At 50.4% G+C, this 57,671-nt stretch carries 45 protein-coding genes and 1 tRNA gene (1 of these 46 running past the window's edge); 20 read left to right on the forward strand and 26 right to left on the reverse strand.

The window, feature by feature from the left end; all coding sequences use genetic code 11:
- Nucleotides 1–164: 164 nt before the first annotated feature.
- Complete coding sequence (locus ACFSW8_RS05990; protein WP_377089109.1) at nucleotides 165–1,733, reverse strand: aldehyde dehydrogenase (NADP(+)); 1,569 nt, start codon at nucleotides 1,731–1,733, stop codon at nucleotides 165–167.
- A 65-nt stretch (nucleotides 1,734–1,798) separates the two neighbouring features.
- Complete coding sequence (locus ACFSW8_RS05995; protein ID WP_377089108.1) at nucleotides 1,799–2,761, reverse strand: proline racemase family protein; 963 nt, start codon at nucleotides 2,759–2,761, stop codon at nucleotides 1,799–1,801.
- Between the two features lie 76 nt (nucleotides 2,762–2,837).
- Here ACFSW8_RS05995 and ACFSW8_RS06000 point away from each other — a divergent pair, with 76 nt between their 5' ends.
- Nucleotides 2,838–3,566, forward strand: coding sequence for an AraC family transcriptional regulator (locus tag ACFSW8_RS06000; protein WP_377177707.1), 729 nt, complete (start codon nucleotides 2,838–2,840; stop codon nucleotides 3,564–3,566).
- Nucleotides 3,567–3,633: 67 nt separating this feature from the next.
- Here ACFSW8_RS06000 and ACFSW8_RS06005 read toward each other — a convergent pair whose 3' ends face one another.
- From ACFSW8_RS06005 to ACFSW8_RS06015, 3 genes are all read right to left on the reverse strand, one after another.
- On the reverse strand, nucleotides 3,634–4,914 hold the full coding sequence (locus tag ACFSW8_RS06005) for an NAD(P)/FAD-dependent oxidoreductase (RefSeq protein WP_377177709.1): 1,281 nt from the start codon (nucleotides 4,912–4,914) through the stop codon (nucleotides 3,634–3,636).
- 86 nt (nucleotides 4,915–5,000) lie between these two features.
- Nucleotides 5,001–6,677, reverse strand: a complete 1,677-nt coding sequence (locus tag ACFSW8_RS06010) for an alpha-amylase family glycosyl hydrolase (RefSeq protein ID WP_377177711.1) — start codon at nucleotides 6,675–6,677, stop codon at nucleotides 5,001–5,003.
- A 95-nt stretch (nucleotides 6,678–6,772) separates the two neighbouring features.
- Entirely contained in the window at nucleotides 6,773–7,720 is a 948-nt protein-coding gene (locus ACFSW8_RS06015) for a bile acid:sodium symporter family protein (protein WP_377089103.1), read from the reverse strand.
- A 173-nt stretch (nucleotides 7,721–7,893) separates the two neighbouring features.
- On the opposite strand from ACFSW8_RS06015, the gene gltS reads away from it, so the two are divergent.
- Nucleotides 7,894–9,102 carry a sodium/glutamate symporter gene (gltS, locus tag ACFSW8_RS06020; RefSeq protein WP_377089101.1) on the forward strand — a complete coding sequence of 403 codons (1,209 nt, stop codon included), beginning with the start codon at nucleotides 7,894–7,896 and terminating at the stop codon, nucleotides 9,100–9,102.
- A gap of 7 nt (nucleotides 9,103–9,109) precedes the next feature.
- Here gltS and ACFSW8_RS06025 read toward each other — a convergent pair whose 3' ends face one another.
- Together ACFSW8_RS06025 and ACFSW8_RS06030 are read right to left on the reverse strand one after the other, a co-directional pair.
- Nucleotides 9,110–10,429 carry a sulfatase family protein gene (locus ACFSW8_RS06025; RefSeq protein WP_377089100.1) on the reverse strand — a complete coding sequence of 440 codons (1,320 nt, stop codon included), beginning with the start codon at nucleotides 10,427–10,429 and terminating at the stop codon, nucleotides 9,110–9,112.
- 117 nt (nucleotides 10,430–10,546) lie between these two features.
- Nucleotides 10,547–13,465, reverse strand: coding sequence for a C25 family cysteine peptidase (locus ACFSW8_RS06030; RefSeq protein WP_377089099.1), 2,919 nt, complete (start codon nucleotides 13,463–13,465; stop codon nucleotides 10,547–10,549).
- Between the two features lie 183 nt (nucleotides 13,466–13,648).
- On the opposite strand from ACFSW8_RS06030, the gene ACFSW8_RS06035 reads away from it, so the two are divergent.
- Together ACFSW8_RS06035 and ACFSW8_RS06040 are read left to right on the forward strand one after the other, a co-directional pair.
- Nucleotides 13,649–14,233: an RNA polymerase sigma factor gene (locus tag ACFSW8_RS06035; RefSeq protein WP_377089097.1), complete on the forward strand. Its 585-nt coding sequence runs from the start codon at nucleotides 13,649–13,651 to the stop codon at nucleotides 14,231–14,233.
- 5 nt (nucleotides 14,234–14,238) lie between these two features.
- Entirely contained in the window at nucleotides 14,239–16,053 is a 1,815-nt protein-coding gene (locus ACFSW8_RS06040; protein WP_377089096.1) for a protein kinase domain-containing protein, read from the forward strand.
- Nucleotides 16,054–16,092: 39 nt separating this feature from the next.
- Here the strand turns inward: ACFSW8_RS06040 and ACFSW8_RS06045 are convergent, their stop codons facing one another.
- A complete protein-coding gene (locus ACFSW8_RS06045) occupies nucleotides 16,093–17,223 on the reverse strand; it encodes a glycoside hydrolase family 16 protein (RefSeq protein WP_377089095.1) in 1,131 nt (376 codons plus the stop codon).
- A gap of 105 nt (nucleotides 17,224–17,328) precedes the next feature.
- Complete coding sequence (locus tag ACFSW8_RS06050) at nucleotides 17,329–17,697, reverse strand: EF-hand domain-containing protein (RefSeq protein ID WP_377177713.1); 369 nt, start codon at nucleotides 17,695–17,697, stop codon at nucleotides 17,329–17,331.
- A 172-nt stretch (nucleotides 17,698–17,869) separates the two neighbouring features.
- On the opposite strand from ACFSW8_RS06050, the gene ACFSW8_RS06055 reads away from it, so the two are divergent.
- Nucleotides 17,870–19,075 carry a glycoside hydrolase family 99 protein gene (locus ACFSW8_RS06055; protein ID WP_377089092.1) on the forward strand — a complete coding sequence of 402 codons (1,206 nt, stop codon included), beginning with the start codon at nucleotides 17,870–17,872 and terminating at the stop codon, nucleotides 19,073–19,075.
- A 38-nt stretch (nucleotides 19,076–19,113) separates the two neighbouring features.
- On the opposite strand, the gene ACFSW8_RS06060 is transcribed toward ACFSW8_RS06055, so the two are convergent.
- The 5 genes from ACFSW8_RS06060 to ACFSW8_RS06080 form a co-directional block, all read right to left on the reverse strand.
- The gene (locus tag ACFSW8_RS06060; RefSeq protein WP_377177715.1) at nucleotides 19,114–22,221 is read right to left on the reverse strand and encodes a PVC-type heme-binding CxxCH protein; all 3,108 of its coding nucleotides are present in this window, start codon (nucleotides 22,219–22,221) and stop codon (nucleotides 19,114–19,116) included.
- Nucleotides 22,222–22,372: 151 nt separating this feature from the next.
- Nucleotides 22,373–23,182 (reverse strand): alpha/beta hydrolase, encoded by an 810-nt coding sequence (locus tag ACFSW8_RS06065; protein WP_377177717.1) that lies wholly within the window; start codon nucleotides 23,180–23,182, stop codon nucleotides 22,373–22,375.
- Nucleotides 23,183–23,301: 119 nt separating this feature from the next.
- Nucleotides 23,302–24,822, reverse strand: a complete 1,521-nt coding sequence (locus ACFSW8_RS06070) for a sulfatase family protein (RefSeq protein ID WP_377177719.1) — start codon at nucleotides 24,820–24,822, stop codon at nucleotides 23,302–23,304.
- 231 nt (nucleotides 24,823–25,053) lie between these two features.
- Nucleotides 25,054–26,157, reverse strand: a complete 1,104-nt coding sequence (lgt, locus tag ACFSW8_RS06075) for a prolipoprotein diacylglyceryl transferase (RefSeq protein WP_377177721.1) — start codon at nucleotides 26,155–26,157, stop codon at nucleotides 25,054–25,056.
- Nucleotides 26,158–26,222: 65 nt separating this feature from the next.
- Nucleotides 26,223–27,299 (reverse strand): M42 family metallopeptidase, encoded by a 1,077-nt coding sequence (locus tag ACFSW8_RS06080; RefSeq protein ID WP_377177723.1) that lies wholly within the window; start codon nucleotides 27,297–27,299, stop codon nucleotides 26,223–26,225.
- 72 nt (nucleotides 27,300–27,371) lie between these two features.
- Between ACFSW8_RS06080 and ACFSW8_RS06085 the strand changes: the two genes are divergently transcribed.
- From ACFSW8_RS06085 to ACFSW8_RS06110, 6 genes are all read left to right on the forward strand, one after another.
- Nucleotides 27,372–28,415: a 3-deoxy-7-phosphoheptulonate synthase gene (locus ACFSW8_RS06085; RefSeq protein WP_377089086.1), complete on the forward strand. Its 1,044-nt coding sequence runs from the start codon at nucleotides 27,372–27,374 to the stop codon at nucleotides 28,413–28,415.
- 167 nt (nucleotides 28,416–28,582) lie between these two features.
- A complete protein-coding gene (locus ACFSW8_RS06090; protein ID WP_377089084.1) occupies nucleotides 28,583–29,974 on the forward strand; it encodes a sulfatase in 1,392 nt (463 codons plus the stop codon).
- Between the two features lie 55 nt (nucleotides 29,975–30,029).
- Nucleotides 30,030–30,539 (forward strand): sigma-70 family RNA polymerase sigma factor, encoded by a 510-nt coding sequence (locus ACFSW8_RS06095; RefSeq protein WP_377177725.1) that lies wholly within the window; start codon nucleotides 30,030–30,032, stop codon nucleotides 30,537–30,539.
- On the forward strand, nucleotides 30,536–32,056 hold the full coding sequence (locus ACFSW8_RS06100) for a LamG-like jellyroll fold domain-containing protein (RefSeq protein WP_377089082.1): 1,521 nt from the start codon (nucleotides 30,536–30,538) through the stop codon (nucleotides 32,054–32,056). The genes ACFSW8_RS06095 and ACFSW8_RS06100 overlap by 4 nt, the downstream gene beginning before the upstream one ends.
- Nucleotides 32,057–32,187: 131 nt before the next feature.
- On the forward strand, nucleotides 32,188–32,880 hold the full coding sequence (locus ACFSW8_RS06105; protein ID WP_377089081.1) for a PEP-CTERM sorting domain-containing protein: 693 nt from the start codon (nucleotides 32,188–32,190) through the stop codon (nucleotides 32,878–32,880).
- 279 nt (nucleotides 32,881–33,159) lie between these two features.
- Entirely contained in the window at nucleotides 33,160–33,573 is a 414-nt protein-coding gene (locus ACFSW8_RS06110) for a hypothetical protein (protein WP_377177727.1), read from the forward strand.
- A gap of 465 nt (nucleotides 33,574–34,038) precedes the next feature.
- Here the strand turns inward: ACFSW8_RS06110 and ACFSW8_RS06115 are convergent, their stop codons facing one another.
- The 11 genes from ACFSW8_RS06115 to rnr all read right to left on the reverse strand — a co-directional run bounded on the left by ACFSW8_RS06115 (nucleotide 34,039) and on the right by rnr (nucleotide 46,324).
- Entirely contained in the window at nucleotides 34,039–34,959 is a 921-nt protein-coding gene (locus ACFSW8_RS06115) for a S1C family serine protease (protein WP_377089078.1), read from the reverse strand.
- A 46-nt stretch (nucleotides 34,960–35,005) separates the two neighbouring features.
- Nucleotides 35,006–35,545, reverse strand: a complete 540-nt coding sequence (locus ACFSW8_RS06120; RefSeq protein WP_377089077.1) for a hypothetical protein — start codon at nucleotides 35,543–35,545, stop codon at nucleotides 35,006–35,008.
- Between the two features lie 27 nt (nucleotides 35,546–35,572).
- Nucleotides 35,573–36,142: an RNA polymerase sigma factor gene (locus ACFSW8_RS06125; RefSeq protein WP_377177729.1), complete on the reverse strand. Its 570-nt coding sequence runs from the start codon at nucleotides 36,140–36,142 to the stop codon at nucleotides 35,573–35,575.
- Between the two features lie 95 nt (nucleotides 36,143–36,237).
- Nucleotides 36,238–39,078: an excinuclease ABC subunit UvrA gene (gene uvrA / locus ACFSW8_RS06130; protein WP_417750629.1), complete on the reverse strand. Its 2,841-nt coding sequence runs from the start codon at nucleotides 39,076–39,078 to the stop codon at nucleotides 36,238–36,240.
- Between the two features lie 96 nt (nucleotides 39,079–39,174).
- A tRNA-Leu gene (locus ACFSW8_RS06135) sits at nucleotides 39,175–39,256 on the reverse strand.
- 119 nt (nucleotides 39,257–39,375) lie between these two features.
- The gene (trxA, locus tag ACFSW8_RS06140) at nucleotides 39,376–39,693 is read right to left on the reverse strand and encodes a thioredoxin (RefSeq protein ID WP_377089074.1); all 318 of its coding nucleotides are present in this window, start codon (nucleotides 39,691–39,693) and stop codon (nucleotides 39,376–39,378) included.
- Nucleotides 39,694–39,912: 219 nt separating this feature from the next.
- Nucleotides 39,913–40,731 carry a hypothetical protein gene (locus ACFSW8_RS06145; RefSeq protein ID WP_377089072.1) on the reverse strand — a complete coding sequence of 273 codons (819 nt, stop codon included), beginning with the start codon at nucleotides 40,729–40,731 and terminating at the stop codon, nucleotides 39,913–39,915.
- 184 nt (nucleotides 40,732–40,915) lie between these two features.
- The gene (locus ACFSW8_RS06150; RefSeq protein WP_377089071.1) at nucleotides 40,916–41,980 is read right to left on the reverse strand and encodes a glucose-6-phosphate dehydrogenase assembly protein OpcA; all 1,065 of its coding nucleotides are present in this window, start codon (nucleotides 41,978–41,980) and stop codon (nucleotides 40,916–40,918) included.
- Between the two features lie 15 nt (nucleotides 41,981–41,995).
- Nucleotides 41,996–43,528 (reverse strand): glucose-6-phosphate dehydrogenase, encoded by a 1,533-nt coding sequence (gene zwf, locus ACFSW8_RS06155; protein ID WP_377177733.1) that lies wholly within the window; start codon nucleotides 43,526–43,528, stop codon nucleotides 41,996–41,998.
- 137 nt (nucleotides 43,529–43,665) lie between these two features.
- A complete protein-coding gene (locus tag ACFSW8_RS06160) occupies nucleotides 43,666–44,073 on the reverse strand; it encodes a hypothetical protein (protein ID WP_377177735.1) in 408 nt (135 codons plus the stop codon).
- Nucleotides 44,074–44,089: 16 nt separating this feature from the next.
- Nucleotides 44,090–46,324: a ribonuclease R gene (rnr, locus tag ACFSW8_RS06165; protein WP_377089067.1), complete on the reverse strand. Its 2,235-nt coding sequence runs from the start codon at nucleotides 46,322–46,324 to the stop codon at nucleotides 44,090–44,092.
- Between the two features lie 179 nt (nucleotides 46,325–46,503).
- On the opposite strand from rnr, the gene ACFSW8_RS06170 reads away from it, so the two are divergent.
- The 8 genes from ACFSW8_RS06170 (at nucleotide 46,504) to ACFSW8_RS06205 (ending at nucleotide 56,244) form a co-directional block, all read left to right on the forward strand.
- Complete coding sequence (locus ACFSW8_RS06170) at nucleotides 46,504–47,106, forward strand: type II secretion system protein (protein WP_377177737.1); 603 nt, start codon at nucleotides 46,504–46,506, stop codon at nucleotides 47,104–47,106.
- Nucleotides 47,107–47,177: 71 nt separating this feature from the next.
- On the forward strand, nucleotides 47,178–50,072 hold the full coding sequence (locus tag ACFSW8_RS06175; RefSeq protein ID WP_377089065.1) for a M16 family metallopeptidase: 2,895 nt from the start codon (nucleotides 47,178–47,180) through the stop codon (nucleotides 50,070–50,072).
- Nucleotides 50,073–50,103: 31 nt separating this feature from the next.
- The gene (locus ACFSW8_RS06180) at nucleotides 50,104–51,360 is read left to right on the forward strand and encodes a PTPDL family protein (protein ID WP_377089064.1); all 1,257 of its coding nucleotides are present in this window, start codon (nucleotides 50,104–50,106) and stop codon (nucleotides 51,358–51,360) included.
- A gap of 89 nt (nucleotides 51,361–51,449) precedes the next feature.
- Complete coding sequence (gene hisB, locus ACFSW8_RS06185) at nucleotides 51,450–52,034, forward strand: imidazoleglycerol-phosphate dehydratase HisB (RefSeq protein ID WP_377089063.1); 585 nt, start codon at nucleotides 51,450–51,452, stop codon at nucleotides 52,032–52,034.
- Nucleotides 52,035–52,089: 55 nt separating this feature from the next.
- Nucleotides 52,090–52,704, forward strand: coding sequence for an imidazole glycerol phosphate synthase subunit HisH (hisH, locus tag ACFSW8_RS06190; RefSeq protein WP_377089062.1), 615 nt, complete (start codon nucleotides 52,090–52,092; stop codon nucleotides 52,702–52,704).
- Nucleotides 52,705–52,770: 66 nt separating this feature from the next.
- On the forward strand, nucleotides 52,771–53,940 hold the full coding sequence (gene tyrS, locus ACFSW8_RS06195; protein ID WP_377089061.1) for a tyrosine--tRNA ligase: 1,170 nt from the start codon (nucleotides 52,771–52,773) through the stop codon (nucleotides 53,938–53,940).
- Nucleotides 53,941–54,254: 314 nt separating this feature from the next.
- Nucleotides 54,255–55,229, forward strand: coding sequence for a hypothetical protein (locus tag ACFSW8_RS06200; protein WP_377089059.1), 975 nt, complete (start codon nucleotides 54,255–54,257; stop codon nucleotides 55,227–55,229).
- A gap of 73 nt (nucleotides 55,230–55,302) precedes the next feature.
- The gene (locus ACFSW8_RS06205; protein ID WP_377089058.1) at nucleotides 55,303–56,244 is read left to right on the forward strand and encodes a metallophosphoesterase family protein; all 942 of its coding nucleotides are present in this window, start codon (nucleotides 55,303–55,305) and stop codon (nucleotides 56,242–56,244) included.
- Between the two features lie 113 nt (nucleotides 56,245–56,357).
- Here the strand turns inward: ACFSW8_RS06205 and lipA are convergent, their stop codons facing one another.
- On the reverse strand, nucleotides 56,358–57,389 hold the full coding sequence (gene lipA / locus ACFSW8_RS06210; protein ID WP_377091461.1) for a lipoyl synthase: 1,032 nt from the start codon (nucleotides 57,387–57,389) through the stop codon (nucleotides 56,358–56,360).
- Here lipA and ACFSW8_RS06215 point away from each other — a divergent pair.
- Nucleotides 57,388–57,671 carry the 5' portion of a type I 3-dehydroquinate dehydratase gene (locus ACFSW8_RS06215; RefSeq protein WP_377089057.1) on the forward strand. It continues 628 nt past the right edge of the window, so the window shows 284 of its 912 coding nt (coding positions 1–284); the start codon lies at nucleotides 57,388–57,390; its stop codon lies beyond the right edge, outside the window. The two genes, lipA and ACFSW8_RS06215, sit on opposite strands and share 2 nt — an antisense overlap.

Raw genomic sequence — 57,671 nt, forward strand, 5'->3', positions numbered from 1 at the left:
TATGAGCCATGAGCTTACCAGCAACCATGGCGCGGCCTCACCTCTCTTCTCATTCTATCTTTTTTATGCCCTCACACCACTATCGCCCCCTTCTCCCAAAAAAATACGCAGGCCCCTCCCAAGGCCTGCGCAATTTCTTTCCCCCTAAAACGATTCCTGAGTAACTAGCCTCGCACCCCATCCACCATCCGAGTAATTCCCAGTGGATTGGAGTCTTGTAACTCGGCCGGAAGCGCTGAATCCGGGAAGCTCTGGTAAGAAACGGCACGTGCGAATCGGTAAATTGCCATGCTACCAACGGAAGTGCTGCGGCCATCAGATGTCGCCGGATACGGTCCGCCGTGTACCATGGAATGACACACCTCCACACCAGTTGGGAATCCATTAAAGATCAACCTCCCCGCCTTTTGCTCGAGTAATTGGAAAAGCCCAGCATAGCCAGTGAGCGCTTCTTCACTCGCAAAAAGGGAAGCAGTTAACTGCCCCTCAAGACGCTCACAAAGTTCCTGAAGCTGCGCACCATCCTCGTATTGAACTAACAATGTCGCTGGACCAAATACCTCGCCACTCAATGCTGCATCGCTCAAGAATGCCTCAGCTGTAGTCTGGAACACAGCAGGCCCAGCCTGCCCCTGACCGTCACTTGATAACTGAGCCACTGTCTCAACCGCAGCATGCTGCCCCAGCATGGAAATGCCTTCGCGGTAGGCATTACAAATTCCAGCATTGAGCATTGTACCACTGCTGCCTGATTGCACCAATGACTCCAACGCCCCCACAAAACTCTCACTGCCCACTTTGGGTATAAAGACTAATCCCGGGTTCGTGCAAAACTGCCCAACACCCATCGTCAAGGAACCATAAAGCGCTTCTGCCATCTTGCCACTCTGATCCCCCAGAGCACTCTCATCAAAAATCACAGGGTTGATCGCACTCATCTCTGCATACACGGGAATCGGCTCAGGACGTGCCGCCGCAATGTCCATCAATGCACGACCACCCGCCTGTGAGCCTGTAAAGCCTACCGCCTTAATCTGCTCCGCCTTCACCAAAGCTTGCCCCAAGGTACGGCCACTGCCAAACAGCATCGAGAAGACCCCTTCTGGCATGCCAGTCGCCTGAGCTGCCTCAACCACTGCTTCCGCAACAATCTCAGAGAGACCCGGATGTGATGCATGCGCTTTCACAATCACAGGACAACCCGCTGCCAATGCCGATGCCGTGTCGCCACCCGCTACCGAAAATGCCAGCGGAAAATTAGATGCCGCAAAGACTGCAACAGGACCCAATGGCCTCAACATCGAACGTAAATCAACTTTAGGCAAGGGTTGGCGCTCTGCTTGTGCGTGCTCAATCCTCGCATCCACCCAAGACCCTTCCTCAATTAAATCTGCAAACAACCGAAGCTGGCCGATCGTTCTGCCAGACTCACCCCGCATCCTCATTTCAGGTAAGCCAGTCTCTAACGGGCCTCTTTCTGCGATCGTATCCACTACCGCTTCAATATTCGCAGCTATGACTCTGAGAAATTGAGCCCTTTGTTCACCAGATTTTTCGCGATACTCGGCATATGCCTGCTCGGCCAACTCTAACGCGCTCTCTAACTCCGTGTCTGTCGCAGCTATCGTCTCCGGACCGATAGACTCACCCGTGGCTGGGTTAATGGCCGTGCCACAGACATTTTCTCCTCTTCCCCGCTGATACCCAATGAATGATAAACCAGTTAATGACATGTCCTAAATTTCTATTGCTTGTTAGTTTCTTGTTTTTGTTAAAATCTTTCTTCCCTCAGTAGCCCTTACTGTGTGTGATATATCCCGTGTGCAAATGGATCACTCTCTTGAATAATCACAGTCGATTCCCCATTAACCCACGCACTTCCCGTCACACTCGGTAGCACCTTACCGCCCCCCAAATCCGTCACCTTCCCCACAAATACAGTATTCAAAATACTTGCCTGTCGCCAGAGTTCCCCCTCCTTTAGCACCCCTTTTGCAAACAAACAGGCAAGCTTTGCCGACGTCCCCGTTCCACACGGTGAGCGATCATATTCACCACCTGGGCACATCACAAAATTGCGACTGTCAGAATGCGCATCCGCCGGTGGACCAAACAACTCCACATGATCCACAAGCCCACCGTCTTCCCCACGCACCCCCGAACTCTCAAGAGCCTTCAGCACCCTACGCGCATAACCACTCAATGCCTCCACATTCTCAAACCGAACCTCAGGCCCTTGACCATCCACAAGGAAAAACCAATTACCCCCCCACGCAAGATCTCCACGCACAAGCCCCACACCCTCTACCTCCACACTGATGTCCTCCCGATACAGATAGCTCGGAACATTATCAACGGTCACTGAAGCATCATCTCTTAATTCAACAGTCACCACCCCAACTGGCGTGTCTATCCGGTGGCGCCCTACGCCTATTACCCCCATGTGTTCCAGCGTCTTGGCTAAACCAATCGTTCCGTGAATACACATGTTCAAGTACCCCGCATTATTGAAGAAAATCACTCCCGCCACACAATCTGACTCATGCGGCTCCACCAACACCGCCCCCACCATCGCCTCAAATCCACGAGGCTCCAATAAACATGACGTCCGCACCCAATCATGCCGATTCGCTAATTCATCTCTGCGCTCACTCAGTGGCCCAAATCCAAGATCAGGACATCCCTCAATCACCACCCGAGTCGGCTCACCACCCGTGTGTGAATCGACAATTTTTAATTTTTCTGGCGCTTGCGCTTTCATCTGTGATAACTATACCACAAAGATCTTGTATAAATACAGAGAGATTCCCACCGAATCCGCACAGAGCTTAAAGCATATGATCAAAAGTACCTTTTTCCAGCAACTCGGTCGCTGCGTCGTCAGCGAATCCCTCTTCGATCAAGTCCCAGATATTGTGCACTTTGTCAAAGATATCGAAGGGAGATACGTCTCCGTAAATAAAACCCTCGCCCGTAGACTCGGATTCGAAGATAAAGACGAACTCATCGGTAAAAAAGCCCACGAAGTCTTCCCATCCCCACTCGGTGACGGGTTCAGCGCCCAAGATAGCAACATCCTCAAAACTGGCGCCGGCATCCACGCGCGACTTGAGCTCCATATCTACCCAAATGGAAAGCAAGGATGGTGCCTCACCTACAAAGAACCCCTCTTTAACGAACAAAAAAAGGCAGTCGGCATCTGTGGTATCTCGCGCGATATCCACGCCCCCTCCGAAGAACGCGACGACCTCGCCATCCTTCAAAAAGTCATCATTCACATCCGTAACAATGTCGAACAGCCCCTGCGATTACCCGAACTCGCCGAAATGGCTGGACTCTCCGTCTACCAACTCGACCAAAGAATACGAAACCTCCACCAAATCTCCGCAGGCCAGTTCATCACCCAAACCAGAATTGAAAAAGCCTGTAACCTCCTGCGCTGTACCAGTAAAAGTATCGCTGAAACTGCACTAGAATGCGGCTACTCTGACCAGTCCGCATTCTCTCGCCAATTCAAACAAACCACTGGCGTCACACCTAAAGCCTACCGCCAAGAGGTTCATTAAGCCTCGCAGGCACAGCTACCACCCACTAAAAACCCGGGCCACTAAGCCTCTACTTTCCTCTCCCCTACTAAAATCGCTCCACTGCGAGACGCGTATCCACGCCCTCACCACCCAGTATATCAGCTACCATCTGCCCCGTCACTGGCCCTAAACTGAGCCCCATCATCGCGTGCCCAGTGGCCACCACCACATTGCCATACTGCGACAACTTCCCAATGTAGGGTAAACCGTCTGGTGAACATGGCCGCAAACCAGCCCATGCATCCACACCCTCAAAGTGGCTCACATCAAATTGCGGAAAGTATTCTTTTACTGACTTGATGATCCCCTGAACACGTCGCGGGTTCACACTCAAATCATTACCCCCAACCTCCATCGTCCCCGCAAAGCGCAATGCTTGCCCCATCGGCGTGATCGCCACCTTAGCCTCCGTGAAAATCGAACACAACTCAGGAAGCTGAACAGGATGAGGTAAAGTCAAGGAATACCCTTTCCCTGCCTGCATCAATACCTGTGCCCCAAAAATGCGCGCCAAGTCCGGTGACCACGCACCTGCTGCCACCACCACAGCGTCTGCTTCCACTTTCTCTCCCCCCTCTAACATGACAGCCTTGAGCTTGTCTCCCTCTCTCTCACTACCCACAACCTGTGCCCCATAGCGAATCTCTCCACCTCCAGCCTCCACTTTCCTCTCTAACATCTCCATAAAGCGATTCGGCTCCAGATGACAATCCTGCTCAAACCAAACGCTGCCCTGCACATCCATCTCCACGCCAGGGTCGAGCTCAGCAGTCCGTTTCCGGTCACAAACCTCCGCCTTGATTCCAAGAGCATTCGCCATCGCAGCCACCTCAGCCTCACCATCTAGTGCCTTCTGAGTCTTACAAAGCATCAATAAACCACGCTTTTGTAAGCCAAAGTCTGCCCCCTCTTGAAGCTCTTCGAATAGGCGCCGACTCCGCAAACTCATCTCAGCCAACAAGGCTTTGCACCGCTCAGTATGCTCTTCATTCGCATGCCTCCAAAACGCTATCCCCCACCGCATCAAATCTATGCTAAGGCGTGGCTTCACATAAAATGGGCTCTCCGGATTCAGCATCCAGCGCATCCCCTTGGCGATCATACCTGGTGCCGCTAATGGAATAAAATGGCTTGGAACAACCATCCCTGCATTGCCATAGGAACACCCCTCCTCAGATCGTTCTTCTCGCTCCAGCACGGTCACCCTCCAGCCCTCCTGCATCGCATAATAAGCTGAACATAGCCCGACAACGCCCCCACCAATGATCACCACATGTCTCTGAGATTCCTTTTGCACCCCGTCAGTATACCCACAAAGTCTAGCCATCAAATAGAGCCAGCACCCAGCAATCCGCAAAAGAATAGGGCCCCATTCAATCACTCAGGGCCGAACTCCCCCATACTCCCCGCCTCCTATAAAGTGAGCTGGACCACAGCCACACCATAACCCTCAAGCCCCCCCAGTAAAACTCGCGGCGCAAGCTCGGCATCCATCCAAACCCCTAATCCCTCCGGCAACCATACCTCAATCTCATCCCCACATGCCGCCTCAGAAAAATTTAATACAACCAAAAATGCCTCATCACTCTCGCGGTCGTGACGTACAAAGGCATACACACTCTGTGCTATCGCTTCACCACCCGCCCGGTAGGTCGAATTCTCCATATTAGCAGAATTTAAGCCATACACTCCACCTCTCGCAAAGGCTGGCTCTTGCAGTAGTTGACACCATTCGACATACCAAGCACGTAATGCATGCTCCTCCACGGCTAGTTTCCCTCCATCATAGTGCCACTCATTCACCCACTTCGCTAAGCGAGGCAAGTGCCCGTAATCAAAAATACTACTGCGCCCGTCGTCGCCTGCAAAGCCCTCAACACCATCTCCACACTCACCTACCTCTTGACCATTATAGAGCATGTACGGACTCGGCCCTACTCCTGTCAAAAATGCCATCACCACCTTGCCTAAGCTCGCCCCCTGCCCACGCCAATGGTGACGAGAGGCTAACCTCACCTCATCGTGATTCTCCGCATAGCGAAGCATCCGGTTCAATCGATCAGGAGCCCATAACAATGCATCCAACTCCGTCACCCCTCGACCATGCTCCACGACCTCCTTTACTAACTCGTAACTATCTCCATCATACACCGTGTCAAAACCCTGCTTTAGTAAAGACTCTAACACATTCTCGTGAGTCAACTTCGCCGGATCACCATCATAGGCCTCAGCCATAAAGTAACAATGGCTATCCCTCAAGCGTGCCCTGCGAATCACCCATGCCCAAAACTCCATGGGCACCATGTGCGCCATATCACAGCGAAATCCATCCACCCCCAGTTCTTGCCAATACGATAAAATCGCATCCATCTTCACCCAAGTGTCAGGAACCTCATCTAAATGAGCTTCTGCCTCCGGTAAGCAATGTGTGTCCCTCCCAGTCGTGTAATCGTGACCGTAATTCAACTTCACCGTCTCATACCAATCACTCAAGCTTGGCTGCCACGTAGCCGCATTATTCCCAGTCACACGCCCAGCTCCCTCCCCAGAAAACTCCCCACCAGGTAATTCCATCACCCCATCGCCAGCTAAATAAAAGAAGTTGTTATTCCAGGCAAAAAAGCGCCCCACATCATCACTCTCCCCAAAGTTTAAATCCGGCTGAATGTCACTGTGGTAACTCCGCGCCACGTGGTTGGGTACAAAATCAATCAGCGTCTTTATCCCGAGTTCATGACACCGATCCAATAAATCCGAAAATTCCTCAATCCGGTTCTCCGGATCCACCGCATAGTCAGCACAAACGTCAAAATAATCGCGAATCGCATACGGGCTCCCAGCCTTCCCCTTCATCAACACCGCCTCATCCGCTTCAATCCCCGGATAACACGTCGAACTCGCTTGCTCTAACACACCTGTGAACCAAATGTGAGTGAATCCCATACTCTGAATTTCTCGCAGGGCTTTCTCAGTAATCTCAGCAAACTTTCCACAACCATTTTGCTCAATCGTCCCATCCACCACCTGCTGCTCACGGGTGTTGCTAAAGTGACGTACAAATAATTGATAGATGGAGACTCTCACTGACACCAGACTTGCTAGATTTTCCCGCAGGTAAACTAAATTGTTTTGGCCTTGCGGACAAATTCATTGAATAGCTGATGGAAGCCATTTGCCCTCACAGCCTAGTCACGCGGCGGTCTCACTCGCCAAAATGCCGCCAACAAACTCCCAATCAAACAATGGTAAAAGGCCGAAATCGCACAGGGTGTCGCAGCTAACAATGTGAAATGCTGCTTCGCTAGCTGCGATCCCAAACCAGAATTTTGCATCCCTACCTCCACCGACAATGTCCTGCAATTTGCCTCACGTAACTTCAACAACTTTGCAGCCACATACCCCAAGCTAAAGCCCAAAGCATGCACAATGAAAACCGCTGGTAACAAACTACCCGCATACTCAATAATCGCAGGCTTCGTTAATCCAACCACACCTCCAACAATTAATACGATCACCAACACCGACACCAATGGAGAGACCAAACGCACATACTCCAGCCGCTTCTTAAAAAAGTGATTCAATAATACTCCGCCCACTACCGGCAATAAAACAATCGTCACCATCGAGCGAATCATCGCTCCAGCATCCACTTCCAAAATTGCACTCGCATACCACTTCGTTAACAAGGGAGTGAGAACTACCGCTAACAAAGTCGAACACATCGTCATCAAAACACTTAAAGCCACATTGGCCCGTGCAAGATAGCAAATCACATTGCTCGCCGTCCCCCCGGGACAGCAACTTACTAAAATCACCCCAAGCTTTAACATGTCAGGGAGCTGAAATGCCGTTGCCACCGCCCAACCAATCAAAGGCATCAATGCAAACTGAGCGCCCACCCCTATGAAGACCTGCCTCGGCGTCTTACACACCGCTTTGAAATCCTCCAAAGTCAATGTCACCCCCATGCCTAACATGATGACTCCTAAGCCTGCTGAAATTAATTTCACCTCAGTCCCTGGAACCGTCCCCTTCAAAAACCACGTGAACGCTCCCGGCTGAAACCATGCCCAAACCACCCCCAGGATCGTCCAGAGCCAAAATAAGTTAGTACATACTGCGAGAATTTTCATCGTGGGATTTCCAGCGCCTTATGAGCGAGTGCAGCATCAAGGTCAAGACCGAGCTCCCCCCTTCCCATACCAACCCCACACCTACCCCATACATTCCTGCAGCAATCCTGACACTGAGGATTCCATTTACATCTATCAGAGATACTGGCATCATGTAGAAGACCCAACCACACATGGATAAACACCTCATAGAGATTGAAACCTTCATCACCTATACCCTAGGAATTCTCGTGTTTTTCATTGGCATGCAGCTTACCCAGCGCATCAAATTCCTGCGCGAATACAACATTCCTGAGCCAGTAACTGGTGGCATCATCGCTTCACTTGTTAGCTTAGTCCTCTACCTACTCGTTGATGTCGAACTAAACTACAACCTAGAATTCAGAGACATCCTGCTGGTCTACTTCTTTACCACTATCGGAATCAACGCGCGATTCTCTGACCTCATTAATGGCGGCCGCCCCCTTCTCATCCTCCTCACCCTCACCTTAGGCTATATCGTCATCCAAAATATCGTTGGTGTCAGCGGAGCCATGGCCCTCGGCCAACCTAAAGCCATGGGCGTGCTCACAGGCTCAGCCTCACTTATCGGTGGCCACGGAACCGCCATCGCTTGGTCCTCTGATATCGCCAAAGAACACGGTATCTCGAATGCCCTAGAAATTGGCGTGGCCTCCGCCACTATGGGCCTCGTCATGGCCTCACTCCTCGGTGGCCCAATTTCTAAATGGCTCATCCAGACCTTTAAACTCAAAGGCTCCAGCGCACAATCACTCTCAGTCGGGGTCAGCTATGAAAATGAAAACATCGAACGCATCACCCACGTCAGCCTCATGCAGGCTACTTTCGCCATCCACATTGCCATCATCGTTGGCTTCTACCTTAATGACTGGGTTAATGCCCTAGGAGTGAAATTACCACTCTTCGTATCATGCCTCTTAGTGGCCATCTTTCTATCTAACACTATCCCCTTGATCTCTAAGAAAATCGCATGGCCCGCTCGCACACGCGCCATCGCCGTCATCTCTGACTTCTCACTAGGACTCTTCATCGCCATGTCACTGATGGGCATGCAGCTCTGGACTATCGCTGACCTCGCCAGCTCACTCCTCATCCTTCTTGCGGCCCAAGCTGTCTCAGCCATCATCTTTATTCGCTTCCTCCTCTTTCCTCTGATGGGGCGTGACTACCAAGCCTCCGTTCTGAGTGCGGGCTTCGCGGGCTTTTCCCTAGGAGCCACCCCTACCGCCATCGCAAATATGACCGCAGTGACCAAAACCCATGGTCCTGCCCCCACAGCGTTCATTATCCTTCCACTCGTTGGTGCCTTCTTCGTCGACCTTGCCAACGCCTTTATCATTCGCTATTTCTTGAACCTCTAGCCCGCGCTTATTGGGCCCGAAGCGAGCTCCCGCGTAATGCATCGTAGCGCTCAAGGACACTCTCTAACTTTTTCAGGCGAGTCCTGTCTGCTTCCCCCATCTCGCTCATGGGGACAACCACCTTTTCATAGGCCTTTGGAGTTTGATAAAAAACCAACTCGCCATCCTCCCCTTTGCGCATAAGCATGTGCGTCTTGCTCCGAGCCATGACCGTCGCTTTTGCTGTCTCCCCTTTCTTGGGTTCATACCAAATATACGCATAAGGCTTCACACGCCCCCCCTTTCCATAAAGCTCAGGCAATAAACTCACACCATCAATTTCAGCCTCATGCTCCACCCCTGCTAATTCAGTAAAAGTCGGTAAAAAGTCTGCCAAATCAACCAAGGCGTCACTCACCTTCCCAGCTTCAACCTTCCCTGGAAATTTAATAATCAATGGCACGCGCATCCCTTCATCCGTCATCTTCCCCTTGCCCGCTGCAATCTGCCTCCCTGACCATTGGCTCTTGACCGGTATGTCTGTGCCATTGTCCCCAGTAAATACAATCATTGTGTTATCTGCGATCCCTAACTCCTCAAGCTTGGCCTCCAACCTCGCCACCATCTTGTCAATGTGCCCAACCATCGCTCCAAAATACTGCACCTTGCCCTTGTAGGTTTTACTCCCCATAGACTGCGCATCAAAGTCAGCTGTCCCAGGAGTCGGCACAAACGGACAATGCGGTAACACCATCGGATAATACGCAAAAATTGGCTCGTCCTTATGCTGCGTCATAAACTCCCCCAAAAATTCAACAAACACATCAGATGAAAACTCACCATTGTCATAGTCCACCGCTTTGCCATTGCGCTCCAACCGCGGATTCACATGACGAGAATCAATCTTCGTACCCTCTCGCCGAGCCCCTCGGACATGCTGCCATAACAATGATTCCTCAAACCCAAAATGCTGCGCACTGTCCTCCTCCTTACCTAACTGCCACTTGCCTGCAATCACAGTCCGATAACCAGCGTCTCTCAAGTAATGCGCAAAAGTACGTTGCCCTCTATCTAACACCCGAAATTGCACATAGTTTCTTGTGTTGTATTGCCCCGTCATAATCTTCACCCGCGAGGGGGTACACAATGGATTGGCAAAACAATTCGTGAAACGCATACCCTCGCTAGCCATCCGATCCAGATGTGGCGTCTTATAACTCTGCCCACCATTCGCACCCACTGTCTCATACCCCATATCATCGGCCATGATCAGGATGATGTTAGGCTTTTGCGCCACACCTAACAAAGGCATCAAACTAAGAAAAATAAAAATCGGCAGAAATTTCATAAGTAGTTTTTAAAATATGATTTAGGCTAGATCACTGCATCGTGAAACCTAGGGGTGTGGACAATGAAGCCTCAACATGCATCCAATGTTGAGACTTACCTAAGTCAGCACAACGCTTTATTTTGCAATGATGGTTTTCTCAAATGTTTTGGGAATTCCATAACGAGTAGAGACCGAAAACTTAAACCTGTACTCACCCGCCTTTGGTGCTCCAAAGTTAGTAGTCAAGGTCCCGTCTGAATGACAACGTAACCAATCCTCCCCTTCCAATTTCGTAAAAAACAACTCAGCCTTCTTCCTTCTACCCTTCGAATCGGGTGGCAATAACGCAGTCACACACTTCGTGAGCTTCTCGCTGAAATTGTTATCGCCCACCGTCGCAGCACGTAATTGACGCTGGTCATTGATCGTTACCTCCACGTCTTGGATGCTGCCATCAGTAGTGAAAGTCGTATAGGATTCCCATGGGAAGCTCTTATTACCATTCTTCACAAATCCAACCTTCCAAAAGTACGTCGTGTTATCACTCAAATCCGCAAGCAAGGCATTGCTATCATTGGTTTCGATGTACTTCCTATCAGAAAAAGATGCGTCGGTAGCGTACACCACCACGAAACGTTGGTTCTCCTTTTTGCCGCTGTAGTTCCATGACACATTAACCCCCTGAGGGTTCGCTTTATCTCCATTCTTTGGGTAACTCTGCTTGATAATGTCTCCCGAAGCCAGGGTCTGAACTTCCCTCTCTCCCAAGGCATAATCAAAAATAGTGAAGGCATCAATGTTGATGGCTGAACGGTTTTTCCCATAGCCAAATCGGATTTTGTCAAAGGCCAAACCCTGACCTACTTCAGGCGCAAATGCTGCTGTGTATCGCTTGCCATTGACAATCAATGTCATCGTCTTCGCTGACCGGTTCACGGAAGCCACCATGTCAAACCACTCACCAGCAGCCGGCGCAGGCACTTCAATCCGTCCCTCCGTCTCCTTCTCAGCTAAGCCTTTCACCGTGCGGAAAATCACGTAGAATTTCCCATCTAAAATCGAAGCATCAAAGCATTCAAAGGTCTTGCCGAACTTGAAAAACTGCAGTTGCCCCTTCGCCGCAGTCTCATAACGCAAGCGAGCTGCCACTGTCACATCAGATTCACCTGGTACCACCTTCGTGCGGCTCAAATCCCCCCGAGTGCCTTTTGGTAGACTCACAAAATCATCGCCAGATCGCTCAGCTAAATACTTCTTAATCATCTCCGCCTTCTCACCTTTGGCATCAATGCCCAAGATCTTACGCTCAGCCGGTGTGTTGAATGCCAAATTCAAGACTGTCGTGCGTGCGTAAACGTCTAACACAAACTGACGCTCTACCGTCCGTTCCAAGGTCTTCACTTCCAAACTTCCAGAATGCTCCCCAACACTCAATTGATGAGCGTCATTAAAGAGCACACGTAACTTCCGAGAGCTATAGGGCGCAAGCTTAAAGCTCTCATCTTCGGCAATCAGAGCCCCACTCGTGTGCACTGTATACTGTTGCTCTTGGCTACTCTGATTGCGCACCACCATTGTGTACCCAATCGGTGTCCTGTTCTTTTCTTGATGACGAAACTTCAGAACATCCATGTTCGGCCCAACCACAAGAGGATCCTCATTAACTTTGGGCATCACCACTACAGATGGATCCCCCATCAAATTCATCAAGAAATTAGATGCCCCTACCTTCTTCATCCCATCCGCGTAATCAGATAACAACCTCCAATGGGCCTCGCCCGTCGACTGGCCAAAATAGAGCCTCTCATAGCCAGCCGCAGAGTCAGTATCATCATCCCCGCCCATACTCGTCACCGAGCGCGTGGCTCCCACTGCCGCAATCCCAATGTGATTAAACAATGCATTGGTAACATTGTCACTATGCTCTGGACTCGCCACATCACAGCCACCTAGATACACATAACTTGGCTGCGTGCGTTTCAACTCTTTTGCCTTCGCTGTGCTCATTTGCCCCGCCATGCTGGTCGGTGACCCGTGCTCTTGAAAATTAATGAAACCATAGGGCTTATCGGCATTGAGAGCAGCCTGGATTATCTCACCATTCCACTTCGAACTCGTTGGCTCATATCCATACCCCTGACTCACCCGATAAGTCTCAAGCCTGCCACCTGAATACGGTAAAAATTGATCCTGTATCTTCTTGAAACGCTTATCGGCACCACCCACGTAAAATATATCATTACGCCATGCTGTGTCACCATTCGCCCCTAATTCATACTCAATTGTACGCCTTAAAATCTTGTCCACACCCGCAAGATTCGAATACGCATGATCCTCCCCGTAATAGGGGATCCTCCCCACATACACTTCAGCCACACAATCAATCTCACCCGTTGCGTAATCCGCCTTCTCCGCTAAAATCGAATTCCCATTCGCATCCCAGTTAGACGTCAAATCCGCATAGTAATAATCTGATGGATCCGAACCATCATACAACAAATACTTCCCGTCCTCAGTCCTAGGCTTATCCTTGTACTTGAGGTACTTCGCATAGTCCTTCTTCGCTTCAGGTGCTGGCACCTTATACTTCCTCGGTTTAAACTTCGCCATCGGAATCAACCCCTCATCTGGATGCGGGTTCTCAATAATCAAGGTGTAGAGCAGGTTGAGCTTTTTATAATTCTCCTGCATCCATTGGTGCACGCGATCCGCTTGCTTGCGTCCCTTCCCACTCTCAACCACGCCCCAGTCCTTTTCCGTTGCAACATGCACCTTAAACCCTCTACTCTCCTTGTGCTTAATGAATGCTGCTAATGCCTTCGAGTGAGTCTTAATGTACTCACTCGTTGCTATCAAATAACCAGTTTGCCCCGCCTTCATTTTCTCTGGCACTAAAGACTTGAGAGTACCAGATTGTGAATACAAGGGCTGTGCGGCCTGCACCGCCTCGTCGATTTTAGAAACGTCCTTCGTCACCATGGCTGAACCAGTCGACGCGTGCGCCACTGCCCCACCGAGGAGTCCAATCAGGCTGCTGATGTGAATTTTTGTCATTTTTTTAGATCATAGGGTGTAGAAATGCCCACTCATCCGAGCGTATGGGCTACCTATAGGTCGTCTCACCTCACACATTTGATCGAAGATTTCACCCAAGCTACCACAATTCCCAAAATCATCCACGCCCCCTGCATCACCATTGACGCCACCTCCCCTCCAATGACACAGTAGCCATACTCCATGGAACAAACCCGATACACACTCATCGAAAGACTCAAAGACCAGCAGAATGAAGCAGCCTGGCAAACCTTCTCGAGTACCTATGAAGCCTACATCTATGTCGTCCTCAAACGCCTCGGAGTCACCCATGAAGAAGCCGTCGACCTGCGCCAAGACATTCTCCTGAAACTCTGGAAAAAATTGCCAACCTTCGACTACCAGCCCGAAAAAGCAAAGTTTCGCACCTGGCTCTGCCAAGTCATCCGCAATACTGCCTTCACCTACCTCAGCTCAAAAAATAGCGAGAAAGCTCGCATCGACCTCTACTTCTCCGAAGAAAATAACCCTGCAAATAAAGAGTCAAAACTCGACTCCATCATGGACGAAGAATGGCGTAGCTACATCAGCAATACCGCCATGGAAGCACTCCGCGAAAAATTTAATGCCCAAAGTATCGAAATCTTCGAACGCTCGCTCGAAGGTGCTAAAGCACCAGAACTCGCCGCAGAATACAACCTCCAAGAAAATACCATCTACCGCATTAAAAATCGGGTCAAAGAACGCCTCATCGTCGAAATCGCCAGATTGCGCAAAGAACTCGAATAAGCCTCATGAGTGATGATTCCTCCAACAATGGCTTCAAAATGAATGCCAACCTCGCCCAATTCTACGAGGCTTCCCTCAGCCCGGTGGAATTGCTCTCGGAGGAACGCTATATCAACGAGGAATTTATTGCCGAAGGCGCCATCAAGCGTGTCTACAAAGTCACCGACACCCATTGCTCCCGCACCATCGCGCTCGCGCGCATCAAACACGAGCTCATCAACCTCGAACACTCCATCGACTTTATCCGTGAAGTCCAAATTACCTCCGGCTTCGAGCACCCTAACATTATACGCGTCTACAACATCGGAATCAGCCACGGCGCCCCATGGTTCACCATGGAACTCACCTCCGGAAGAACCCTCGTCGATAAACTGAAAGAAGAAACCAAACTTACCCTCAACAAAAAGTTAGAAATCTTCCGCGATATCTGCGACGCCATCCAGTACGCCCACGCCCGAGACGTCCTCCACCTCGACCTCAAGCCTGAAAATGTGAGTATCGGCAAGGAAGGACAAATCCTCCTAGGCGACTGGGGCATTGCGTCAAGTATCGCACAGAGTGTTGAAGGTGATCTCGCAAAAGCCCAAACCCAATACGGCTACATCAAAGGCTCACCCGGATTTATGGCCCCCGAACAAGCCTACGAAGGGTATCAAAAGCACCCCACCGCCGATGTATTCGGGCTCGGCGCTCTCCTCTTTTATATCCTCACCTCCGAAGCCCCCATTATGGGCGACTCCCCAACCGTTGCCCTCACCAGTACCCGACTCGGACAAATCAAAAGCCTCGAACGTAAAGATATCCCACCACGCCTCGTCCACGTCCTCGCTAAAGCCCTCGCCCTGCGCCCACAAAACCGCTACCAACACGTCGCTGAGCTCAAACGCGAGATCGACCAATACCTCGACGGCTTCGCAACCTCTGCTGAGTCTGCCAACTTCACAACCCAACTCCACCTCTTTGTCCGCCGGCACATGGCTGCCTGTATCTCAGCCATCCTTCTCTTCATCCTCCTGCCCGCCAGTACCATCTATTACATCAGCTCGGTAAAAATTAGCGAAAAAGAAGCCCTCAAAGCCAAAACCGAAGCCCTCAAAGCAAAAGAAGAAGCCCAAATCCACCTCGCAAAGTTTGTCGAAGAGCAAGAAGCCCGACAAAAAGAACGCCGAGATTCCTCCCTCGTCTTCCAACGCCACTCCACATACAACCTCCATAATTTCAACCTCGATCAAGCACTCGAATCCGCTCAAGACGCCGTCGCAAATGACCCAGAAAATGAAAATGCCCTCTACCGACTCGGCTTCCTCCACTTCATGCGACAAGACTTTAAAGAAGCCAATAAATACCTCAAATACGGCCAACATAAAGATGCCGACCTCATGAAACTCGCCGCCAAATACGCCCCACTCAACCGTAAACTCACTGGCTCAGAAACCGTCCACCTCTTCAACCAAATCCAAGACCGACGCGCATTCCTTAAATATTGTATGTTCCTCTACGATTCAAAAATTAAATCCACCCAAGAACATCTCACACTCGTTAAATTCTTCCTCGAAAAAGAAAATAAAGTGAAACCTATCAATATCTCCTGGAATCAAAAAAATCTCACACTCACACTCACCGGTAACCCAAAACTTAAAACTATCTACACCAGAAAAACGAGCTTCGCTAAAGCCACTAACCTCCTCTCAAATATACCTGCAAAAAAAGTTTTGTTAGATGACACAGGGAAGAATCGAAAAAATATCAAAAACCTCCTTCCTAACAAAAATTGCAAACCCACCTTCGTTCCTCTCTCTACTGTCGCTTCAGAGAAGTAAGCCCCTCTTCTTTCCTTCTAGGATAGTGCCGTACTCCCCTCATTCACCCTCTGTTTTCTCCCCGCCTTTTTGATAGACCCTCACCCAGTCTACTTGCATCTGTTGAGGAAAAAGCGCAAAGTCGTAAAGCTCGTTCTGACCTTTCTTATCTGGCCCCTTATCCCTAGGCCCCCACACTCCAAAATATTTTCCTCCTACTGCTTGATTTAAAATTAAATAAAACGGGTAATCCCTATACACACTTCTCCCTCCAAACTTTTTTTGCTCAGCTAAATCTAAGCCCTTCCCCCATTCCTGATGATCAAACATAAATACGATTCGATCCTTCGTCCACTCACAACCAAATACATGAAAGTTGTCAGGATAGGAAGCCTCCCCATCTTTGGGCTGTAAGCTTCCATCTAACACTTGATCAGCTATCCACTGCTTCGGATCGATCGCTCCATCATAGCGACGGTAATGTGAATACCAGCCAATATTTCCAACAGTCCATTCTTTTGGGCTCCTGTGATACACAGCCCCCCCGTGATAAAGACGTGTTGCCCTGCCAGACATTTCCATAATGTCTATCTCACCGCTGTAGGGCCAAGAACTGTAACTCCATTTCCACTTCTTAGCCGCAGCCTGAGCATCCCAATACCCCCAGAAAGGCGCACTCCCAGGCTCCGGTAACATCCAAAACGCCGGCCACACGGGTACAGCCGTCTTTTTACCACTCTTGTCTCTCGGGTTTTTGATCCTAGCCTCCACTAATCCATAGGTAAATGAGGCCAACCCCTTCGTCTCAAGCTTTGCAGACCTGAAATCCTGATGATCAATCTCCCTCACGAACTTTCCATTCTTACCATCCTTCAATGGATACTTCGCATCTGGTGCATGCCTGGCTATAATCGTTAATTGACCATCCCTAACATAAAAGGTCTCTCCCTCAGCATCCACATATGCTTGGGCCTCACCATTGCCATGCCCGTATTGACCAATAACTGTATCATCTACTGGCCTCCATTTCTTCCGATCTAACTTCTCATCAACAAATTCATCCTGCCACACGAGCTTGTACTCCGGCCGAGTAGGGTGCGCATCTCCTATCCGAGGCACCTCTTCCGCTACCACACGTGAGACACTAAGACCAAAAAATAGACAAATTACAAATGGTGGTAGCTTCAGCATGATGGACTACCCTGCCTAATTCAGCACACCGCGTAAAGTAGCATTTCCCCCACCGCATCATTCCTTATACCTCGCTAACTAACAAGGATCTACTCACTACCTCCCTCAACATTTCCTAGCTTCTAAGCTAAAATCAGGAAAAGCCCCTGCGTGAATAAAATCGACCTTTACTACTGCCAATTCCTTTGCTGAGAGCCATCCATTTTTGTCTACATCGTACTTCTCAATCACACCTTCCCGGAAACGAGACCTCCCTTGCCTAAGCTCTCCCTTCGACAACTCACCGTCTCGGTTTAGATCGTACTTCTCGAGAAGCAAAGCCCGATGCGCCCGATACATCTCTTCTTCCACGCGCTGCATCTCAGCAAATTCCTCAGCGCAAAACACCCCATTCTTATCACGGTCAAACCGAGCCAGCCGATAAGCATCCTCCGCGTTCTCCACTATGTTCGCCCCCCCAGAAACAGAAGCCATGATCCAAATCCCAATACTCATCCATATACGCATCACCTATGAGACCAAACATCTCTGAAATTGATCGATGTTTTTTCCATCTCCCGTATGCTTCCATGACTCAATGCCACTCTGACAAAAGTCACACAGAGCACACCCTAACCATCGCAACACCACTCCAGAACGCATCCATATGAACCTACCACGCTTGCTTGCTTTTTACTTCCTCACAATGACTGCCTCCATGCTGGCCATGGCGCAACCCCGCCCGCTTGTCCTTGTGCACTACATGCCCTGGTACGAGTCTAAAGAAATAAGTGGGAAATGGGGCTGGCATTGGACCATGAATGGTCGCTTCAACCCCGATCATATCCAACCCAATGGTCAGCGCGATATCGCGTCACACCACTACCCGCTTCTCGGAGCTTACGATTCCAGAGACCCAGACCTCCTGGCGTGTCACACACAACTCATGCAAATCACTGGTATCGATGGCGTCATCATTGATTGGTACGGCTGCCAAAACTTTCGTGCCTACCCAAAAATCCATCAAAGTACCCAGCACCTCATCGAATCCATCAAACAAGCAGGGCTAAAATATGCGATCTGCTATGAAGATCGCACCATTGAAGCTATAAGCGAACAAAAACAATTGAGCCCCACGCAGGAGATTGAACTCTGCCAACAAGATCTCGCCTGGCTCTCTAAACACTGCTTTAGCGACCCTGCATACGTTAAACTCGCTGGACGCCCCATCCTCCCAGTCTTTGGTCCAGTCCATTTTAAGACCCCACAACAATGGCAATCAATCCTCTCTAACGTCTCTCCCAAACCCGCCTTCTACGCGCTTCCACATATGACCCAACAAACCAATGCCGATGGGTCTTTTGGTTGGCCCCCAGTTCATGGAGGCAAAGAAATCTCCACCCACCAATGGAAGAAATACCTCCAGACACTCTACTCCCAAAAAACCGACAAAACCATTGCCATCGCCTTTCCTAGATTCCAAGACATCTACTCCACTAGCTACGGTTCTATCGATCCGCGAGGCACTAAAACATTCAGCGAAAGCCTACACTTAGCCAAGCAATCCAATGCCCCCATTATCCAAATCGCCACCTGGAACGACTTCGGTGAAGGCACTGTCATTGAACCCACAATACAAACCTCCTACCAATACCTCGAGCTGCTCCAAAAATCACTCAACCCTAAAACCACCCCACAAGATCTGCGGCTTCCAATCCAACTTTACCATCTAAAAAAATACTACCACTCAAACCAAAAAATACGTACCGAACTCCAAAACGCCTCCAGACAAATCACTCTCGGAAACCTCCCCGCAGCGCGTTCTCTCATCCTCCCCTACCTCAATACTCCAACAATACCGTTGGGCGAATGATGATCAATCACCGCCCAACGCTACTCCCCTTCCCATATCTATTTCAGGGTCTTAATATATTCTAACAAATCCACCATATCTTGATCTGATAGATTGCCGAAGCTAGCTGGCATGAATGAACGCCCCGTATACCTCTGCTTCTTAATCTCATCTTTGGGCACGAATGTCTTCCCTCCTCCCATCGCAGCCACCGTCGTCCCTTTAGCATCTTTCTTCACAAGAAACCCCTCTACTGTAGCACCATCTTTCCGCGTGACCTGATACAGGTGATACCCCCCCTCTACGGCAACATCCGGATCAACAATCGCAGTCAGCAAATGCTCCACATCGCGGTGCCCTGAACCATCTAATGGTGGTGCGATGTCCTTCCCCTCATCCCCCACTCTGTGGCACATCAAACACGCAGCAAAAGTGGCTTTCCCTTTTTCTGCATCTCCATCTAACGACTCAGCGGCTTGCATGAAACCTTGAATCTTAGCATGAACCTGCTTCTTTTCCACAGCAATACGAGCACGCACCTCACGCATTAACTGAGCACGCTGGTTGTCACGAGCCCGTACCGCCAACACTCTCTCTGCCGCAGATAAATCAAATGCCTCTCCCGCCAACTTCCCCTTCTGGTATAACTTAAACATCACATCAGCCCCCTCTCTACTCTGAGTCACACGTCCTACCAAAGACCGTACTTGCCCAGGTGTCATGTCACCTAACAAATCACTAACTAGTTCTAAGGCAACCTTCGCATCAGCCCTAGCGTATGCGGCTACAGCAGCCTCACGCACCTCCCTAGCTTGCTTTGCATCTCCAGCAATCTCGGCAAAGCTCTTACGGTAAACTCTCGGCTCCGTTGCCTGAGCTGCAAGCAACAAACTCATCCTCTCTGTATTGCTCGGATCCACATCCACCCCCTCAAGCTCTCGAGAAAACCCTCTCAAATTCAGTGCTGCCACAGCTACAAGCCCTTCATCTACAAGCTCCTCATCCGCAAAATGCCTCCTCACCTGAGGCGTGATTACCTCCTTGAAACGTTCTGAACTGATCCGAGACCTGTTCTCAACCGCAACCTGAACATATGCTCTCGCGTAACTGGAGTCAGTTAAGTTCCCTTTTACAACATCGTACACGGCCTTATTACTTAACATATTTACCACTGCTACATAAGTTTCAGAATCTAACTGTTTATGTGACACTGCTTTCCAAAGCTTCAAAAATGCTGCCTCCCTCTCTTTTTCTCCCAGAGCTTGGATGGCCCACAACAAATTCTCAGCAGGCATTTTCGCAGCTGCTTCGGAATCCATAAACTTTACTAAAGTGTCTTGGTAACCCTCTAACGCGTAGCGAGCCAAAAACCTCTCGAAACTGCGTTCATAGCCTCCCCCCATATTCTTCCCATCTAGAGCCGGCTTACATGCTGAAACTAACAACTCAACGGTTTGCATACTTGCTCCCTTGAGATCACGTAGCGTGCGTAACACCTGCGACCTAACCATACAATTATAGTCATCAATATGTGGCGCCAACAACTTGGCCGCCTCACTCGGATCCAAACCAAAACTCGCAAGTGAACGGATCGCTTCACGTCGCAAATTACCATCCTTATCTGAAACTAACTGAGCCATTAATGGCGCGTCGTAATGCCCCAGCCCCTCGAGCGCCCAGAGTGCATGAATCCGCGTGACAACATTGAGACTCCGGTTGCTTACTACCTTCATTAAATCTGGAATGAGCTCCTTCGCCCCCCGATCAACAATCTGATACCACGCCGCTCGCATCTCCCACAAGCTCGACGCCTGAATGTGCTGAACTAAAGCTGCGTTGCTTGCTTCCTTCACATTAGGAATTGGACGCACCTTTTGGCTTTCGTGCCGAACCCTCCATATCCTCCCATGCGTGCGATCCCGATCTGGATGCCCCGTGCTCACCTCGTTGTGCGACACAATCTTGTTGTACCAATCCGCAATATACAAGCAACCATCAGGACCAAACTCGATGTTCACTGGCCTGAACCAATCATCCTCACACACTAGCAAATCTTCCAAGTGCTCCGCCTTCACACTCCCATCAGCCTTGCGCTTGATCCGTACCGAGTTGAGGGTCGAGGTGATCGGGTTCGCTAAAATTGCCACATCCTTCCATTCCTTAGGAAATCCACCCGAAAGCGAATCTGAAAAGGCCAAACCAGAAATACCTGTCCCCCCAACGCGGAATTCGTGCATCTCAGGTAAGTATGGTTGATAGGCACGTAGCTTTACAGCCGCCACCCCAGTCATTGCCGTACCATGTTCATACGGCACCACTGAATATGCTCGGTCATTCGCCTCGGTCCCGTACCATTGTCCATCGTTTCGCAGTACCATCCCCCACATGTTAGAAGGACCTGTCGACACCACCTCAAGCTCTCGATGGTCCATGCTAAAACGAACTTGGCAGGATGCATCTACCCGCGCTTTCACACCTGACTTCACCGCTGTCACCTCTCCTTTATTCAAGGCGCCTTGAGAAAAATACATATACCCACCAGGACCTCGCACTAACAGGTGAGCCATCGTGTGAGTGTCAGTGAAACCAAAACCAGTCAACACTGGTTCCACCTTGTCGGACTTGCCGTCCCCATCCGTATCCCTGAGCAAAAACAGTTCAGAACCATGACATACATACGCCCCATCTTTGTAGGGATGAATGCTCTGTGGAATAGAGAGTCCGTCAGCCCAAACCTGCAGTTGACCCTTCGCTTCTTTACTTGGGTCATCCAATATTAAAATCTGATCTTTGCCCTGACTCTTCAGTTGATAGAGGTCTTTGATCTTCTTAAATCGAGGATCGTTGTTCTGTGTCTCAACATCATTCATCAGCTTTAAAAGCTGCCCCCACTTTATCCCTACAACAGGATCTAACGGATACATTCTTGCCGTCTGGGTCCATAGCCGACCAGCGTCATCAAATGTTAAATCAATGGGATTCACCACTCCATTTCGCTCAGATGCCACCAGCTCTATGACAAAACCATCCGCTAGCTTGAATGTTTTCAACTGCTCTTCTGGAGTCAATGCACGGGTACGTTGCGAATGCGTTTTCTTCGCCTGCGCCTGAAGGCCTGGCATCGCTACAACAAGCGTGCTTAGCAAAATGACTGATAGTGACTTCATAGTGGTTGGGTGGTTGCTTGAGCTCAGGTATCCCCCCAAGCTCTCATGTACTATATAGTACTGACCCAAACCACGCATGATCCACACATCCACCTACAAATAATCCCACATCCTTTCATACTTGTAGCTTTCCCTCCCACCTCAATAACGCTTAAGGCTTCAGTAAACCCTCCCGATCAAGAAACTCAGCAGTCTCCTCAATCGTACTCTTATAATACTCCAAGTTGGCCTTTTTGCGAAACATGGGACTATTAAAAAAACCATGAGCTGCCCCTACATAAGGGACCAAGGTGCAGCTATTCCCTTTCTCTTTCATCACCTTTGAGAAACGCTCAGCATTCTCAAAAGGGACTGTCTCATCGGCCTTCCCGTGCATGACTATCGTCGGAGGACCACCCTCAACCACCTGATGTACTGGTGAAAGCTTCTGCCTCAGTTCTTTTACCTTCTCTACACCATAGCCTAACTCAGTGGTATCTAACACAGGGTTGTACAGGACTAGGTAGTTCGGCTTCGAAGAAATTGCGAGATCTTCCCCCTCAGCTTCAAACCCTCTAACAAATGCAGTGCAAGCCGCCAGATGGCCTCCGGCTGAGCCTCCTGCCGCAATCACCTTATTTCCATCTATACCTAATTGCCCAGCGTGCTTCCGAACCCATCTAATTGCTGATTTTGCATCCTCGACACAGGCATCAGGCCTCACCTTATGCTTCTTAGCCACGCGATATTCAGCACAGATGGTAACCAGACCACGCTTTCTAAACTCATCAGCTTGCTGGTAAAACTGCACAGGACTACCTACCGCCCAGCCCCCACCAAAAAAGAACACCATGCATGGAACCTCCCCCTTCACCTGGCTTGGCTGAAACACATGCAGCTTCAGCGGATCACCTTCCTGAATTTTCTTATACTCAATCAACTTGTCTGGTCGAACACGCTCCGCGGCATCGCGTGCTTCCACCCTAATACATAAAAAACAAAGAACCCATAGTGCCCAAATAAACTTCTGTCTAATCATCTATCTAACTCCCCCATCCTAGATTTTTTTAATTCATTACTCAACCTCAGTCTACAGGACCTCTATTTCTTCTTTTTTCCTTCAGCCACTGATCGGTTCAAGAATTCAACCTCCACATCGTTTTGCACCTTCTTCCCTTCAGTACTCCTACCATCCTCGATATATTGCACCATCAGATCATGTAGGCCCTGTACCACCTCTGGCTGGCTCTCGTATACATTCACCTTCTCCCCCGGATCAGCATCGAGGTCAAACAACTGCCACTTAGGAGCTCCCTCAGGCGCCTTACGTGGAGCACTCCACCCTCCTGAGCCACCACAGAAACACAACTTCCACCGCCCCTGGCGAATAGCAAAACTTCCATTGATAGAATGCATCACAATCGCTCCACGATCCACCTGCGACGCGTCCTTCAATGTCGGTAAAAAAGATACCGAATCTACCCCATCTTCAGAACCTAACTCAGCGCCCACGATCTCTGCACAGGTAGCGTAAAAATCTGCTAGTGTAGTGAGACGCTTCGTTTCCGTTCCTGCCGTAACCACCTTGGGCCACATCGCCAGTGTCGGAACTCTGTGCCCGCCCTCGTAAATGTCTGCCTTGTGCCCCCTCAAGTCACCATTCGGCTTATGGCCTTTTTCTACTAACTTTCCGATACCTGCAGCTGGAGAGCAGCCGTTGTCGGTGGAGAACATCACCAATGTATTTTCTGTGATCTTGTTCGCATCCAAGGCTTCTAACACTTGGCCCACCACCCAGTCTGTCTCCATTAAAAAATCTCCGTATTTACCAATCGGTGATTTGCCTAACCATTCCTTGCTCGGCACAATAGGAGTATGCGGAGATGTCAAAGGAAGGTATAAAAAAAATGGTTTCTCACTCTTCGCCTTCTGGTTGATATAGGCCACCGACTTTTCCGCAAAAACCTTCAAGCATTGGTTCGCCTCGAAATCTGGTGCTGCCGCCCCCTTGCGCGGAAACCCTTTCGTAACCGACCCCTCAGCCGTTGCCCGTTCGTTTTCAATGTAAACATAAGGAGCCATGTCCAATGACGCCTGGATCCCATAAAAATAATCAAATCCATGAGAAGTCGGCGTGACAGCAGGCTTAGCAAAATCAATATCATATCCCGTGCGTGACTTCGGATTGTTCTTCTCCTTAAATTCCCAGCCAATCCCTAGATGCCACTTCCCGACGCATGCCGTATCATATCCCTTATCCTTTAAAATTGATGCCACAGTCGACTCATCTTTCTTTATCAATGGCTTGTCATGTGGGGAGAAAAACACCCCTTTCTGTAGACGCGTCCTCCAATTGTAACGCCCGGTAAGCAATCCATACCGAGATGGCGTACACACTGAAGAAGTAGTGTGGGCATCGGTAAAGCGCATCCCCTCACGAGCCATCCTATCCAATGCCGGAGTGTCCGCTTTCCCAGTCCTATGAGACACATCTCCCACTCCCATATCATCTGCAAAAATGAAAATGATATTCGGTAACTCAGCCGCCTTCACACTGCCAAACCCAGCCCCAACGACCACGGCCCCCATTAAAATATTACGCATCATCAGCTTACTATACATACCTGTGATACGTAGCCTTTCCCCAATTTGGGACACCGCTGTCAGAGATTCATCGACATTCCACGAGCATTGCAGCCAAGGGAAGCTCTCTCCTTCTTCCCTTGGCTGATAAACTTCCTCCAGCCCCGAATACATTTCCCCTGTCCCTAGAATTACAAGGGGCGGCTGAGAAGTGACTACAAAATAACACCCCAACCTTAACTAGAGATTAAGAACCTTCACTTTTTTACCTCATGCCTGCTGGGTACAGTGCAACAAGGTCCCCTTCTTCACCCTCAACTTAGCCCCAAGAATAAAGGCCAAACCAATCGCGATCATGAACAAAGATAAAAATTGCCCCATCGTCCATTCCGTCCCCAATAACATCAAATTCGCCGTCTCTGGTTCGCGAAAGTTCTCCATCGATATCCTGAAAATTGCGTAAAAAATAAAAAATAAGCCAGTCAGGACTCCATGTGCCAATTTAGGAAACTTCACCCGCATCACAAAAAGAATGAGGAACAAGAGCAATCCTTCTAAGGCAGCTTGAAATAATTGAGATGGATAACGTGGCTCTAAGTAATATGCGACCGCATCTTTCACCTCAGGGTTCTCACGCACCGCCTTGTTGAGCATCTCAGCCTTCCGAGACATCAATGCTGCGTATGCTTCATACTCTGCAGTACCTTCTTTCAAAGCCCCATCAAAATAGGCATCACTGCCCTCTATCATCTGATCGTAGTACTGAGTATACTCACCACCTTTGTCTGCTCGTGCTGCGGCCGCTTGCGTCAAATTTGGCTTAGTTCCCTCAACTGTATTTTTATCCCATAGCGCATTGGGAAACTTCATAGCCCAAGCAAAAGTCTTATCCACCCGGCCATAGAGCTCCCCATTAATGAAGTTGGCCAAACGGCCAAACATAATCCCTAGCGGAGCTACCACACACAATCCATCCCCCAGCGCGGTCCACGACACCTTCTTCATCCTCGCATACACAAAGGTGAAAATCAGTAAGCCTAAGATCCCCCCATGGCTCGCCATCCCACCTTCCCATACCCGAAAGATTACCAAGGGGTCATTCATCAACTCTTCCCTCTGATAGATGAGCACATTGCCAATACGCCCACCCAAGAACACTCCAAAAACCGCAGCATACGCAATGAAGTCACCAGCCACTTTTCCAGGTAGCACCCAAAGCTTTTTATCCCCCATCCACTTGAGCAATAAATACCCAGCAACAAAGGCTAACAAGTAGGCAAATCCATACCAACGCAGCTTAATACTATCAGTGATTTCAAAAATCACTGGGTTGAGGTCATGTACGTATATTGCGAGCACGCATCTAGCTGCCATATTCACAATGGCCTGTCCAGCAAGCATGCTCCGAAATGCGCATACTCGCCCTTACACTCTCCAAGCTACAAATAATCAGTCAACCCAGCCACCGCATCGGCTCCGAGGGCACAAACTAATGCCTTCGACAACCGAACCATCTCCAAATAGTCGTTGATATCAATGATCGCATTGTGAGAATGGATATACCGAGCAGGCGTGCCTAACACGATCGATGGCACCCCCTCATTAGCCTGATTAAATGTCCCAGCATCTGTCCCCCCACTGTTGCGCATCGTTAATTGATAACGAATGCCCTCGCGCTCAGCTACTTCGATTGCCAGATCAACCAAAGCCGGATTCATAATCGCGGTAGGATCCTGCATCCGAATCTGAACTCCGCCACCAAGCTTCCCCTGAGATTCACTTTTTGGGAAACCGGGTGCATCATCTGCGGGTGGCCCCTCTAAAACAATGGCCACATCCGGTCGCACCTTCTCAGCTGCGGCCTTTGCCCCCCTCAAGCCTACTTCCTCTTGCACCGTCCCAGCCGCCACTAATTTACAAGCAGCCTGCTCACCAGCTAATTCCTGAAATGTTTGGATCGCGCACGCCATCCCCACACGGTTATCAAACGCTTTGGCCATGTAGTAATCTTCTTTCTGCATCGCCGTAAAGGGCACCGCCGGAGCAATCGGATCCCCAATGCGAATACCAAAAATCCTCTCAACCTCCTCGCGACTCTGCGCCCCAATATCAATGAAGAGTGCTCCCAGTGCCATCACTTTACTACGCTCAGATTCAGGCAAAAAATGTGGTGGCTTGCTCGCAATCACGCCCAGTACTTTCCCGCCCTCACGCGTCATGACCTCCACCCTTTGGCTCAACAGCGTATGCGTCCACCATCCACCTACTGGCAAAAACTTAAGAAAGCCATCAGCCGTAATATGCTGTACCCGAAATCCTACTTCATCCATGTGCCCAGCCAACAACACAGTCGGTCCCTCTCCCCTCTCACAATACACCCCCCCCATCTTATCGGCACTCACCTTCCCCTCGCTTTCTAACTCTGCCACAAAGATGTCACGCACTTCTGCTTCATAGCCAGGCACACTGTGAGCTTCAGTGAGTCGCTTTAGTAAAGATATCGCCTTGTCTTTCATGGAAAAAAGACTACGCAAGCCCAAGCGATCCTGTAAACCATGATCGCCACGCACATCACAACAATCAGAATTATGGCACAGGTCCGCGATCTCCACGTCACTAAAAACATCCCGCTTCCCACACCCGCCACTCTCATGCAAGAGGTGGCTCGTAGCAACGAGCAGGCTGAGTTTATCGCTAATTCACGCAATACCATCCGTGACATCCTCGAAGGGAAGGACAAACGCTTCCTCCTTATCGTCGGCCCATGCTCCATTCATGATACAAAAGCGGGCCTCGAATACGCACAAAAACTAGCGAAGCTTGCAGATGAGGTCAAAGACAAGGTCTACATTGTCATGCGTGTCTACTTCGAGAAACCACGTACCACAGTCGGCTGGAAAGGCCTCATCATGGACCCACACCTCGATGGCTCAGACGACATCGCTGAAGGCCTCCGCCAAGCCCGCACCTTCCTTCGCGAAGTCATCGACACCGGCCTCCCCACCGCTACTGAACTTCTAGACCCCATCACTCCCCAGTATATCGCTGACCTCATCTCTTGGTCTGCAATCGGGGCGCGCACCACCGAATCTCAAACCCACCGCCAGATGGCTTCCGGACTTTCAATGCCCCTCGGCTTCAAGAATAGCACTGCTGGTGACCTCGTCGCAGCCGTCAACGCCATCAACGCAGCCGGCCGTCCACAAACCTTCCTCGGTGTCGCTGAATCAGGTGTCGCTTCTGCCGTCACAACATCTGGTAACCCAGATTGCCACATTATCCTCCGCGGTGGTGAAAATGGTCCCAACTTCAGTGCCGACGATGTAGCTCTCGCCATCGATAAACTTCAGTCCAGCGATGTCAGTGATGCGATCATGATCGATGCCTCACACGCAAACTGCGCTAAAGACGACACTAAAATGCCCGCCGTCTACCGTGATATCATCAGCCAACGTGCTGCCGGGAACGATAAAATCGTCGGAGCCATGCTCGAATCTCATCTCGTCTCCGGAAACCAAAAGTTCCCCCAACCACTCGAAGACCTCACCTACGGCCAGTCAATCACTGACAAATGTATTGATTTCGACACTACCGTTACCCTCGTCAAAGAGACCTCCAAGGCACTGAGCTAAGCACAATAACCAAACCATTCTCTTGAGCACCCACCTTCCAGTGGGTGCTTTTTTTGTGGCTATTGGCCAGCAACTAGCAAATCCAACCCCACCTCAGCATCCCCATCCAATACCTTTGAAAAATCCGATCATTCTAGCATCATGATGAGACCCATAGACACGTTCCTATGAAGACTCTCATACTGGCTCTCACCTACACAGTCACGGCGCACGCCTCTGAAATCCGTAACATCTTATTTATTGTCTCAGACGACCTCAAAGCCTCCGTACTAGGATGCTACGGTGACACAGTCGTACGCACTCCCAATATCGATAAACTCGCCTCCCGTGGGATGGTCTTTGAACATGCCTACTGCCAAGCTGTCTGGTGTGCCCCATCACGTGCTTCCTTTATGGCGGGCCAATACACCCCGCGCCAAGATGCCATCGGCATGGGAGAGTTCTTTCGTGAGCAAGACATCTTCTCTGCCCGTGTCGGCAAAATTTATCACATGCGCGTTCCCGGAGATACTGTGGCTGGCACCGACGGCGCTGACCACCCTGACGACTGGGATGTCAAAATCAATGCCCAAGGCCTAGAAGCACACACCCCTGGTCTCTACGCTCTCCTCAATACGGATATCGAAACAACCGAAATGCAGGGGCGACAATCAACCGGTACCAAACACCGCATGTTTGTCACCGTCAAATCAGACGATACTTCAGGGGCCGACCAGCCAGACTATAAAGCAGCCTCCAGCGCTATCGCCTTGCTAAACAAACATAAAGACAAACCCTTCTTCCTCGCTCTCGGTTTCGTCCGCCCACACTATCCCTCAGTCGCTCCCAAACAATACTTCGATCACTACCCACTCGAGCAAATCAAACTCCCAAAGCTACTCCCCGCTGACCTCAATGACGTCCCAAAAGAAGGGCGAACTGGCAACCATGGGCTCAAAAATGGCATCTCGCACCATATCGAAAACCAAAAGAAAATGTGGCAAGGCTACTACGCAACGGTCGAGTTCATGGACGTCCAACTCGGCCGCGTGCTCGATGAACTCGACCGACTCGGCCTTCGTGAATCCACCGCTATCGTCTTCACCTCAGACCACGGCTACCACCTCGGAGAAAAAGAACTCTGGGAAAAATACAACCTGCACGAAGAAGTCAGCCGAGTCCCATTGATCATCTCAGCCCCAGGATACCCACCCGGCAGGTCCACATCCTGCGTGGAGCTTATCGACATCTACCCCACCGTCACCACCCTCGCAGGCCTCCCCGCCCCCTCCCACACAGACGGTTACTCACTGACCCCAATTCTCAAAGACCCCACGCACGCCCTCAGAGCTGCCGCCTATTCCTATTACGCCAAGGGACACGCGCTGCGCTCAGAAAATTCGAGCTTACTCAGCTTTCCCTCAGGAGATTGCCTCTACGATATGCGTAAAGACCCGCACCAATTCTACAACCTCGCCACCAACCCCGAGTACCGCCCTCAGCTCGAATCCATGCAACGCAAGCTCCAAGAAAAACTCACCACCCTCTCGCCTCCCCCCATCGAAAAGCGAAAAAAATAATGTAACCATCTCCCCTATGGCGGTATGGCTTAGAGAACGCATTCTCCCACCACCCATGAGCCACCCTGAATACGCGCGCCTCATCACCGAGAACCAAAAAAAACTCTACAACTACATCTACTCGATGACTGGTAGACGTTCTCGTTCTTGGGATATCCTCCAAGAAACCAACCTCGTCCTGATGCGTAAAGAGACGGAGTTCACCCTCGGTTCTAATTTTGAGGCTTGGGCATTCACCACCGCACGCTTTCAGACCCTAGCATACCTGCGTAACCAAAAGCGCGCCCCCCTCGACGTCCTCACCCCTGAGCTCGTTGAACTCTTTGCAGACGAAGCTGAGGAACTCGCCGCTAGCTCACCCGAGCGCCTCACCGCACTCAAACGCTGTCGAGGTAAGCTTAAAGACAAAACACGCAAAGTCCTCACCCTCTACTACGAAAAAGAACACCGTATCAAAGACATCTGTGCACTCGTTGGCATGAAAGAAAGTGCAATCAAGCTCACACTCATGCGCGCACGCAAATCCCTCCACTCCTGCATTGAAACCCAGCTCAAACAATCATGACTCCCAACGATAAAGATTGGCTCGAGCAGGCCATGCTTGAGGTGCGAGAAGGCACAGCCACCCCAGAGGTCATCGACTATCTTCAGTCACTCCTCCTACGTGACCCAGAGGCACGCACCCTCTACTTGGAGCTGAACCAAATCGACGCCCTGCTCGAAACCTCTCAAGCAGAAGACCAACTTTCTCCCCCTCAGTATTCTAAAAAACCGTTCATTATCGGAGGCCTCATCGGCGCAGGCATTGCTGCCGCCATCGCCTTCATACTTCTCCCATTCACCACGCCGCAACAAACCGCTGCTCCACTCACTTCAAACTCCTCGGAACCATTCGAGCCCATCGCCACCCTCGCTAACAGCCTCGATGCCCAACTCCACGGCAACCAAGGTAAATCACTCAATTCCGGTGAATTTGGCCTCGAACAAGGCGTCGCCCAACTCGACTTCCGCAATGGCGCTCAGGTCGTCCTCGATGGACAATGCAATTTTGAAATTCTGAGCGAAAGCCACATTGCCCTCCACTATGGAAAACTCTGGGCCTATTGCCCCCCCCAAGCACATGGCTTCACCGTGACCACGCCAGGTGGAACAGATATCATCGATACCGGAACTGAGTTCGCCGTAGAGGTGAGCCGCTCAGGTGCTGCACACCTCCAAGTCTTCGAGGGGTCCGTTGAAGTCCGTGCCTCTAACCGTCCCAATTCTGCCCTCTACCAAAACCAAGCACTCGCCTGGACCCCGAGCACCCACCCCAGCCCCACCGACTTTATCGACCCAACACACTTCACAACCAGTAAGTCCATCACCGAACGTCGCTACGAACAATACCAGAGCGCCATGCTCAAGAAGTCCGACCTCCAGCTCTACTACGACTTCTCAAACGAAGGGGCCGCCCATATCCGAAACCTCGCTAAAAACACACTCTCATCAAATGACGCACAACTACAAGGAGCCCTTTATTCCAGTGGCCGCAACGAGAGTACCACGTCATTACTCTTCCCTCACCGTGAGGCCAGAGCAACACTCGACTTCTCTCCAAGCCAACCCTTGGAGTCCTTCACGGTAGTGATGTGGGTCAAAGTCGACGCTTACAACGACGACTACATGGCTCTCTTCAATGCCAACGATTGGAAACCAGGCTGCTTCCACTTCCAGATCTACCGCGACGGTTCTCTCGAATCGAGTATCTTCGGTGGCACCCGTGTGCGCTCCAGCTCCAACTCCATCAAACTCGGCCAATGGCAACAAGTCGCCACCACCTGGAACCTCCAAACCCAAAAAGTCTCCCTCTTTGCCAATGGTTCCCCTTTGAAATCTTGGAGCTCCATCCCCTCTGAAATGCAAGCTTGGTCGATCAAAGCCCTCTCTTTTGGCCCCATGAATGTAGGCCATTGGAATATGGAATCCTTCTACGGCCAATCCTCCCGCCACTTCCAAGGAAAAATTGACGAACTCCTCGTCTTCGACCGCGATCTCAGCCCCACAGAGATCCAACAAATCTATCAAGCTGGGATGCCCTAAGCCCCCCCCATTTTTTTTACAGAAAAATGTAACCAAGCCGATTGCATGGGTATGAACCTGTAATAATCCCTCATCTCTCCGGAGAAACGCAGTGATTATTGGTTAACCAACACATAAAAAACAAAACGACTATGCAATCACACACAGTTAAACTTCTCACCAGCTCCTTGGTAGCTGCTGCAGCCCTCGCAGGCTCAGCCCATGCTGCCACTATCGTCTGGTCCAGCGCCACGGCCTCTACCAGTGGTAGTTTCGGCGATATACTCGACACCGGCCTTTTCGACACCACAGGCACACTCATTTCCGCTGAAAACGTAGGTGGCGCCGCAGTCACTTTTGACACTATCAACTTCACGGCTGGCACCACCACATTCTCCACCGGAGGCACATTCAATGGCTTCCACCAGGCTGGCCAAGAACTCTCACAAACTGGCGCCTATAGTGATGCTAACAATACGGGGACCGTTAGCTTTAGCGGTCTCACAATTGGAGCCACCTACCGTATTCAAGCACTCGTCTTTGACGGACGCGGTGCCGTGGGCATCCCCGGTCGTACTGTCGAATTTGACGGAGTCGACCAAGGCCAATACGCAAATGGGGTGTTCAACACTACTTGGGGACCAGGCCTTCTCGTCACCGGTACCTTTACAGCAGACGCTAATACCCAAGACTTCACTATCGAAGGGTTCAACACGGACCCAGTCTCCTCCGGCGCCCAGCTCAATGCTCTTACCCTCTACCAAACATCCGCTGTCCCAGAGCCTTCAACTACAGCTCTCCTCGGCCTCAGCGGCTTAGCCCTCATCTTGCGCCGCCGCAAGTAATCCTCCCCAACACTAGCTATCACCATCCCTTCACAGTCCACCTGTGAAGGGATTTTTTTATTACCAACACCTCTTCTTTGTAACCGACCCACACACTTTGGTATATAAAAGGAAACAGGGCTAAGTTTTATTAGCAGTGTTTTTTTCATATGTTGTAGCGGGTCCTCTCACTCAGAGGGCCCGCGTTTTTTTACACAGCCCCACATTCATAACGGCAGAAATGTAACCAAGCCCAGCCGCTAGGTATGTCTCAGTGTGCGCACCGTCCCTCCCCACACCATGACAAAAATCACCCTTATCAGTTCCCTTGCCAGCTCTATCCTGTCCATCCATGCCGCTGAAATCCATTGGGAGGCCCGCCCCTACCCAGTCACCGGAGAACATGGCGCAGAGCTCGCCACCGGTATCTTCCAAACTGACGGCTCTCTCGTCCTCGCCCAAAACCTTGGTGGACCAGCTCTCATCTTCGACTCTATCCCATTCACCAAAGGAACATTCGATTTTGGCCAATCTTTTGACCAATACCACGCACCCAGCCAAACACTCAGCAAAACGGGTACTTGGAGCCCCAAAGGCGGCCCGTCATCCCTCACACTTGCAGGCCTCAAAGTGGGCCAAAAATACCGACTCCAAGCCTTGCTCTACGATGGCCGTGCCGCCCCCGGGGATCACTGGCAAATCAGTCCATTGTGATGGCTCATTTCTCGGAAACTATGGTGCCAGCATTGAAAATGTCACTTGGGGTGACGGCCTCCTCCTAACCGGCTCATTCACCGCAGACCAAACCACACAAAAATGTACCATAGAAACCTTCCTCCCGGAAAATTATAGCAAGCAACACCCCAGTGCCCCCCTCTCACAAGGGGGCCAGGTCAATGCCATAGTCTTACACACCTTCACAACTCCCACACCTCAACCAAAGGACTCTCCCACTCAGCCACCCAAACCAACCCACCACGCCAGCCTTATCAGCATTGGCTCAGTCTCACTCCACTTTCGTAATAAATCCCCCAAATGACCCTACTCACTTCCCCCACGACTTACAAAGAAACAAGCATCACAGAAAATGCTGTGATGCTTGCTCTTGCACTATGAAATAACGACATTGCTACTCAGGTAGTGCATCTACCTACTACATGTTTCCTATCAAATATATCTTTAGCGGCCGAAGTGGAACTGGAAACCCATTCCTTCCCCAGCTTGTTGGTCTAAGCCGATGGCGTCGATCCTCGCTCTTACGTCAGCTGGCACTGCAGCCTTATCTTCTTCCGTGTCGTATGGACCCGCATACAGAACCTTACCTTGACGGTCCTTCACTTCCACATGCTTCCCTTTCTCATCGGTCATTTTCATGCAGATACTGCCCTGGTCGTCCATCATGGTGAAGGTGCCACTGAAGTTACTGTGCCCCTTCATGCGAAGATCACCTAAATCCAGATGCATTCCCTTCATCTTCTTCTGAAGCTCTTGGATGTCAGCCATCTGAATGTCCATATTGGCAAAGTGCTCTTCAAGATTCCTAGCTTGGTGCTGCATCATTTCTTCAATGCGCTTGCGGTCGGCCTCTGGCAACTGGCTGAAAGCCTGTGGCAGATTCTCGAAACGTTTCACTCGCGGCTTCACCTCCTGCGGCTCCACGCGTGCTTGCCCCAAATGCTGTGGCCGCGCTTGTAACTTCACCGTCTTGCGCTCTTTCTTGCCCTTGCTAAAAATTTCTAATTCTAACTCAGAATCTACTGCGGCATTACGCATAACATCGCGCAAATCAGCCATCCCTCTGATGTCTTTCTCACCTACCTTCGTGATGATATCATACTTCTGAATACCTGACTGAGCGGCACTTCCATCGGGGGCTACCAATTCTAAGGTCACACCGTGCTCAACTCCTAACTGAGCTGCAAGTGCTTCATCAACCGGTTGCCCAGCTACTCCAAGCCACGCTTTCGCTTGCTTCTTTTCTACCTTCGCTTTGGGTTTGTCTGCTTGTGGCTCTTCAATCGGCGTAATTCGCTCAATGGCATGTGCCCCTCCTGCAAGGGCAATGGCTGCAATACTTGTAAAATGAAAAATCTTATTCATACTTATCTTATTTACTAGTTATAGCGTTAGTTATGACTTCTTTTGTCTAATGAACTTCAACTGGAACCGCATAATATTCAATCCGCGGTTGCTTCACCTTATAGGTCCTGCCGTCTTTTCCTCGAACAGTCACTTCATCTTCAAACTCAACTCGCATCAAACGTACTGGACGTCCATTGGCATCATAGGTGATCACATCATCAGATGCACGCTTCACCTGAGTATCAAATCGAGAGTTACTCGCTGGCACTACTGCGTTGATATTCTGCGCCGGTACCGCCTGAGCCATTTGCTCACCAGCTCCAGCAACAACCACTTCAGAATCAGTCATTGTTCCCGAGTTGAGCATCATATACGAAGCAGCTCCCACTAAGGCAACCGCTGCAGCCGATGCCCAAGTATTAAATAACTTGAGTTTCCCTCTCTCTTGAGGCTCCTGCACAAATGGTACAATCTTCTCTTCAGCTGGAAGGTGGTCTTGCCACTTCTCCATCGCCTGCTCCATGCGTGCTAGCATGTCCTCAGGCATCGCTGTCGGCGAGAGTTTCTCAAGTTGGTTTTCTATGGCTCTTAGTTCTTCGTCCATGGTTCGACTCCTATCTGTGTCTTGATTTTATAAGGAAAGGTTCCCTTCATTTCGAGCTTGTGCAAGCTCCTTTCTCAGTGCTTCTAGCCCGTAGCGGTAGCGCGAGGCCGCCGTATTCTGCGAAATCTCTAGGGCTTCGCCAATTTCAGCAAAGGTGCGTTCACCCCATACCTTCATGACAATAACCTCTGAGAATTTCTCAGGTAGCTCCTTCAACCCTTGCTCAAGATAGCCGCGCGTCTCTTCTGTCGCTGCGTCACTATCGAACCAGGGGTCAAATTTGCCTCCCGTCTCGTGCTGGCGTTCCATTTCCACTTTTTCTTCGCGCTTACCACGACGGTCTTCTTTGCGACCTAAATCAATGGCACAGCGACGAATCGAAGTGTACAGATAGGGAAGCCATGCTGCCTGCCCACCGTCGAATCTTCCCTCACTTACTTTTCGGGCCAACTTCACGAGCGCATCTTGCAACACATCTTCTGCATCTGCTTGAGATCGGGTCTGCTGACGTGCAAACAACAATAGACGCGAGCCATGCTCCTTGAGCCAGGCACCCCAGGTCATTTCTTCGGTGATCTGAGCACTTGCACTTGTCATTCTTTCCTGATCTTCATCCATAGAGCGTTTCACCCCAACATCATTGTCTTTTCTGAAAGCAATTTTTCGCTTTATCCACTCTGAAACTAGCCCATCTATGCCATTCCGCCAGCAGAAATCCATTTGCCCGTAATAGAATCTGCGGAACGGGCCAACTCTGCGGGGCTCCCCTCCGCCACCACGCGACCACCATGCTTTCCTCCCCCTGGCCCCAAATCAATCACCCAATCCGCAGCACGAATCACATCCATGTTGTGCTCCACAATAATCAAGGAATTCCCCTCGTCTCTCAACCTCTCCAGCACTTTCAATAAAACCTGAATGTCCTGGAAATGAAGACCCGTGGTCGGTTCGTCCAATAGATACAGCGCATTTCCTTCACTCCGCTTTGCCAACTCCGTTGCTAACTTTACCCTCTGCGCTTCCCCACCACTCAACGTGTTGGCCGACTGTCCCAGCTCCATATACCCCAACCCCACATCGCAAAGCGATTGCAAGATTGCCTCTAGTTTAGGTACCGCACCGAAAAAGGCATGGGCTTCTCTCGCCGTCATTTCAAGTACCTCTGCTATGTTCTTACCCTTGTAGGTTACTTCCAGCGTCTCACGATTGTATCGCTGGCCGCGACACGCATCACAAGGAACGTAAACGTCACTCAAAAAATGCATATCAATTTTTATCTTCCCATCCCCCATACACCGCTCACATCGCCCCCCACGCACATTAAAACTAAACCTCCCACTCTTGTAACCACGCTGACGCGAGAGGGGTAGTTTCGCATACAAACTACGCACAATATCTAAGGCTCCAGTATAGGTAGCAGGATTCGAACGCGGGCTCCTTCCCAAAGGACTTTGGTCCACCACCACCAACCTATCAATGAGCTCCACTCCTTCTATCTTTGTATGCGCACCTGGCCTCGCCTTCGCCCCATGAAGCTTCCTCGCTAAGGCCCGCTTCAAAATGGAATGCGTCAGAGTCGACTTACCACTGCCACTCGGGCCCGTCACACAAACCATCTGCCCCATTGGAAAAGCCACATCAATCCCTTGTAGGTTATGCTCTCTCGCACCACGTACCCAGATCTCCCCCATTCCCCTTTGCCGCCCCTCATTTAACGTAGCGACTTCCTCATGAAGCCACTTGCCGGTCGGAGATGCCTTCGACTCCATCACCGCCTCCGGACTCCCCTCCGCTAAAATATAGCCCCCCTCACGTCCAGCTACAGGCCCCATATCTATTACCCAGTCTGCAGCTCGAATCGTCTCCTCGTCATGTTCCACCACCACCACTGTGTTCCCAATGTCACGTAGCCGCTTCAACGCTCGAATCAATCGCGCATTATCCTCTTGGTGAAGACCAATGCTGGGTTCATCTAACACATAAACGACACCCGCTAAACCCGCCCCGATTTGGGTCGCTAGACGAATCCTCTGCGCTTCACCACCACTCAGTGTCCCACTCTTCCGATCTAAAGATAGATAGCCGAGCCCTACTTCGTCCAAAAACCCTAACCTCTCACGCACTTCAGAAGCCAAGCCCTGACCAACCTCCATCTTCGCTGCCGGCAGCACCAAGCCGCGAATCCAGCCCAATGCTTCTTCCACCGACTTCTCACAAAATTCTTGAATCCCTAACCAACCACCAGCGGCCTCCAACTTCACAGATAAAATCTGCGGTTTCAGCCGCCTCCCACCACAGCTCTCACATGTCTGGTGGCTCATGTACCGGTTCATACTACGCTTCACCCCCTCACTACCCGTCTCTGCATACAGACGCTCTACCGTCCGACACAATCCCTCAAACTCCTTGCTCCAAGGCATTTCCTCCCCATCTCGCTCCCATTGCATCGTAATCTTTTGCTCTCCCATCCCATAGAATAATGCCTCCTTAAAGGACTCAGGCAGCTGCTTAAATGGCACAGACCTATCGACCCCAAAATGCTCAGCCACAGCATCCACCTGACGCTCCATCCACCCCTTCTTTTTCTTCGTCCCGCCCCAAACATGTACAGCTCCTTGGTCTAAACTTTTTCCTCCATCGGGGACTAACAACCCTGGATCACAATGGATCTTCGTCCCTAATCCTTGACACGCTTCACAGGCACCACGATGAGAGTTAAACGAAAAGTCTTGTGGACTCAATGCCCCTAGCTCAAAGCCAGTCTCCGGATTGCGATACGATGTCGAAAAACTCACCTCTCTCCACTCCTCCACTCCAGGTTCTTGAACCAGGCAACGAGCCTCCTGACCACAAATCCGTAAACTCGTCTCAATGCTATCCGCTATGCGGCTCTCAACTCCTTCTCGAATTACCAAACGATCAATTACCACCTCAACCCGCTCTACCTCCTCAGGCCACTCACCGAGTACCTCCTCAGTATCGAATATCACTCCATTCACCCTTACCCTCACAAACCCCTGACGCTGCATGTCCGCAACCAAGCGCTCCACATCTCCCAGTTCCTCTTTCGGCACCGGCGCTAATACTACTACCTTCGTCCTCTCAGGAAACCTAACAAGTCGCTCGACAATATCCCCTGAAGTCATTTTTTCTAACTTCTCCCCCGTCTCAGGGTCATGAGGCACCCCCAGAGCAGCGTATAAAACCCTCAAGTAATCATAGATCTCAGTCGCAGTTGCTACCGTAGACCGTGGATTACCTCCGCCCGCCTTCTGGTCAATTGCTATCGCAGGACTCAATCCCTCGATACTATCAACATCAGGCTTTTCTATTTGCTCCAAAAACTGACGAGCATACGCAGAGAGGCTCTCTACATAGCGTCGCTGCCCTTCTGCATACAATGTGTGAAATGCCAAACTCGACTTTCCACTACCACTCGGGCCTGTAATCACCACAAGCTTGCCACGCGGAATCCCCACATCTACGTTCTTTAAATTATGCTGCCGCGCACCGCGTATTTGAATCACATCCACGCCACACGCTAACACTCTCTATGACTCATTATCAACCCCACTCAGAAACAAAAAAAGCGACCTAGTGGTCGCCATTTTTTCCCGATGCAAAGGAAGTACCGAGGACAGGAATCGAACCTGCACGTCCTAAGACACTGGAACCTAAACCCAGCGCGTCTACCAATTCCGCCACCTCGGCCTTTGCTGGGCGCAACTTAACTAAATCCCCACACACTGCAAAACAATTTTTACAAAAAAATAGCTCAGCCAATGATGACTGAGCTAGAAACTTTGTGAACCTATTTGGCTCGTGCTGCTCTAGAGAGACTGGAGCTTCTCTTTGAGTGATTCTTTAGTGACGTTAGCCCCTACGATCTGGTCCTTTACCTCACCATCTTTGAAGAAAAGAAGAAATGGTATAGAACGTACTCCATACTTGGCCGCCAATGCCTGCGCATTGTCTACCTCCAACTTAGCCACAACAGCTTCGTCACCCATCTCATCAGCAAGCTCATCAATCAATGGTGCAATCATCTTACATGGTCCACACCACTCAGCCCAAAAATCGACCAAGACAGGTTTGCTAGAGTTGAGAACTTCTGCTTCGAAATTTTCTTCAGTTAATACTAGTGCCATGCCGGGACTATGAACCTCCCCCCTAAAAAAGCAAGAGCCGCCAGCGCATTTTCTGCATTCTGGCGGCTAATAATAATGTGTCGATTTGCTAATACCTCCCTGAATCACTCAACAAGGCCTCGCCCCCCTACATGAAGGATACGGCGATAGAAATGACTGCAAGTACAATAAGTGAAATTGGCAATGCCATAGTTGTCTCCTTTCGTTATGCTTCTATCACTACTCAGATGCGGAAAATACCGCGCCATAAGATCCGTCTTCATGCTCGTCCACCCAAATGCTTGCACGCTGGAATTGGGCAAACAAAACAAAGAGTGAAAGTAAGAAGGCTGCTACCGCCAAAATCGTCTCAGCATTGCTTGCACGCTCCGCAGAAGATTCCTCATCGACTACAGTCTGGATCGTTGGAGCCTGCTCACCTGGTCCAGCGACACCCGGCTGAGTAAGCTGCTGGGTCTGTTGAAGCTGAACGGTTGCTTTAGGTAATGGCTGGCTCGCGCTGCCAAGTGGCTGAGTTGCCAATGGAATCGTCGCTGGACCCCCAGCTGACGCTCCTACATTGAGTGGTACTGTGGGAGCTGGTGCCGCAATCTTAGGTGCCCCTGCTGCTCCCGCTAGTGGAATTGTCGGAGCTGGTGCTGGAGCCTTTGGCGCAGCTGGAGCTGGAGGAGCGCCCGCTTCTGGTGCCTTAGGCGCAGCTTCCTCTTCGTCAGATTTGTCAGCCTTTAATGTCACACGCATCGTCTCCTGCTTCAGAGGAACTGCAGATGTCACATCCGGAATGTCTGGGTTGTGGGCACTCGGTGCCTTAGCGGCCTGCGGCGCCGTGTCTGGCGTCATAGCTGTCGGCATTGGTGCTTGAGCAGCCGGTGGCGTCGGTGCTGGCGCTGCTGGCTTCGCTCCTGCAGGTGTGGACTTAAGTGTCACACGTACCGTTTCCTTGCGGAGTGGCACGGAAGAAGTTTTACGCATGTGCTGCTTGTGAAGGGGCTCAGTATCAAGCGGCTGTGTGTGGTTGTCGTTGTTGTCTTCGCTCATCCTCTGATGGGTTTCGTTAGGTGATTTGTGTAGTACTCTGATGAAGTTTTCCCCTTCATCAATAGTCTTTCAACTACTCTACACCGCCAATGCCCCCATCTGTCAAACCTGCAAACGAAATTTTTCACATTCCTGAACTATACAGACGCCTCAACAGCTGGTAATATTGCCGATTGCTCGTGTCTTATTTCCGCAATAAGCTCAAAAACTGAGGAAACACCTTGCGGAATAAGGAATTCTTCCCGCCACGAGAAAGTTGATCTCTCACTAGGCCTACCGAGTCAATGCTGTCTGCTGGAGCTGACTGCTCCACCACATTCCCTGGTGTCTCTAACTTCAGATGCACTAAATTCTCACCCTTTTCTCTGCTGATCTGTATACGCGTGTCACCAGCATCAATTTCGACAAGTCCTATAGGCGCACTAGCCTCCTCCTCAATCAACCGCGCCTCAATCGCTCCTCCATGCTGGTGTTCAAAATGGAAGCCTGTGTCTCCATCACTCTCTAACAATTCCTTTGCTGGAACCCAACCACACTGAACAGTAAACCATGCTAACAACTGTAAGCCAGGTATCCTTCCATCCCTAGATGTCGTGATGCTAAGTTTGCGGATACTCGAAATCGCTGACTGTGCAATCGGATCATCAAATAAAGAAGCAATCGCTAACCTAACGTGATAGGTACGCGTCCAAGATAGATCCTGAACCACCAACCCTTCATCTAACATTGGCCCTTCCAGCTTTGTAAATTGCTCCTCTGGGTTCTCCCACTCAGAACTATCTACTACCAAGCGGCTAATCAAGGAATAGATCCTGTCCGTAAAGCGATCAGTCAGCTCGCCCTGCCACCACATAATCAATGGCAAGTCACTCTGTAAGTGTGAAAAAATCGTATTGCGGAATCTCCCCCCGACGCGACCAGCCAAGTGGAAAGCCAACTGCTCACAACAAACTGTCTTATTTCCATTCGCTAAATTACAGTGAGCGGTGATCCAAGCCCGCATCCCAGTTTCCGGATCGTGACGGTCCACACCAATCAAAATCGCACGACAGGCATGCTCACGAGTGATCTCTCGCACCATCTCAGAGTTGCTGGCCAATGCCGACGTCTCCTCTGAATACACCGCAAAATTCATCAAAGACGCATTCGTGCGCGCCTCATCAGCCTCCCATAACCGCTTTAGCTCAACCTCAATCTGGCCGACCTCTACCTCACGCCCTAATATGCTACAATCGTTTGGTACTGTCATCCTTACTCTCCTTGGTTAGAGCCTCCTCCATGAATTGCCGTCTTGTTCCAACAAATCATCGGCTTCCTTAGGTCCCCAGCTGCCAGCAACAAATTCAGCCATCGGTGGCTTCACCTCTGACTCATGCCAAGCCCTCTCGATATGGTCGATGTACTTCCATGCCTCTTCCACCTCGTCGCGGCGCGCAAAAAGTGTGGCGTCACCAGCCATCGCATCCAAGAGCAGTCGCTCGTACGCCTCCGGGCTTCCTTTCCCAAAGCTGGTAGCATAATGGAAATCCATTTTCACCGGCTCCATGCGCAGGCTTGTCCCCGGCAACTTAGAAACCATTCTTAGAGAAATCCCTTCGTCAGGCTGAATCCGAATCACCAACACATTGCCTCCCTCATTCGCACCAGGAGTCGCGTTGAATAAAACATTCGGTGGCGACTTAAAGTGAATCGAAATCTCAGTCGCCTTCTTCGGTAATCGCTTACCCACACGTAAATAAAAAGGCACCCCGCTCCAACGCCAAGTGTCGACATGCATCCGCAACGCCACATAAGCCTCAGTCATCGACTCAGGATCCACACGGTCTTCTTCACGGTATCCAACCACTTGCTTTGCATCCACATGGCCAGCTGTGTATTGGGCTCGCACCACGTTTTGCTTGATTAACTCAGGGCTGTTGAGCTGACGCAAGGAACGTAACACCTTCACTTTTTCGTCACGTACACCATCAGCTGATAAATCTGTTGGCGGCTCCATAGCCACTAAGCTCAATAGCTGTAGCAGATGGTTCTGAACCATGTCGCGTAAAGCACCAGCCTTGTCGTAATATCCACCACGACCACCCTCCATACCGAGATGTTCCGCACAGGTGATCTGAACCTGCTCGATGTGCTTGTTATTCCACAACGGCTCAAAAATCGCATTCGCAAACCTCAAAACCATGATATTCTGCGCCGTTTCTTTCCCCAGATAATGGTCAATACGGTAGGTATCCTTCTCCGCAAAAGTATTGTTCACCACCTTGTTGAGGTGCTGAGCTGTTGCCAAATCAGTACCAAATGGCTTCTCCACAATGACACGGGCCCACGCTCCATCAGCCGCCTCACTCAAACCAACGGCCTTCAGGTTCTCTAAAATGACATCAAAAAATTCTGGCGCACTCGCTATGTAGAAAAGGCGGTTACCCACCCCACCTCGCTCACGATCAATGGCGTCCAGCCTCTCCGCCAGACGTTGGTACCCATCAATATCCGTGAATTCACTTTGGTGGTAGTGAATGCTCTCTTTATATTCTTCCCATAAGCTGGCATCGTGACCACTCCGTGAAACCTCTTTGTTGAGCTCTTCAAGACCTTCACGAAATACAGCGTCGCTCTTCTCTCTACGAGCAAAGCCAATAATCTTCACTCCATGCGGCAGCTCTCCATCCACGGCTAGGTTATAAAGGGCGGGCACCAACTTGCGGTGCGTTAAATCTCCCGTGGCCCCAAATATCACTACGGTACAGGCTTCCGCACGCGAACGTGATACCAAATCTTCTCTGAAAGGATTACTCATTGCTGCGGGCAGCATTCCCTAGGACACCCAATCCCTCAAGCCGTAAGTCTGCCAGTTTCCCATTATTTTTGCGTCAACACACTCACACTCCAGCACCCACGCAACAACGGCTTGCGATATTTCAGCATTTCTATGGCTTACTTCATCGCAGCCGAGGCAGCCTCTAAAACATTGCCTAATTCCTGTAGTGGTTCAGATAGCTGAATCAATACTTCAGGGCGGTCACTCAGCCTCTGCAGTAAATAGGCTACCTCATCCTGAACCGCTCGAATTTTTTTCTCAACGATCACACGCTGCTCCAGGGTCAACTTCTCCCCCTCAGGCACCTCGGGAATCAAAACCCCAATCGCTTGACTCATTGCCCGAATCTCCTTGCTTGCGCGCTCAGCATCAGACTTCTCTTCAACACTCCGAATCACCCCAGGTAAACCCTCTAACTCAGCTGTCATCATATCCGCCAACTCAGGAGTCGACTTCTTCCCTGAGCATGAAAAAAACAGCATACTTCCCAACACCATCACCCCCACTCTCACAAACTTCTGCATACGCATAAAACGCCTCCTAACCTTGCTCAATTAGAACAAAATCTACCAATTGCTTCTCCACATCCACTCGCTGAATGCGTACCCGAACCTTCTGACCAAGCCGCAATTCCTTCTTCGCCTTATAATTGCGATACGCCATGATGTTCTGCTCAAAATCCCAGTTCCCTCTCGGTAAAGACTCACGTTTGACCAAGCCCTTCACTGACATGTCCGTGATCTCTACAAAAAGTCCCATTCGTCTCACGTCAGTAATCAATGCCTCAAAGCTCACCTCCTTATCACTCTGAGATAAATCGTATAAATACTCCATCATCTTCATCCGCTTCGTCGCATTCTCCGCCTCCGCACTATTCCTCTCAGTGTCAGATATGTGCTGAGCGATTTCCTCTAATTTAGCGCTCTTCGGTAAGCGGTCCGGCTTCTCAGGAGGATTCACTAAAACATGCTGCAATGCACGGTGCACCACCAAGTCAGCATATCGACGAATCGGTGAAGTAAAATGGCAATAATCCATCTTCGCTAATCCATAGTGCCCCAAGCCCTCAATGCTATAGGCAGCTCGCTTTAAACTCTTCAACAACCCCAACTTGATTGACTGCTCCACGGCTTGCCCCTTCGCTTGACGCAACAATTCCTGAATGTGCTTCTTGTTCGTCAAATCCCCCACCTGAAATCCGTGAATCCTCGCTATCTCAGCAAACTCATTCAGACGGTCAGCATCTGGATCCTCATGAATCCGATGCATCGCATTCCGACGCTTCATCTTTAGCTCCACCGCCACCGCCTCATTCGCTGCTAACATGAATTCCTCAATCATCTGGTGGCTCTCATCGTAAACCAATTTCTGCACTTCAATAGGCTTCTTGCTTTGCTCATCTAACACCACCTTCACCTCAGGAAAGTCCAAATCCAACGCCCCCATATCAAAGCGACGCTTGCGCAACACATCTGCCAAGCCCCAAGCCCTACGTATCGCATCCCCGACTTCACCTCCGCCTCCCTCCTTGATAAATACCTGAGCCTCCTCGTAGGCCAACTTTGCCTTACTGTTGATCACTGCATCACAAAAATAGGCGGATGTCCTAGCCCCTGTACGGTCAAACTCCATCACCGCACACTTCGTCAAGCGATCCACATGTGGCCTCAAGCTACACACGTTATTCGATAACTTCTCTGGCAACATCGGTAAAACCCTGTCCACCAGATACGTCGAATTACCCCTTAATTCAGCCTCCTTATCCAAAGCCGTATGGGGGCGTACATAGTGAGAGACATCCGCAATATGCACCGCAAGCTTCCATCCGTCTCCCGTCTCTTCCACCAGAACTGCATCATCGTGGTCCTTCGCGTCCCCGGGGTCTACAGTCAACACCATAGCCCCTCTCCAATCCTCACGCCGTGCTATCTCCTGATCATCTATCTGCTCAGACACAGCCTCAGCCTCCTTCTGTACCTCGGGCTCAAATTCCACACGAAGCCGATGCTTGTGAATCACAGAAATAATATCCACCCCTGGAGCGCTCGGGTAGCCTATCACTTTCACGACCTTCCCCACTGGAGCTGCCTGCCGGTGCGTCCACTGAGTAATCTCTACTGCCACTATCTGTCCAGGCTTAGCCCCCCCAGCCTCCAACAAATCAATGCCCGGTGGCAATGCCTGCTCTTCCGGCTCCACATAGCAAAATTGCCCTTCCTCACGATAAAATCCTATCACAGTAGGGTTCTTGCGCTCCAATACCTTGAGAACCTTTCCCGCGGCCTCATCTTTGTGCTCCCGCTCAGGCTTCTGCTCAACCTCCTTCCCCTTCCTATCAAATCGCTTCCTTCTCCCCTTCTCCGCATACTTCTTCCACTTCGGCACCCCCACCCGCGTTACCTTCAAACTCACGATGTCTCCATCCAATGCCACCCCCATGTCCCGACAATCTACAAAAATCCGGTCGTACTTCTTTATATCAAAACCAGTCTCCACATTCCCCTCGTCCGCTAAATGCGGGAAAAACCACCCATTGCCATTCTGCTGAAACCTCAACACCCCCACCAAAACCGTTTGTGCACGCTCCCTAATCTTATAGCGACTCTTCGCCCCAATCACAATCTTCCCCTCCTTCTCCAGCTTGCTCAATAAAATCCTAAACGCCCGCCGCTCACCACTCTGAACCCCCATCTTACGAGCCAGTTCAGATTTATCCATCGGTCGGTAATTTTTCCCACCCATGAACTTGAGTAGCTGCCTGCGTAATTGATCCATATACCGACACTGCGCCATCTAACCATATCCCGCAAGATAAGTTTCTCTTGCAGCATCACATTCACTTTACTACCCTCAACGAATACACATTGTACCCACAATTTCATAAATCCCAGATTGTGAGGTTGCCGACCCAGACTTTTCCTGCCATCCATTCTCTACTTCATTTCAAACAATCCATGAAAAAACCTAATCATTCTCGTCTCGCGAAAGGCTTCTCTCTCGTCGAACTCCTCGTTGTTATTGCGATCATCGCCCTTCTTGCTGGAGCCTCCTACCCAGCTATTACCTCAATGCTTAAGAAAGCTAAAATCGAAGAAGGGAACAAAATGGCGGCTGATATTGTCTTTGCTATCGAACAATTCGAATCAAAATACGGCTACTTACCCTACACGACAGGACAAGCCCCGAACAACTATCAAGTCATTCGAACCGACGATTCTGACTTTCTCAAAGTCCTCATGGGCCAGGACACAGATATTAACCCCAATAACACGATCTTCTTCGAAGCAGATGGCGCCAAAAATGACGTCAATGGCATCATCTATTCCGGAGATGGAACCACACCTGAATCCCTCGTCGACCCTTGGGGTTCCCCATACACCATCGTCATCGACTACACCGGCGAACGTAAAATCGAATTTGGACAAGCTGGCACCCCATTTAACATATACAAAGACAAAGATGGCTCCAGCATGACGCTACGTTCTACAACAGCCGCTGTAGCATCTCCAGGACCAGATAAAGTCCACGACGATATTGACGACGTCAAATCCTGGTAAATCTAGATCATATCCCCAACAAAAACAGCGCGTGCCCCTACTGCACGTGCTTTTTTATTCCTACACCAACAATGAAAAACTCGGTCCCACTCCTTACCACTATCGGAATCGCCTGTATCGGTGGTTTCGTCCTCGCTCAAAAATCCTCAGACACTGATCCTAAGAAGCTGGTCGCAGCCAAAGCCGATAGCTCACGCGCTAAAGGAACCGCCCGTGCATGGGCACACAGCCAGTCAGATATCACTGTCGACCCAAAAATTGTATACGGATCTCTCGAGAATGGGATGCGCTACATCATCTGCAAGAGCCCACTCCCACCAAAACGAGTCAGCATGCGCCTCCATGTTGACGCAGGCTCCCTCAACGAGGCCGAAAACCAAAGAGGCGTCGCTCACTTCCTCGAGCACATGGTCTTTAATGGTACGAAACATTTCCCTGATGCCTCAAAACTCATCCCCCAAATGCAAAGACTCGGCATAGCCTTCGGAGCACACGCAAATGCCTACACCTCCTTTGATGAAACCGTCTACATGCTCGATCTCCCCAATATCGATAAAAGCACCCTCGATCTCGGCTTCGCTGTCATGGGTGACTTCGCTGACGGAGCTTTGCTAGAGAATAAAGAAATTGATGAAGAACGAGGAGTCATCGCATCCGAAAAAATCTCCCGTGACTCCGTCGGCCTCAGAATGTTTGAAAAACAATTCGCGGCCCTCTTCCCAAAGTCACTCATCCCAAATCGTCTCCCTATCGGCACGGACGAAGTGATCGCCAATGCCCCTCGTGAGCGATTCGTCGACTTCTACACGCGCTTCTACACCCCAGAAAAGATGACCTTCGTCTACGTCGGTGACCTCGATGTAGCTGAAGCCGAACAACGTATTGCTGACACATTCGGACCTATCAAAAACCCTGCTAAACCCGGAGACAAAGCAACCCTCGGAAATGTCGAAACCCCATCAGGCTTCAACACCTCCGTCTTCACCGATAAGGAACTCACCTCTACGGAACTCTCCATTCTCCACGCAAAACCACACAGCTATCAAACCGATAGTAAAGCGAAACGCCTAGAGTCACTGAAGTTCAGCGTCGCCAATGCCATCATCAATCGTCGCTTCTCCAGAATCGCAAAAGAAGAAAATACCACCATCACTTCAGGCTCCGCCTCAAGAAGTATCTTCTTCAGAGAACTAGAACTCGGTAGTATCGATGTCACTGCCCTCAACAACAATTGGCAAGCGGCACTGCCCGTCCTAGAAAACGAATTCCGCCGTGCAAAACTCTACGGCTTCACCCAATCAGAATTCAAAGAAGTCGTCGCAGGGATTATCAACGCCTACGAGCAGGCCGTAAAATCAGCACCAACGAGGAAATCAGACTCGATCGCTTCAAGCCTAGTCGAACACGCCCACTCAGACGCAGTCTACTCAACACCTGAAACTGACCTTGAGATCCTCAAACAAAACCTCGCCACACTCACCCCTAAAACCGTACACGAAACCTTTGTTAAATTCTGGAACACGGAAGATATTCACCTCATCCTAACCACCCAGAATGCTGAGGATAATGCTGAGGAAAAACTTGCTGCTCTCTTCAAGCAACAAAGCTCAGAAAAGCTCGAAGCGCCCAACGACAAAGAAGCTGCTGCTTTCGCGTACACCCAATTCGGCCAGGCCGGAAAAATCACTCAAACCTCCCACATCGAAGACCTCGATATCCACCAGTGGACCTTCGATAATGGCATCAAAGTAAATTTCAAACAAACCGACTTTGATAAAAACTCTATCAGCATGATCGCAAGCTTTGGCTCAGGAAAAGCGGGTATGCCACTCTCTAAACCAGGCTTAGACACCCTCGCAGGTGCCATCTTCTCCGCCGGTGGACTCGGCAAACACAGCAGTGATGACTTGCGTACCATCCTTGCAGGAAAAAATGTCGGGGTAGGCCTTAGCATCGGTGATAGCCACTTCTCACTCAGTGGCAGCACCACTCCAGAAGACCTAGAACTCCAATGCCAACTTCTCACTGCCTACCTCACGGACCCGGGCTTCCGCCCCGAAGCAGAACGCCAATTCAAGGCAATGCTCCCCAACCTTTACGCACAACTCAAGCACACAGAGCAGGGTCCCATGGCCGAGATGTCAGCTTGGTTCGCCGGTAACGACCCACGCTTCGTCTTCCCGACCCAGGAACAAGCACAAACCCTCAGCTCCGAAGACGTCAAATCCTGGCTCGCGCCACAACTCAACCAAAGCGCTCTAGAAATATCAGTCGTCGGTGACACCACGCCTGAGGCACTAAAAGCAGCTCTTTCCAGCACCCTTGGTGCCCTGCCTAAACGCTCAGAGCTCCAAGCGATCCCAATGGAGCAACGCACACTCACCTTGCCTGACACCCCCGCTGAGAAGTCATTCACCTTCCAAAGCGAAATCGAAAAAGCTATCGCCATCGTCCTCTGGAAAGCCGATGATGCCACCGACCGTGATATCAAAAAAATACGCCGTGCCGGCCTACTTGCCGACATTCTCGATGAACGCATGCGCGTCGAATTACGTGAAAAACTGGGTGAAGCATATAGCCCATTCGCCCGTGCCTCACTCTCCATGACCTTCAAAAACCAAGGAATGCTCATGGCCTATAGCCCCGGAAAACCCGCTAATACAACCAAGGTCGGAGACATTATCATCAAGCTCGCTCACACCCTCGCTCAAGAAGGTGCAACCCAAGATGAACTCGATCGCGTCCTCAAACCACGATTAGGTTTGTTAGAAAAATCATTGCGCCAAAATAGCTATTGGCTAGGAACAGTCATGGACCAGAGCCAAACATACCCAGATAAAATCGAAGCGGCACGTACGCGAGACGCCGATTACGCCAATGTCACTCTGGAAGAAATCAACGCGCTGGCCAAAAAATGGTGCCTGAAATCCAACAGCGCACGCATAGCCATTTCCCCAAAAAAATAGCTCCCCGAAAAACACCCAACATCCTACACCAATGAAACAATCAATCTCACTAGCTCTCGGGATCGCTGCCAGCCTTACTTTGGCTGCTCACGCCGATACCTATAAACTAAAAGACGGCAGAACCTTCGAAGGAAAAATCGCCATGGACGCAGGTGATTCCTATGTCCTTCTTGTCGAAGTCCAAAAAGGCGTCCGCGATGAAATCACCGTCAAAAAAAGTGATATCGAATCGATCACCAAAGAGGACAAATCCGGCGATGCCCTCCCTGCAATCAAAAAACTTCTCCCCACCGCAGACCTCCTCAAAGCCGCAGACTACCAATCCATCATCGATTCAAAAGTTAAACCATTCTACAAAAAGTACCCCGACTCCCCCCATACCGAAGAAGTCAAAAACATTGAATCCACCCTCAATTCCGAACTCGCGAAAGTCGAGGCCGGCTCATTCAAAGTCGATGGAAAATGGCTCGATGCCGCCGCCATCAATAGTAATAAATTCGAATTCGAAGCTGCCCAAGCTGCTAAACAATTCGAAACCCTCGCCCGTAAAGGCCAGTTCGGCTTAGCTCTCACCAAGCTGAGCACGATGGAAAAAGAGTATAAAAATACCAAACCATACCGTGACTCTCTAGACATGGCCCTGCGCTTCCTTCCGATCTATCAGAAGAAAGCTCAGGCAATCATCGACAATGCCGACGCTCTCATCGCAAAAAGAGACAAAGCTCTAGAGCGCCTGTCCGGCTCGGAAAAAAGCCGGGTAGAGCGTCTCCTCGCCGCAGAAGAAGCCAAATACCAGGCTGCACTCAAAAAGACCACCAGCGCCAAAAGTAAATGGCTCCCCCTCAATCGCTACCACCCGAAAGAGGCTAAGTCCGTCATCGCCCAAATCAAAACAGAGACCAAAAAAATCGAAAAATTAAGCACCGAAGAATTTACCGATGGTGGCGCGCTCTACCGCGAAGTCTTCAATGCCCTCGACACCAATGACCTCGATCTCGCTAAAACAAAACTGCGTGAATTTACCCGTACTCGCCCACCAGCAGAGCACAAAGACTACCTGAGTAGCCGCTACTCAGAGGCTGTCACCCAAATGAAACTCATCGAAAAACAGAAAAAAGAAGAAGCCGCCGAAGAAGCTCGCAAAGCAAAAGAAGCGGAATCTGCTCTCCCAGATGGTAACACAGATAAGACGAAAAAGGACACTCCTGCCCCCCCTGAGCAAGACTCTGGCTCCGTAAAGTCGACCATCGAAAAAAGAAACCAACTTATCGAAGAGCTCACCGACTAAACTCCACCTCAATGGCGATTTCCTAACCGAGATCGCCATTTCTTTTGGGTTGATCTTCCTGCCTTCTCACGCACACTACCCCCAGTCCTATGAGAACAGCATCACAAAAGCGCGATACCGCTGAAACAAAAATTCAGCTCAGCCTTAACATCGACGGTACAGGGAAATCCGAAATCGATACCGGCATTCCCTTCTTTGACCACATGCTCACCTTGTTCTCACGTCATGGCCTCATTAACCTCGATGCCAAGGTCGATGGTGATGTCGAAGTCGATTTCCACCACACAGTCGAAGACACCGGCATTGTCATCGGTGAATGCCTGAAAGAAGCCCTCGGCGATAAAAAAGGCATTACTCGCTACGGCCATGCCTACCTCCCCATGGATGAGACGCTCTCACGTGTGGTTGTCGACCTCTCAAATCGCCCACACCTCGAGTTCAAATTTCCTGAAGGCACCCCAGATGCCCAGAACTTCCCATTCTCACTCGTCGAAGAATTCTTCCGAGCGATTGCCGCAAATCTCCGCGCCAATATCCACGCCGAAGTCCTCTACGGTCGTGATGGCCACCACATCGCCGAATCCCTCTTCAAGGGACTCGCCCGCGCCCTCCGCATTGCCATGGAAAATGACCCACGCGTAACCGGGATTCCCAGCACCAAAGAAGTACTCTAATCGTTGCCTAAGCAACCTCACTTCTCCAAACACTCACACATAACACCACAAAGTTATGAACGTAGGAATTATCGACTATGGAGCTGGCAACCTCCAAAGTGTGCTCAATGCCTTTCACGCACTCGATGCCGATGCGAAACTCATCACCTCTCCAAGTGAACTAGATGGGCTCACCCACCTTGTCCTACCAGGTCAGGGCGAATTCGGTGACTGCTCACGTAAACTCGAAGCTTCAGGCATGACCACTCCCGTCAAGGACTGGATCGCTGCAGATAAACCATTTCTTGGCATCTGCGTCGGCTACCAGTTACTCTTCGAGGGCAGTGAAGAATCACCCTCAGCCCAAGGTCTGGGGATCTTTAAAGGTCAAAATACTAAGTTCTTAGCCGAAGACGGCCTCAAAATCCCACACATGGGCTGGAATGGCGTCACTCCCACCCAGCCAGACCACCCGATGTGGCAGGGCATGAGCAAGGAGCCCTACTTCTATTATGTCCACTCCTTCTTCCCCAAAGCGGAAGATCCAACGGTGGTCGCATGCACCACCACCTATGGCGGACAAACATTCCATGGCGCGGTCACTCGTAACAACCTCATTGCCACCCAGTTCCACCCAGAAAAATCTCAGCACGCTGGCCTCCAGTTGCTGAAAAACTTCCTCGCTCTCTAATTCCTGAGCACCCCGCGCCACTTCCCGTGGCGCATCATTCCCATTTCTAACTTACCACTTTTGACTATGTCATCTGCACTTGAACAACTTGTCGGCGGCACCGCCAAAGTCCTCTCTGAAAAAGAACTCGCTGAAAAACTTGAGCTCGGCCGCCCGCTGCGCGTCAAACTCGGCGTCGATCCCACAGCTCCTGATATCCACCTCGGTCACACCGTAGCCATCGAAAAATTGCGCCAGTTCCAGAAACTCGGCCACACCGCTGTGCTCATCATCGGCGACTTCACCGCTACTGTCGGTGACCCCACCGGACGCTCCGCTGCCCGCCCACCAATCACCCGTGAAGAGGTCCTCGCTAATGCCGAAACCTACACCACCCAAGCATTCAAAATTCTCGACCCTGAAAAAACAGAAGTCGTCTACAATGGGGATTGGTTCAATAAAATGACCTACGATCAGGTACTCAAACTCAATGGCCGCGTGACCATGCAACAAATGCTCCAGCGGGAAGACTTTAAGTCTCGAATCGCTGAAGGCAAAGAGGTCCGCCTCCATGAAATCCAGTACCCCATCATGCAGGGCTGGGATTCAGTCGTTGTCAAATCAGATGTCGAAATCGGCGGCACCGACCAACTCTTTAATATCCTCGTCGGTCGCGACCTCCAAAAAGAAGAAGGACTCCCCCAACAAGTGGTCATGCTCATGCCTCTGCTAGAAGGACTCGACGGCGTGAAAAAAATGTCAAAGTCCTCACAGAATTACGTCGGAGTATCCGAGCCAGCCCCTGAAATGGTCAATAAACTCATGAGTATCTCTGATGAACTCATGGATAAATACTACCTCATGTTGCTCGGCTCCAAACGCGATGAATCGCTCCACCCACGTGATGCAAAACTCGAACTCGCACGCCAAATCACAGCGCGCTACCATGACGGTGCCTCTGCCGCAGCAGCTGTCCAAAAATGGCTCGACCGCTCAAAAGGTGACCAAGGTGCCGGCGCAACAGAAGTTGCCCTAGCTGATTTCCCAGAGGAACTCACAGTCCTAACAATGGCTTCTAACGCATTCCAAATTGGCTTCAACCTCAAGAAATCAAATGGTGAGCTCAAAAAACAAGCAATCCTCCCTGGCGCTATCCAGCTCAATGGAGACAAGCTCACCGACCCAAATGCTGCCGTCACACCCAAAGCCGGTGACACCCTCCGTCTCTCGAAAAAACATACTGTGAAATTCTCATAAGCGAGACACACATTCTACGTTTAAGCCCCCTCTAACTTTTCCACTCAGCTACCCTCCCGGTAGCTGAGTTTTTTTAGACCATTAAGTGAGACAGAATGGGCGGAATGAACTTGCAGCATATCAAGGCGGAGTGAATGAACTCCACGTCATATGGACAACTGAATGGCTATGAGACCATTATGTAAGACGATCTGATTTACTCTGAAATCGCTTAGCGCAAACTTCACAAGACTGAACCACACTCCATGCGTCTATTCCGAGTCGAGAAATGGTATAAATTGTGTCACCTTTACCCAAGAGTACACTCAATGATTATGTTGCAGACGGCCCTTGCTTACATCCTGTTTTCCTCCCTGCTCATAGCAGCCCCATTAACACAAACTCCCATCACAAAGAGCATCCATAGCGCTGCTCTCACTCAGCATCACGCGAAACTTGGCCCCATTATCCCAGGACTCGCCCAGGGCTATGTCCCCCAGGGCCTCTGCCACAGCCCTCAACATACAAGCTTCTTTATAAGCCACTACAAAAAGGGGCATACCTCCTATGTTTCAGTAGTGCATCAAGACTCACAAAAACTCACCACCTCATTCGCCCTCCACCACCAAGACGCCAGCCCACATCGAGGCCATGTAGGAGGCATCAGTATCCATAACAATGCCCTCTACATCGCCTCTGACCAACTCATTCTTAAGTTTGAGCTGCCTCCCAAGAACCTCTGGAGACACCACACCTCATTACGAGCTAGCGCCCAATGGGCTTCCCCATCAGCTGCCTCATTTTGCTTCAGTTCCCCAAACACTCTTTTCGTCGGTGAATTTACCCACCACTCGATGTGGTCAAAGTCCTACTCCTCAAAGCTCCTCCCTAAACTGAACTCACCTACTCACCCTAACAACTCTGCAGTTCTCTGCCTCTCAAACCATAAAACACCTGACCACCCGCACACCTTCATAACCCTCCCAAGCCGCGTTCAAGGCCTCGTAATCACCCCATCACATTATATCCTCAGTCGCTCCTATGGCAGAAGAAACAATAGCTCTATAGAAATCTTCTCAAAGCCACTTACCCAACAAACAAGCCCCCAGCCCCTCCTGCACCTACTCCCCCAGAATAAAATCGCCAAGCACACTCTGCCTCCAATGTCAGAGGGCATTTGCCTCTACAAGAACCAACTCGTCGTGTTGTTCGAGTCAGCAGCTTCTCCCTACCGAAATACCACCACCCTTCCCATCGATCGACTCGTATTCCTCCCACTCAACACACTTCTCACTCCCGCCCAAAGATAGCTATTTGCACACCTTTATAGCATTTTCAACATTTCACTTAGAGACCTCCAGGAATAGCTGTACTCTTGTATCTATGCATACCACACGCAGAAATTCACTCAAACTAATCGCAGCTGGGACAACTAGCATCTTCCTGCCCTCAGCCTTACAGGCAAAAGTCGCCAAGCTTCCCAAAGCGGTTGCTTTTGGTTTAATTGCAGATCCTCACATCGGCTTTGTAGACGACGCCCCAACCCGACTTGAGGCCTTTCTTGAAACCATGAAGTCAGTGAAGCCCGATGCCCTGATCCAACTTGGCGACTTCGCAACTCCAGATGCCAAGCAACAACCCCACATCGATAAGTTCAACCAAGCCCAAGAACACACCCTCCATGTGATGGGGAACCATGACCTCGATCACAGAAAAACCAGGGAAGATGTCCTCAAATCATGGGGCATGCCCGCTACTTACTACACACAAGAAATTTCAGGCATCAAAATCATCGTGCTCGATGGAAATGAAAAAGGCTCCCCCACTCACCACACCCATGGTGGCTACCCCTCATACATTGGACCGAAACAACAAACTTGGCTAAAGAAGGAACTGAGTGACGCCACCACTCCAGTGCTCATCGTGAGCCACCAACCACTGGCGGGTGACGGCGCAGTCGATAACGCAAAAGAAATGCAGTCAATCCTCTCCTCCCATAAAGATAAAATCCTCCTCGCAATCAATGGCCATAGCCACCTGGACAGCCACCATGAAATCGATGACATCCACTACCTTCACATTAACTCAGCTTCCTACTTCTGGCTCGGTGGCAAAGTGAGACTCGCCAAGTATAAAGACCCACTCTTCACCACCTTGAGAATCAACCCCACCAAAGGCACGATCACTCTCGATGCCAAAAAATCTACCTGGCTCAAAGACATCAAAAATGTCGATGATTTGCTCACCAAGAACAAACAGAACCTCAAAGGTCGTGTCCATCCCTCAATCAGCGCTCAACACTTGACCAATATCAAAGCCCTCTAATACCATCTCTCGACTCGGAATAGACCAATGGGGCGTGGTTAAGCCCGCCCAAGAGAGCGACACAAAAAAAGCGCCCCATCACTGATGGAGCGCTTACTTATTTCAAAATTCACTTACTGAGCAGTCTCTTGGTTCAATGTCGCCTGAAAGACATCAGCCTTCGCCTGTGGAATCGGTAAATCACTCGGCTTCACCTCCAAGTCGGTCGTTCCACGAAGCGCCGCTTCAATGTCATCAACCACATCTAATTCCGGACGGAAATCTGCCGCGTGGTAAGAAGAACGCACTAATGGCCCTGAAGCCACATGACGGAAACCCTTCTTTAATGCAATCTCTTTGAGTTCCTCAAACTTCTCAGGTTTGATGTACTCCACGACTGGCAAATGCCGCGGTGTCGGGCGTAAATATTGCCCCAAAGTCAACACTGTCACATTGTGATCTAACAGGTCATCCATGGCTTTTTCAACCTCTTCCTGAGTCTCACCTAAGCCAAGCATAATACCGGATTTCACCGCCACCTTGCCCTCTACCATCTCGTGAGATTTCTTCAACACGGACAATGAGCGCCAGTACTTAGCTCGGGAGCGCACCAATGGCGTCAGCCGCTCTACAGTCTCTAAGTTGTGGTTGAAAATGTGCGGACGCGCTTCCATCACCATCTTCAGAGCCCAATCGCGATCATTAAAGTCAGGTACCAAGACCTCAATGATGATCCCTGGATTGACCGCACGTACCTCATTAATCACCTTCTTAAAGTGTTCCGCTCCCCCGTCCTTGAGATCGTCTCGTGCCACTGCTGTAATCACAACATGCTTGAGTTTCATCCGACGAGTCGCCTCAGCTACACGCTGTGGCTCGTCATCCTCCAATGGGTCAGGCCTTGCAGTCTTGACAGCGCAGAAGCCGCACGCACGCGTGCACTTCTCTCCAGCAATCATGAATGTCGCAGTTCCCTGCCCCCAGCATTCCCAACGGTTCGGACACTGCGCCTCCTCACAAACTGTCACTAGATTCAAGTCTTTAACCATCGACTTCGTGTCCCAAAATACCGGGTTATTCGGTAAACGCACTTTAATCCACGACGGCTTCTTGTCCGTGTGGAGCGTCGGGTCCATTTTCATCCTCGGTCCAGCGTTGCAGCTCATGGCGCGGAAAGTAAGCACGAATTTCCCGAAACGAAAGGCAATTTTTTACGATTCTGACACACCCACAACAAGATATGCACACCCTCACCCGCACTGTGCCAAACTCCTAACTCAATCCACTATTTCCTGCACAATCACCACCTTCCTCTCCACTTCAGAATTCTTGTTGAATCTTGAGCAACGCCAGTCCAGCATCTGCCGCATGAGTATGAACCGCAGCCACCCAAGCATGCCTCAAGGACCAAAAACCGTAGGCTCCATCGCAGATGCTAGCCTGCTCGA

Source organism: Rubritalea tangerina (assembly GCF_042683245.1).
GTDB lineage: Bacteria > Verrucomicrobiota > Verrucomicrobiia > Verrucomicrobiales > Akkermansiaceae > Rubritalea > Rubritalea tangerina.

Coding starts and splice junctions, on each gene's coding strand:
- ACFSW8_RS06085 (WP_377089086.1), top strand. CDS start 27,372: ATGGCACAGGTCCGCGATCTCCACGTCACTAAAAACATCCCGCTTCCC.
- ACFSW8_RS06000 (WP_377177707.1), top strand. CDS start 2,838: ATGATCAAAAGTACCTTTTTCCAGCAACTCGGTCGCTGCGTCGTCAGC.
- ACFSW8_RS06070 (WP_377177719.1), bottom strand. CDS start 24,822: ATGTATAGTAAGCTGATGATGCGTAATATTTTAATGGGGGCCGTGGTC.
- ACFSW8_RS06030 (WP_377089099.1), bottom strand. CDS start 13,465: ATGACAAAAATTCACATCAGCAGCCTGATTGGACTCCTCGGTGGGGCA.
- ACFSW8_RS06170 (WP_377177737.1), top strand. CDS start 46,504: ATGAAAAAACCTAATCATTCTCGTCTCGCGAAAGGCTTCTCTCTCGTC.
- ACFSW8_RS06090 (WP_377089084.1), top strand. CDS start 28,583: ATGAAGACTCTCATACTGGCTCTCACCTACACAGTCACGGCGCACGCC.
- hisB (WP_377089063.1), top strand. CDS start 51,450: ATGAGAACAGCATCACAAAAGCGCGATACCGCTGAAACAAAAATTCAG.
- ACFSW8_RS06125 (WP_377177729.1), bottom strand. CDS start 36,142: ATGACAAGTGCAAGTGCTCAGATCACCGAAGAAATGACCTGGGGTGCC.
- ACFSW8_RS06175 (WP_377089065.1), top strand. CDS start 47,178: ATGAAAAACTCGGTCCCACTCCTTACCACTATCGGAATCGCCTGTATC.
- ACFSW8_RS06050 (WP_377177713.1), bottom strand. CDS start 17,697: ATGGCTTCTGTTTCTGGGGGGGCGAACATAGTGGAGAACGCGGAGGAT.
- ACFSW8_RS06200 (WP_377089059.1), top strand. CDS start 54,255: ATGTTGCAGACGGCCCTTGCTTACATCCTGTTTTCCTCCCTGCTCATA.
- ACFSW8_RS06160 (WP_377177735.1), bottom strand. CDS start 44,073: ATGCAGAAGTTTGTGAGAGTGGGGGTGATGGTGTTGGGAAGTATGCTG.
- ACFSW8_RS06060 (WP_377177715.1), bottom strand. CDS start 22,221: ATGAAGTCACTATCAGTCATTTTGCTAAGCACGCTTGTTGTAGCGATG.
- ACFSW8_RS06055 (WP_377089092.1), top strand. CDS start 17,870: ATGAACCTACCACGCTTGCTTGCTTTTTACTTCCTCACAATGACTGCC.
- ACFSW8_RS05990 (WP_377089109.1), bottom strand. CDS start 1,733: ATGTCATTAACTGGTTTATCATTCATTGGGTATCAGCGGGGAAGAGGA.
- ACFSW8_RS06120 (WP_377089077.1), bottom strand. CDS start 35,545: ATGGACGAAGAACTAAGAGCCATAGAAAACCAACTTGAGAAACTCTCG.
- zwf (WP_377177733.1), bottom strand. CDS start 43,528: ATGAGTAATCCTTTCAGAGAAGATTTGGTATCACGTTCGCGTGCGGAA.
- rnr (WP_377089067.1), bottom strand. CDS start 46,324: ATGGATCAATTACGCAGGCAGCTACTCAAGTTCATGGGTGGGAAAAAT.
- trxA (WP_377089074.1), bottom strand. CDS start 39,693: ATGGCACTAGTATTAACTGAAGAAAATTTCGAAGCAGAAGTTCTCAAC.
- ACFSW8_RS06115 (WP_377089078.1), bottom strand. CDS start 34,959: ATGAATAAGATTTTTCATTTTACAAGTATTGCAGCCATTGCCCTTGCA.
- ACFSW8_RS06150 (WP_377089071.1), bottom strand. CDS start 41,980: ATGACAGTACCAAACGATTGTAGCATATTAGGGCGTGAGGTAGAGGTC.
- ACFSW8_RS06080 (WP_377177723.1), bottom strand. CDS start 27,299: ATGAAAGACAAGGCGATATCTTTACTAAAGCGACTCACTGAAGCTCAC.
- lipA (WP_377091461.1), bottom strand. CDS start 57,389: ATGAGCTGCAACGCTGGACCGAGGATGAAAATGGACCCGACGCTCCAC.
- ACFSW8_RS06025 (WP_377089100.1), bottom strand. CDS start 10,429: ATGAAATTTCTGCCGATTTTTATTTTTCTTAGTTTGATGCCTTTGTTA.
- ACFSW8_RS05995 (WP_377089108.1), bottom strand. CDS start 2,761: ATGAAAGCGCAAGCGCCAGAAAAATTAAAAATTGTCGATTCACACACG.
- gltS (WP_377089101.1), top strand. CDS start 7,894: ATGGATAAACACCTCATAGAGATTGAAACCTTCATCACCTATACCCTA.
- ACFSW8_RS06145 (WP_377089072.1), bottom strand. CDS start 40,731: ATGAGCGAAGACAACAACGACAACCACACACAGCCGCTTGATACTGAG.
- ACFSW8_RS06040 (WP_377089096.1), top strand. CDS start 14,239: ATGAGTGATGATTCCTCCAACAATGGCTTCAAAATGAATGCCAACCTC.
- ACFSW8_RS06095 (WP_377177725.1), top strand. CDS start 30,030: ATGAGCCACCCTGAATACGCGCGCCTCATCACCGAGAACCAAAAAAAA.
- ACFSW8_RS06180 (WP_377089064.1), top strand. CDS start 50,104: ATGAAACAATCAATCTCACTAGCTCTCGGGATCGCTGCCAGCCTTACT.
- hisH (WP_377089062.1), top strand. CDS start 52,090: ATGAACGTAGGAATTATCGACTATGGAGCTGGCAACCTCCAAAGTGTG.
- ACFSW8_RS06005 (WP_377177709.1), bottom strand. CDS start 4,914: ATGGCTAGACTTTGTGGGTATACTGACGGGGTGCAAAAGGAATCTCAG.
- ACFSW8_RS06110 (WP_377177727.1), top strand. CDS start 33,160: ATGACAAAAATCACCCTTATCAGTTCCCTTGCCAGCTCTATCCTGTCC.
- ACFSW8_RS06100 (WP_377089082.1), top strand. CDS start 30,536: ATGACTCCCAACGATAAAGATTGGCTCGAGCAGGCCATGCTTGAGGTG.
- ACFSW8_RS06045 (WP_377089095.1), bottom strand. CDS start 17,223: ATGCTGAAGCTACCACCATTTGTAATTTGTCTATTTTTTGGTCTTAGT.
- lgt (WP_377177721.1), bottom strand. CDS start 26,157: ATGGCAGCTAGATGCGTGCTCGCAATATACGTACATGACCTCAACCCA.
- tyrS (WP_377089061.1), top strand. CDS start 52,771: ATGTCATCTGCACTTGAACAACTTGTCGGCGGCACCGCCAAAGTCCTC.
- ACFSW8_RS06205 (WP_377089058.1), top strand. CDS start 55,303: ATGCATACCACACGCAGAAATTCACTCAAACTAATCGCAGCTGGGACA.
- ACFSW8_RS06035 (WP_377089097.1), top strand. CDS start 13,649: ATGGAACAAACCCGATACACACTCATCGAAAGACTCAAAGACCAGCAG.
- ACFSW8_RS06105 (WP_377089081.1), top strand. CDS start 32,188: ATGCAATCACACACAGTTAAACTTCTCACCAGCTCCTTGGTAGCTGCT.
- ACFSW8_RS06015 (WP_377089103.1), bottom strand. CDS start 7,720: ATGAAAATTCTCGCAGTATGTACTAACTTATTTTGGCTCTGGACGATC.